The sequence below is a fragment of the Streptomyces sp. NPDC050549 genome (assembly GCF_040655035.1).
GTDB lineage: Bacteria > Actinomycetota > Actinomycetes > Streptomycetales > Streptomycetaceae > Streptomyces.
Genome location: NZ_JBFAJD010000027.1, coordinates 57,258 through 114,928, shown reverse-complemented (window position 1 = coordinate 114,928; position 57,671 = coordinate 57,258). Strand labels below are relative to the sequence as shown.

Sequence of the window (57,671 nt, the reverse complement as noted above, 5' to 3'; positions counted from 1 at the left end):
GGCCGTGACCATCGCGGTCGTCGGCGGCCGGCCCGCCATGATCTCCGCGGCCACCGGCGCCGTCGCCCTGGTCATCGCCCCGCTCAACCGCGAGCACGGCTTCGGCTACCTGGTCGCGGCCGTGATCCTCGCCGGCGTCTTCCAGATCGTCCTCGGCGCGCTCGGCGTCGCCCGGCTGATGCGGTTCGTGCCGCGCTCGGTGATGGTCGGCTTCGTCAACTCCCTCGCCATCCTCATCTTCATGGCACAGGTCCCGGAAATGCACGACGTGCCCTGGCCGGTCTATCCGCTCATCGCCGCCGGCCTGGCCCTGATGGTGTTCTTCCCGAAGGTCACCACGGTGATCCCGGCACCACTGGTGTCCATCGTCATCCTCACCGTCATCACCGTCGCCGCCGGCATCGCGGTGCCGACCGTGGGCGACAAGGGCGACCTGCCCTCCTCGCTCCCGGTGCCGGGCCTGCCGGACGTACCGTTCACCCTGGAAACACTGAAGATCATCGCGCCGTACGCGCTCGCCATGGCCTTGGTCGGCCTGATGGAGTCGCTGATGACCGCCAAGCTCGTCGACGACATCACCGACACCCACTCCAACAAGACCCGCGAGTCCATCGGCCAGGGCATCGCCAACATCGTCACCGGCTTCTTCGGCGGCATGGGCGGCTGCGCCATGATCGGCCAGACCATGATCAACGTACGGGTCTCCGGCGCCCGCACCCGCCTCTCGACATTCCTGGCCGGCGCGTTCCTGATGGTGCTGTGCATCGTCTTCGGGCCGATCGTCTCCGACATCCCGATGGCCGCCCTGGTCGCCGTCATGGTGATGGTGTCCTTCGCGACCTTCGACTGGCACTCCATCGCACCCAAGACCCTCAAGCGCATGCCCGCCGGCGAGATCACCGTCATGGTGATCACCGTCGCCTGCGTGGTCGCCACCTCCAACCTCGCCATCGGCGTGGTCCTCGGCTCGATCACCGCCATGGTCATCTTCGCCAAGCGCGTCGCCCACCTGGCCGACGTCACCTCCGTCACCGACCCCGACGGCACCCAGGTCGTCTACTCGGTCACCGGCGAACTGTTCTTCGCCTCCTCCAACGACCTCGTCGGCCAGTTCAACTACGCCACCGACCCGAACAAGATCGTCATTGACCTGTCCGCCGCCCACATCTGGGACGCCTCCTCGGTGGCCGCGCTCGACGCCATCGAGACGAAGTACGCCCAGCGCGGCAAGACCGTCGAGATCATCAGCCTGAACGAACCCAGCGCCCGCATCCACAAGACCCTCAGCGGCGAACTCACCGGCGGTCACTGACCAGCCGTTCGGTGCGCGCTTCAACACGCCATCCTCGTCACCGATGACTCAGCCGGCCTCCCTTACCAGGCGTACTGGCCCTCGGAGTCGAGCAGTCCCGAGCAATAGTGGATCCTCTCGACGGCCTGCCCGGCGACCAAGCTGATGTCGCCCAGCAGATGTCTCGCCTTGACGCCACCTCGACACCGGATCCGGCGGGGCCCACAGGCGAACCCCTTCCGGGACGCCTTCCGCGGGAAGCGACTGTGCACCGTGGCGCTCCTGCCTTACGAAGGAGTGTGGTGTCCCACGGTGCCGGACTCGATTCGCGCCTGAACGCCTGCGGTGGGTGGCGTCGTCACGGATCCGTGGTCGGCGTCTTCGCGTCGGGTGGCTGGTGTCGTGCGGCGATGCCGCTGAGCCAGCCGGCCCGCCAGCGACGCCGCAGCCAGTCGCCGGCTTCCCCGACCGCGACGAGGAAGGCGGACGAGGCGGCACACTGGGCGAGCGAGGCGGGTTGGCCAAGCATCGCGCCCAGAAGCCAGAGGGCGAGGGCGATCAGCATCCATCAGACGATGAACGCATCCACCAACTCACCGGTGCCAACCCCACCGACCCGGCCCACCGCTACATGCTCCAGACCGCCGTCATCGGCGCCCGGTTGCTGGACTGGCCCGCCAAGGACCTGTGAGCAGCCCGTTCAGCGGTCGCCGGGGTCAGGGCTTGCCAGTTCAGTCAAACCAGTCGCAGTCGGCCGCCCTCCGCTCCTCGCCTGAGCGACGACGGACCGGCTGATCGCCGCACACCCTCTCCGCGCCCTTGCCAGCGGCGCATTCCGATGCCGGCATTCGGATCGGCCACGCGGAAGCCACGTCTTTCCCGGACCGGCCGACACACACCGTCATCGTTTCCTAACTCCACCGTGACATGCCGCTACCAACTCTTACGTAACGGTAGTGTTGGGTCGTGACGATACGTGTGCTGATCTGCGATGAGCTTCCGGTGGTACGGGACGGGCTGGCAGCCACACTCAGCAGCGAACCGGACATCGAAGTCGTCGGCACCACGGGCGACGGGACAGAGGCACTCTCACTGGTGCGGCGGCTGTCGCCCGACGTACTGATCACCGACTTCCGTCTGGCGGGACTGTCGGGCCTGGACGTCGCAACACGGGTGAGCAAGAACTCCTCCGGCAGGCGCGTGCCGGAAGTCCTCCTGTTCAGCACGCGCACCGACGACGTCTCGGTCATGAAGGCCCTCGGGGCTGGGGCGTACGGATATCTGGTGAAGCAGACTCCGCCAGCCGAGGTGATCCGCGCGGTGCGCGCCCTGGCCGCGGGTGAAGCCGCCGCCACCGGTGCGGTGACCCGGCGTCTGATCGACTGGCTGTTCTGGCGCCATGCCAAACCCGTGGCCGCCAGCCAGGAGAAGCTGAACACGCTGACCCCGAGGGAACGTGAAGCACTGCTGCTGGTGGCGGCGGGGATGTCCGACGACGAGATCTCCCAGAAGCTGACGCTGCAGGTGACCACGGTCCGCTCGCACCTGTATCACCTGCGGCAGAAGCTCGGTGTGCGCGATCGTGCCCAGCTCATCGTCTTCGCCTACCAGTCCGGATTCAGCGTGCCCACAGCTCCCGTGCAGCCGGACTGATCCGCAATCAACCCGATACAGCGGCCGTACGGGTGGCGGTCCAGAACAGGGCCAGACCGACCAGGCTGATCAGTGTCACCAGGACTGTGGCGGCGGCCCAGCCGGTGTGAGTGACGGCGAACCCGAAGACGGGCGGGCCGAAGAGGCTGCCCAGGCAGCCCGCCTGGTTGAGCAGGCCGTAACCGCGGCGCAGCGTGTACGGGGAGTGCGCGAGCGTCGGCATGCTCGCGTAGAGGGCGGCGAGGACGAGCCCGTTAGCGGCCATCAACACCGCGGCCCCGGCAGCGATCGCCGCCCAAGCGCTGACCTGGTAGATCATGACGGCGGCGCACGGCATGGCGAGCGCGGCCACGGCGAGCGGGCGCGGGGTGATCCCTCGGTGCATGAGCAGGCCGGCGGCCAGCCCGCCGGGAACGCTGGCCAGGGACACGGCTGCCGTGGTCGCGTTGCCCAGAGCCGCGGGGACGTCCCGGTGGTCGGCGAGGTCGGGCAGCAGCGCGACCGCGGTGACCCCCAGCAGCGCGATGAGACTGAAGGACACCGACAGCCACAGCACCGGGCGCAGTCCTCCCGAGGAGGCCCCACGGTGCTGGCGTGCTCCCTCGGCGCCAGTGCCGGTCAGCCAGGTGAGAGCGCCGACGAGCGGCACCACGGCGGGCACCACGGTCAGCACAGCGGTCAGCCGCCAGCCCAGGGCACCGGTCAGAGTGCCCGCCGCGGAGGCGAGCGCCATGCCGACGGGAATGAACGTGCTCCACAGAGCGAGCGCCCCGCGCTCCGTACTCGGTCCGCACCGGGCGGACAGCACCAGCGGCCCGGTGATCACCACGAGCAGGTAGCCGCAGCCCTCCAGCATGCACGCGGTGTACAACAGCAGGACCGACGGGGAGACGGTCTCCAGGAACCCGCCCAGCAGCATCACGGCGAGCCCGGCGCCAAGCACCCGGCCGAGATCGCCGCGCGCGATCCACAGCCCGGCCGGCAGGGCGAGCGCCGCTCCGACCACGGTGATGCCGGAGACCAGCCACCCGAACGCAGCGAGCGAGAGCCCGAAGTCGCCGCGCACGTCGGAGCTAAGGGGGATGAACCGGCCCAGCGCCATCCCGGCCGACACTCCCGCCGCGTAGACGAGCGCGACGGTGCCGCGTTCGGGAAGAACGCGTCGCTCGATGCCTGTTGTCTGTGTGCTCATGCAGAGGCGTTCCGCAGGAACAAGGACACGCCGCTGAACAGGTCTCCGGCGTCCAGTTCGCCGAGGTCGGGTGTCACGACATCGCCGTCCAGCGCCTCGTGCAACCGGAAGCCCAGGACGTCGATCCCCTCACCGGTCAGCGTGCGGGTGGCTCGGTCGGAGGAGCACAGCACGGCGGCCACGTGACGGGAGATCTTGCAGGAGTCCGCCAGTACCTGTCGGGCGGCGAGCAGGGTGCCGCCGGTCGCGGCCACACAGTCGATGAGCACCGCGACGTCGTACAACTGTCGGCTCGGCGGCGTCATGTACCGGCACCGGGCTCGGCCCTGTTCGTCGCGTTCCATGCCGAGGAGACAGAAATGGGTGTGGGCGAAGGGCGGGGCGAAACCGGGGTAGAGCAGCTGTCCGCCACGCAGCACGATCACGCACAGCACCGTCGCGTCGTCGGGCACGGCGGCACGCGTGGCGTCGGCGAGGACGCGGCTCAGCTCGAAGATGCCCTGCCTGACCTGCTCCGGCTCGGAGCCCGTACCCACCAGCGTGCGGTAGACGCCTGCCGGATCGGCAACCGTCGTCGCCTCGGCCCTCACAGCCGCACCCCGCGAACCGCGTCGGTGCACCAGGTCGTCAAGTCCGCACCCGAAGTGAGCAGGTCGGCCACATCCGGATCCCTCTCCACGGTGGCGCGACCCTTGCTGACCATCCGCTGCGCGGCCAGCAGCGTCACCGCCAGGCGTACGTCGTCGGGGGCCAGCAGGTCCTCCACCAGTGAGGCGACGTCGTTCTTGGCCAAGGCCGCGGCGTGTGTCGCCGGGTCGAGATCGGCGATGATGTCGGCCAGTGCCCACACTCCGTCGTCGACGAGGAAGTGGGTGATCGGGTCCTGGAAGAAGTAGTCCATCGCTTCGCCGAACCGCTGGCCGGTGAACATCATCCGCCGGTCCGGCGCCGTACCGGCGAAGATCCAGAAGGTTCCGTCCGAGTTGAGCGTGACGGCAGCTCCCGGACTGGCCGCATACGCACCCCGGATCGCGTCGTTGACCGCGGTGGCAAGCGTCAGCCGGTTGGATCCCGACTCGAACGGCGAGTGGTACTCCTTGATGGTCTGTGTGCCGTCGAGGAGATCATCGCGCAGCTCGGCGGCCTTGCCGCTCAGCCGGAACACGTTGAAAGTGATCGGTAACGCCGTGCCGTCGGGCAGGACGATGCGCCGGTTCCAGTCGTTGACCGTCTCCACCGTCGCGCCCAGCTCCCGGGCCAGGTCCGCATCCACGATGTCCATGTCCGGCTGGATGCTGCGGAAGCCCAGTGCGAGGCTTGGGCGCAGCTTCTGCCAGGCGCGGGCGACGTTGCCGTAGTGCGGGATCCGCACGGGCTGTGGCGCGTCGATGCGGTAGCGGTCGATGCTCAGCCGCAGCAGGGTCTCGGGAGGCTGCGGATTGCGGCGCAGGGCTTCGTCCATCTCCCGCAGCAGGCGCTCCGCCCGAACCGCGTGTTTGCCCCAGTAGCCGGCCGTCACGATCTCCACGCGCGGCACCGTGACCCGTTCCAGCAGCCGCAGGATGCTCTTGAACTTCAGGAACGGCTCCCCGCCCCCGTGATGTTCAGCTTCTCCGAGCAGGAGGCGTTGATGAAGTCGATGGCCGCATCCAACTCCGGCCTAGACAGTGAGTCCTTCGCCGTCGCCTTCCGCGTCAGGTCCGACGCGTACATGCAGTGCTCACACGCGACCGGGCACAGCTCGCTGAGATGGATGAAGAAGCTCGACCCTCGGTCCGGAACAGCCACACCGCGGTGGCGCACCGCTTTGATGACCCGCTCGCGCGACTCCTTCGGACTGTCGAACAGCGTGCCGTGACTCGCATCGATCCTCACGTGATCTCCTCGCCTCGACGGTCTACGACCGCCCGGCAGCTCCTGGCACCGCTCGCCCGGGCCCCGCCGGGGCCGCACCGAGCCGTGACTCTATCCGCGAAGATCCCGGCGAACATGAGCCTGATCACGCGATTTATTCTCCCGGAGACATGGAACGAACAACGGGCATTGTCCTCAGGATGTGGAGAAGACCACTGTCCGCGTCCGTGTGCAGGGCCCGGGCCCTGGGGCCACCTGGACCAGCATTGGGCCTGCCGGCCGTCGGGGGCGAACGCGTCATCGGTTGCATCACTTCAGGCGTCCGGGCTGCAGCACCCTGGTCGCCAACGACATCGCCGACCAACTGCTCGCCGTAATCACCGAAGCCCTCACCGACACCGCACGGCACGCCCACGCCACCACCGTGGACGTCACCGCCGCGGCCACCGTCACCCACCTGAGACTGCTGGTCACGGACAACGGCCGTGGCATCGACCCCACCCGCACCCGCACCCGCACCCGCACCCGCGGACTGGCCAACCTCCACACCCGTGCCACGAAACTCGGCGGCACCCTCACCCAAACTCCCCGCCGTCCCACCGGCCCCACGCACCATGGTCATCGACCTGACTCCGGTCGAGTTCTTCGACTGCTATGGGCCAACCGGTGCCCCTTTCACGGTCTGCCGCGCTCATCGGCACCCCATCGGCGACGGCCGAATCCCCGGTCTTCCTGACGGGTCCCACCACAGTGATCGGCATCTACTGCTCCCAACAAGCTGCCTGGACAGGCAAGACCCACCGACGTCAATGAACCGCCCACGATCAAGATCCGGACCATTCCCGGGCCAGCGAACCAATCCGAGCGAAGAGATGCGCGCTTTACGCTGGTCAGCGACGTATAGCTCGTGTACCACCAGCAGACCAAGAACCTGCTGGCAGACCTTCGCACTTCCGCCGACACTCCGCTACACGTCCTGGCCCGCCTGCAGAAACGCCGATTACTGAAGTAATCGTTGCCCTTTTTCGCCCCCAATTCGACCCCACGCCCCCACGTCAACGCCCTGACCTGCATAGATGAGATTCCAAGAGATCAGACGCTACAACTGGCGGTAGTGGTAGAAGCCCTCGGTCCCCCGGACGTCACCGATTCGGGTGTCGGTGACGACGACGCCCGCGAGCCCCCGCGGGACCTCGATACGAGTGGCTGCGGCCCTGTTGACGGACATGTTTCCTCCCTGGACTTGATTCAAATGTCCATGATTGACTCAATGTCTGTCAATATTGATTGAATCAATGCAATGAGGAGTGGATACGGTGACCTCCATGCGCGATCAAGAAACCGCTCCCGGTCACCCCGAGCGACGGCTGAGCACCAAGGAGACCGCCGAACTGCTCGGCGTGAAGCCCGAGACCGTGTACGCGTACGTGAGTCGCGGGCAGCTGGGCAGCAGGCGCGACCCCGGTGGCCGGGGCAGCACCTTCGACGCCACAGAGGTGGAGGCGCTCGCCCGGCGCAACAGGCGGGAGAGCACCGGGAGTTCGGGGTCGGGAGGCGAGCTGTCCGTACGGACCCGGATCACGCTCATCGAGAAGGACCGGTACTTCTTCAGGGGCGTCGACGCGACCGAGCTGGCCGCGCGCCACTCCTACGAAGAGATCGCCGAGTGGCTGTGGACCGGCGAGTTGCGGCCCGGGATCACGTTCACCGCGCCCCGGGCGAGCGTCGCCGTCGCCCGCCGCGCCGTGGACGCGCTGCCCGAACACGCGGGTCCCACCGACCGGTTGCGGGTCGCGGCCATCGCGGCGGCGACGGCGGACCCGCTGCGCTTCGACCTGTCCGAGGACGCCGTGCTCGGCACGGCTCGCACCCTCGTCCCCACCCTCGTGGCCGCCCTGCCACCGGTGCGGCGCACGCATCTCGACGAGGGTCCGCTCGCCCACCGCCTGTGGGCACGGCTGAGCGGGCAGCCTGCCGACGAGGCTTCACTGGGCGTCCTGGACACGGCACTTGGCCTGCTCGTCGACCACGACCTGGCCGCGTCCACCCTCGCGGTGCGGGTCGCCGCCTCGGCCCGCGCGCACGCCTACGCGGCCGTCTCCTCCGGCCTGGGCGTCCTCGAAGGCCCCCTGCACGGCGCGGCCAGCGGTCTGGCGCACCGGATGCTGCTCGACGTGCTCGACCAGGGCAGCGCCGCCCCGGTGGTCGCCGACGAACTGCGGTCCGGCCGCCGTATCCCCGGTCTCGGTCACCGGCTCTATCCGGGCGAGGACCCACGCGCGCGTGCCCTGTTCGCCCTCCTGAAGGACGTTCCCGGCGCCGGGCCCGCTCTCGCCGCGGCCCGCGACATCGTCGCCACCACGGCCCGCCACACCCCGCTGCACGCCAACGTCGACCTGGCACTCGCCGTGCTCACCGTCTCCTCCGGGATGCCCTCCACGGCGGGCGAGACGATCTTCGCGGTCGCCCGTACGGCGGGCTGGATCGCGCACGCCCTGGAGGAGTACGGGGAGCGCCCGCTCCGCATGCGGCCCAGCGGTCACTACGTCGGTCCGAAACCGCCTCAACCACTACCGGAGTAGGACACGAACCCGGCCGGAAGTCACCCCGGGCCAAGTCAGGTTAGGCTCACCTCTGTGAGTACGTGCGCGACCGTCTCTCGGGACCTCGACGAGCCCATTTCCGGAACCGCTGCCACGGCAACGACTTGGCTGCTGCTGGAACAGCCCGGTCCTTGGGGTGCCAAAGCGCTCACTTCGAGCCACCTGGACCCCGCGCTGGGGCGTGCCCTGGAAACGGCGGCCGCGAACACGGGCGTACGGATCGCGCTCATTCGGCGTCCCGGGCGGCACGCCGACCTCGCGCCGTCGCGGGTACGGCAGGTGTACGCGGCCCACACCGTTCCCGGGAACGCGTGGCTGCACAGCGCCACGACGACCGACCCGGGGCAGCTGCTCGGCCTCGACTTCGCGGCTCTCGGCGCGGGCGACCCGCGCTCGTTCGGCTCGGCGCTCGGCGGGCGGGCCCACACCGGTGATCCGCTCGCGCTCGTCTGCACCAACGGCAAGCGCGACCGCTGCTGCGCGCTCCTGGGCCGTCCGCTCGCCGCCGAACTGGCGGCCTCCGGGGTCGAGGGCGCCTGGGAGGTCACCCACTTGGGGGGCCATCGTTTCTCACCCACGGTGCTCGTCCTGCCGTACGGCTATGCGTACGGGCGCGTCGGGGCCCACACCGTCAAGGAGATCCTCCAGGACGTCCAGGAGGGTCGTGTGGTCGTCGAGGGCTGCCGGGGAGGTTCGGCCTGGGAGCGGCCCGGACAGGCGGCGGAGCTGGCCGTGCGGACGGCGGCGCGCGAGTACGCGGCGGACGCGCTGAGTGTCGCAAGGACGGACGGCGGCGCGCCCCGCTGGGAGGTGACGGTCGCGCACACCGACGGCCGCCACTGGCGCGTGATCGTCGCCCAGGGCGCCTCGCTGCCACCCCGGCCGGAGAGCTGTGGGGTGTCGGTTCTCGGCGCACCGGCGCGGATGGACGTGGTGGCGGTGCGCGAGCTGACGACGGCCCTGGCGGGCTGACCCGCCCGGCACCGGGCCACCCGACCGGCTTTTACGGGAAATCGCCCTCTCCTGAAGGCCACTTTCCCCAAGAATTGGTCAAGAGATCCACACCACACCCCTAGGGCGGGTCCGGTCCCGCCACGTACCTTCGTGGGTATGAGCCCCACCCCTCTCGCACGCCGCCGTCGCCTCGGGCTGCCTCGGCGGGTGTTCTCGCAGGTGCTGCTGATGCAGCTGGCGATCGCCGCGGGAGTCGCGGTCCTGGCGACCGGGCTCTTCCTCGCGCCACTGAGCAAGCAGCTGGACCAGGAGGCGATGAACCGCGCCCTGGCCATCGCCCAGACCACCGCGCAGCAGCCGCAGATCATCAAGGACCTCCAGAACACCCCTCCGCGCGCGGACGGGCCCGTGCAGAAGGAGGCGGAGCGGATCCGGAAGGCCACCAAGGCCGAGTACGTGGTGGTGATGGACTGGCGGGGCGTGCGCTGGTCGCACACGACTCCGAGCGAGATCGGCCGGTTCGTCTCGACCTCTCCCGGCCAGCCCCTGGCCGGTCAGGAGGTCAAGGAGATCGACAAGGGCACCCTGGGCCGCTCGGCCCGCGGCAAGGTGCCCATGCGCGACGCCCACGGCACGATCATCGGGGCCGTGTCCGTGGGCATCAAGTACGACAGCGTCCGGGCACAGCTGATCAGCGCGATCCCCGGGCTGCTGGCGTACGCCGGGGGCGCGCTCGCCGTCGGCGCGCTGGCGGCCTGGCTGATCTCCCGGAGGGTCCAGCGGCAGACCCGGGACCTTGCCTTCTCGGACATCTCGGCGCTGCTCTCGGAGCGCGAGGCGATGCTGCACGGCATCCGGGAGGGCGTCGTCGCCCTGGACCGCGCGGGCCGCATACGGCTCCTGAACGACGAGGCACGGCGGCTGCTGGGCATCGGTGACGAGGCGGTCGGCCACTCCCTGGACGAGGCGCTCGGCGAAGGTCGTACGACCGACGTCCTGGCCGGCCGGGTGACCGGCACCGACCTGCTCGCCGTGCGGGGCCAGCGGGTCCTGGTCACCAACCGGATGCCCACCGACGACGGGGGCGCGGTCGCCACCCTGCGCGACCGCACCGAACTGGAGCAGCTCGGCCGGGAGTTGGACTCGACGCACGGCCTGATCGACGCCCTGCGTGCCCAGGACCACGAGCACGCCAACCGTATGCACACCCTCCTGGGGCTGCTCGAACTGGAGATGTACGACGACGCCGTGGACTTCGTCGGAGAGGTGGTCGGCGATCACCGGGCCACCGCCGAACAGGTCACCGAGAAGATCCAGGACCCCCTGCTCGCCGCCCTGTTGGTGGGCAAGGCGACCGTCGCGGCCGAGCGGGGCGTCGCCCTGTGGATCGCCGACCGGACCTGGCTGCCGGACCGGCTGATCGACCCGCGGGGGTTGGTCACGGTGGTCGGCAACCTGGTGGACAACGCGCTCGACGCCGTCGGAGGCACACCGCACGCGCGCGTGGAGGTCGAATTGCGGACGGAAGGGCGGACGGCGGTGCTCCGGGTGCGGGACACGGGGCCCGGAATCCCGGAGGAACAACGGGAGTTGATCTTCACGGAGGGGTGGTCCACGAAGAAGCCCCCGGCCCACGGCAAGCGCGGGATCGGCCTCTCCCTGGTGCGTCGGCTCGCCGAACGGCAGGGCGGCAGCGCGGTGGCGGCGGAGGCGCTCGGCGGGGGCGCGGAGTTCGTGGTCGTGCTGCCCGAGGCGCTGACCGAACCGGACCTGGAACCAGCTCTCGCCGCCTCCGGGGAGAACGTCGCCGAGGAGGACTCGCGGTGATCGAGGTCCTGGTCGTCGACGACGACACCCGGGTCGCCCGGGTCAACGCCGCCTACGTCGAGAAGGTGCCGGGCTTCCACGTGGCCGGCGAGGCTCACAACGCGGCCGATGCGCTGCGCCAGTTGGAGACGCTGCCCCGCCTGGACCTGGTCCTGCTGGACCACTACCTGCCCGACGAGACGGGCCTGGCGGTCGTCCAGGAGATGCGCAGGCGCGGCCACCAGACCGACGTGATCATGGTGACGGCTGCCCGGGACGTGACGACCGTACAGGCGGCGATGCGGCAGGGCGCGTTGCAGTACCTGGTGAAGCCGTTCGCCTTCGCCGGCCTGCGGGCCAAGCTGGAGGCGTACGCCGAACTGCGCCGTACCCTCGACGGCGGCGGCGAGGCCGAACAGGCCGAGGTGGACCGCATCTTCGGCGCCCTGTCCGCGCCGTCGGAGCCCGGCCTGCCCAAAGGCCACTCCCCCACCACCGCGGAACTGGTGCGCCAGTCCCTGATGAACGCCGAAGGCCCCCTGTCCGCCCAGGAGATCGCCGACCGCACCGGGGTGAGCCGGCAGACCGCCCAGCGCTATCTGAAGCTCCTGGAGCGCACGGGACGGGCCAGGCTGACGCTGAAATACGGCGACGCGGGCCGCCCCGAACACCGGTATGTGTGGGCGACCCGCGCCTGAGCGGCACGGCCGGTCAGCCTGTCGCGTTCTTCACGAACTCCGTCGTGTACGTCTTGTCGAGGTCCACGTCGGCGTTCTTGATGGTGGGGTTGAACGCCTTGAGCACCTTCTCGACCGTCTCCGGACCGTTGGCCGGCATCACGCCGTCCTTGGTGAACATCGGCAGCGTGCTCTTGATCGCGGTGGCGTAGAGGGTCTTGTTGCCCTGGGAGTAGTCGGCGGGCATCTTGTCGGCGATCTCGGTGGCACTGTGCGTGGACATCCACTTGAGGGTCTTGACGAATGCATTGACCATCTTCTGCACAGTGGACTTGTGGCTGTTCACCCAGTCCGTCTGCATGTACAGACTTGACGAGGGGTACGGCCCGCCGAGCGCCGCCTGCGAGCCCTCGGGCGTCCGCATGTCGACGAGGATCGTGCCGGCCTTCTTGTCGAGGATCGTGGCGACGGTCGGGTCGGTCGTCATGCCGGCGTCGATGGAGCCCTGTTGGAGCGCGGCGACGAAGGTCGGTCCCGCGCCCACGGCCACCGGGGTGAAGTCACTGACGTTGACGCCGTTCTTGACGGCGAGGTATTTGGTGAGGAAGTCGGTGGAGGAGCCGAGGCCGGTCACGCCGAGCTTCTTGCCCTTGAAGTCTTTTGCCGACTTGACCTTCCCGGCCGCCTTGGTGGAGACAACCTCCACCTCGCCGGGCGCCTGCGAGAACTGCACCACGGACTCGACCGACTTGCCCTTCACCTGGAGGTCGAGCGTGTGGTCGTAGAAGCCGACGGCTCCCTGGACCTGCCCGGAGACGAGCGCGGTCTCGGCCTGGACGCCGGCCGGTTCACTCAGCAGCTCGACGTCGAGGCCCTCGGAGTCGAAGTAGCCGAGTCGCTGGGTGAGCATCGCGGGCAGGTAGATGACCTTGTCCAGGCCACCGACCATGATCTTGACCTTCACGCCCTTGCCGTCGCCCTTGCTGGTGGAGGCGGTGGAAGCCGCGTCGTTGGCACAGGCGGTGAGCGAGGCGAGGGCGAGCAGGCCCGAGGCGGCCAGGGCGGCGTATCTGGCGGTCTTGCGCATGGCGGTTCACGTCCTTGTGAGGGTGCGGGGTGGAGAGGAAGGGGACTCTTCAACGGGGTTGCCGCGAGGGGCGGTTCAGCTGTCGGAGCCCGACGGCTTCCAGCGGAAGATGCGGTTCTCGGCGAAGGTGAGAAGCCCTTCGGCCACGAGGGCGACGACCGCGAGGATCACCATCGCGGCGTACACACCGGCCGCGTTGAAGGTGCCCTGGGACTGCGCGACGAGCAGGCCGATGCCCTTGGTCGCGCCGATGTACTCGCCGACGATCGCGCCGATGAGGGCGAAGCCGAAGCTGACGTGGAGGCTGGTGAAGATCCAGGAGGTGGCGGACGGGATGACCACCTGGAGGGTCACCTTGCGGTCGCTCGCGCCCAGGATGCGGGCGTTGGCGACCAGGTTGCGGTCGACCTCGCGGGTGCCCTGGAAGGCGTTGAAGAACACCGGGAAGAAGACGAGCACCACGGCGGAGGCGACCTTGGAGGCCGGTCCGAGTCCGAACCAGATCATGAAGATGGGCGCGAGGACGATCCTCGGTATGGAGTTGAGCACCTTGATGTATGGACCAAGCACATCGGCGAGGAACGCGATCCGCCCCAGCGCGATACCGAACACGACACCGGCGATCACACCGATGATCCAGCCGAGCAGCGCCTCCTGGAGCGTGAACCAGATCTGCTCCCCCAGGGAGCCGAGCGCGGTCCCGTGCATCACCCAGGTCCAGATCTGGTCCCAGATCTTCGAAGGCATCGAGAAGTTGAACGGATCGATGACCTTGGCCCGGGAGAGCGCCTCCCACAGACCGAGCACGGCGACCAGGAGCAGCACTCTCGCCGCCCCGACACCGAGCTTGCGTTTACGGGCGGCACGCGCGCGTGAATGGGCGCGGTCCGTCTTGCCGCCGGGCTCGACCGCGGTCGGCACGACCCGGTCCTCGGGTATCACGTCAGGCGACATTGGCCGCACCCCTCTCGCGCGTGATGCGGACCTCTTCGCCGAGGGATTCCCAGATCTCGCGGTAGATCTCGATGAACCGCGGCTCCAGGCGCACGGATTCGACCTTGCGGGGCCGCGGCAGGTCGATGTCGAAGACCTGCTTCACGGTGGCCGGCCCCGCGGTCATCACGACGACCTTGTCGGCCAGCGCGATGGACTCCTCCAGGTCGTGGGTGACGAAAACGACCGAGGCGCCGGTGCCCTCCCACAGCTCCAGGAGCTCGTCCGACATCAGTGCCCTGGTCTGCACGTCGAGCGCCGAGAACGGCTCGTCCATCAGCAGGATCTCGGGGTCGTTGACGAAGGTCGCGGCGAGCGCGACGCGCTTGCGCATACCGCCGGAGAGCTGGTGCGGATAGCGGTCCTCGAAGGCGGAGAGCCCGACCCGGGCCAGCCACTCACGCGCCTTCGCCTTGGCCTCCGCCTTCGGTACGCCGCGGAAGCGCGGGCCCGCCATGACGTTGGAGAGGACCGTGCGCCAGGGGAAGGTGGCGTCCTGCTGGAAGACGAAACCGACCTTGTCGCCGACGCCGGACACGGGCTCCCCGGCCACCAGCACATCGCCCTCGGAGGGCTCTTCCAGTCCGCTGACGAGGGTCAGCGTGGTCGACTTGCCGCAGCCCGTGGGGCCGACGACCGCCACGAACTCGCCACGTCCTACGGTGAGATCAAGCCCCCGTACGGCCGTGTGCAGACCCCCCGACGGGGTCCTGAAGGTCTTGCTCGCGCCCCGCAGCTCGATGGCGGGGCTGGTGTCTGCGCTCATGGCCGGGACCGTAGATGTGGCCCGGACCACAACAGGAGTCTTCTGGGCGCAAGCCGTTCTTTTGCTCGCAAGAGCCTGTTGTGCTCGTTTTGCTCGCGCTACAACTGCGGAGCCGAAACACGGGCTTAACGCTCGCCTGGCCTTGAGGAAAGAGGCCCAATGATTGACGTCATGGTCGTGGACGACGACTTCCGCGTCGCCGAGATCAACGCGAAGTACGTGGGGAAGGTTCCCGGTTTCCGGGTCGCCGCCCGCGCACACAGCGCTGCGCAGGCACTGGCCACCGTGGAACGCGGAGCCATCGACCTCGTACTGCTCGACCATTACCTGCCCGACCAGACGGGTCTCGAACTCGTCCACCGCATGCGGCAACAGGGCCACACGACCGACGTCATCATGATCACGGCGGCCAGCGATGTGACGACCGTGCAGCGGGCGATGCGCCTGGGCGCCCTGCACTACCTGGTCAAGCCGTTCACCTTCGCCGCCCTGCGCACCCGTCTGGACTCGTACGCCGCCCTGCGCCGCACCGTCGACCGCGTCGGCGGGCGCGGCATCGCCGGCCAGGAGCAGGTCGACCGCATCTTCGGCGCCCTGCGTACGACCACCGCGCCGGCCTCCCCCGGTCTGCCGAGCGGCCACTCGGAACCGACCACCGACCTGATCTGCGGCGTCCTGCACCGCGCCGGCCACGCGCTCTCGGCCCACGAGGTCGCCGCCGAGACCGGCCTGAGCCGCTCCACGGCACAGCGCTACCTCCGCCACCTGGAACAGGCCGGCCGTCTCCGCCTCTCCCTCAAGTACGGCGACACGGGCCGCCCCGAACACCGCTACGCCTGGGTGGCGCCGTAGCCGCGTGGAGTCGGCAGCGGCTTCCGTACGACGGCGGTGGGCGACCCCGTTACACGGCCCCCGCCCCCGTCAGTGCCCGTACCTCGGTCTCCGCGTGTTTGGCCTCGTCCGGGATCTCCGGCGAGGTGACCGTGCCGAGCCAGCCGGACAGGAAGCCCAGCGGGATCGAGACGAGGCCGGGGTTCTGGAGCGGGAAGAACTGGAAGTCGACGCCCGGGAACAGTGAATCGGGGCTGCCCGACACGACCGGCGAGAGCAGCACGAGGGCCAGCGCGGGGATCAGCCCGCCGTATACGGCCCAGACGGCGCCGCGGGTGGTGAAGCCGCGCCAGAACAGGGAGTAGAGCAGCACCGGGAGGTTCGCGGAGGCGGCGACGGCGAAGGCGAGGCCCACCAGGAAGGCGACGTTGAGATCCCTGGCGAGCAGGCCCAGCGCGATAGCGACCACCCCGATGCCGACCGCCGCCGTCCGCGCCACCGCGACCTCGCTGTACGGCTTGGCCCGCCGGCGCCGCAGCGACGCATAGAGGTCGTGGGCCACGGATGCCGAGGAGGCCAGCGTGATCCCGGCGACCACCGCGAGGATCGTGGCGAAGGCCACGGCGGCGACGATCGCGAACAGGACCGTGCCTCCCGTGGAGTCGGCGCCGCCACCCAGGTCGAGTGCCAGCAGTGGGACCGCGGTGTTCCCCGCCGCGTTCGACTTCTTGAGTGCTTCCGGTCCGACGACGGCGGCCGCGGCGAAGCCGAGCACGATCATCATCAGGTAGAAGCCGCCGACGAGCCCGATCGACCACACCACCGAACGGCGCGCGGCCCGCGCGGTGGGCACGGTGTAGAAGCGGGACAGGATGTGCGGCAGTCCGGCCGTCCCCAGCACGAGCGCCAGGCCCAGGCTCATGAAGTCGAACCGCGCGGTCCAGTCCCCGCCGTACTTGAGCCCCGGCGCAAGAAACGACAGGCCGTGACCGCTGCGGTCGGCCGCGGTGAGCAGCAGCTGGTCGATGTTCCCGTGGAAGCGCACCAGCACCAGCACCGTCAGCGCGACGGTGGTGCTCAGCAGCAGGACCGCCTTGACGATCTGGATCCAGGTGGTGGCCCGCATCCCTCCCAACGACACATAGATCACCATGAGCGCGCCGACTCCGATGACGGTCCACGCGCGCGCGGCCGGGCTCGTCCCGCCCAGCAGCAGCGACACCAGACTGCCGGCGCCCACCATCTGTGCCACCAGATACAGAACGGACACGGTGACCGAGGAAGTTCCCGCCGCGATCCGCACGGGCCGCTCGCTCATCCGCGCGGCGACCACGTCGGCGAGCGTGAACCGCCCGCAGTTGCGCACCAGTTCGGCGACCAGGAACAGCACCACGAGCCAGGCGACGAGGAAGCCCACCACGTACAGCATGCCGTCGTAGCCGTACAGCGCGATGAGCCCGGTGACACCGAGGAAGGAGGCGGCCGACATGTAGTCGCCCGCGATGGCAAAACCATTCTCCATCGGGGAGAAGAGCCGCCCGCCCGCGTAGAACTCCTCCGCCGAACCGTGCCGGTTGCGGCTCACCCAGGTCGTGATCCCCAGGGTGACGGCGACGAACCCGCTGAACAGCAGCAACGCCAGCGTCTGATGATTGCCGGTCACAGAACACCGCCTCGCACACCACGCGTCAGTTCCTGGGTGTCCCACCGCAGTTCAAGCGCGGCCCGGTCCCTGCGCAGCCGCGCATGGCGGGCGTACGCCCAGGTCAGCAGGAACGTGGTGAGGAACTGCCCGAGCCCCGCGACCATCCCCACGTTCACGGCACCCGCCACCGGCCGGGCCATCAGCCCGGGCGCGGTCGTCGCGGCCACCACGTACGCCACGTACCAGGCGAGGAAGACGACCATGCCCGGCACCACGAACCTCAGATACCGGCTGCGCACCTCCTGGAAGGCCGCACTGCGCTGCACGTCGAGATACACGTCCCCGGCCCGCAGCACCGGTTCCCCGTCCTCCCTGCGCGCGGCAGGCACCTCGGGAGCAGGCGCCCCCGTGCCGTCCAACTCGCCCCAGCCGGACGCGAGTGCGTCGTACCACGGGTCGTGGTACCTCACCTTTCCGGATGCCTCTGCGGGGGTCAGGTCACGACCTTCGTGGTTCTCGGCCGGACCCTCGTGACCACTCGCGCCACCGCGGGGACGACCGTTGCTTGACTGCATGCCCAAGGATGGACAGAACGGGAAGATCCCCGACTCTTCTTCTCCCGGGTCTTCACCCCATCAGGTGACTCAACCCGCTGGTGGCCGCACCAGTCCCTTCCCGTAGGCGTAACGCACCGCCTGCGCACGGTCCTTGAGGCCCGTCTTGGCGAACATGTTGTTGATGTGGGTCTTCACGGTCGCCGTGGAGACGTGCAGTTTGCGGGCGATCTCCTGGTTGGTAAGCCCCTCGGCGATCAGCACCAGCACCTCGGTCTCCCGCGTGGTGAGCCCGTCCGGCGGCTCGGCGGGACCCGGCGAGGCCTGCGGCCCGGGGTCCGACAGGCGTTCCAGCAGCCGCCGTTGGATGCTCGGCGACAGGCCCGCGTCCCCGGAGAGCACGCTCTCCACGGCCCGTACGATCTCGTCGCCGCCCGCGTCCTTGGTGAGGTAACCGCGGGCCCCCGCGCGCAGCGCCGGGAAGAGTGACGCGTCGTCCGCGAAGGTCGTGAGCACCACGACCTGCGTTCCGGGATGCTCCGCACGGATCCGCCGGGTCGCCTCGACACCGTCGCAGCGGGGCATGCGCAGGTCCATCAGGACCACGTCCGGGGCGAGTTCGGCGACGAGCCGCACCGCCTCGTCCCCGTCGCCCGCGGCGCCGACGACCTCGATCCCGGAAAGCAGTCCCAGCAGCATCACGATGCCTTCCCGTACGACGGTCTGGTCGTCCGCGACCACGACCCGCGCGGGCTTCTTCACGGCCTCCTCCGTCATGCGGGCACCTTCAGCGTCACCACGAATCCCTCCTCCTCCGGCCCGGCCCGCAGTGAACCGCCCAGCAACTCGGCGCGTTCCCGCATGCCCAGGAGACCGTACCCACCTCCCGCACCGGTCAGTTCACCGGGCGAACCGCCCGAGTCCCGTACGTCCAGCCTCACTTCGTGCTCGCCGTACTCCAGCCGCAGCAGCACCTTGGCGCCCGGTGCATGCTTGCGGACGTTCGTCAGGGCCTCCTGCGCCACCCTGCGCACGGCCTGCGAGGCCTCGGCCGAGAGCTGCCGCCGATCACCCGTAACGGTGACCTCCGCACCGGCGGTCGTAGCGACGATCTCGGTCAGGAAGTCCTCCAGCGGGGTCATCTCACCCCGCAGCGCGGACAGGGCCTGCCGGGTCTCGGCGAGGCCGTCCCGGGCCATTCCCCGTGCGGCCGCGACCCGTTCGAGAATCGTCTCCCGGTCGGCGCCCCGCTCGATGAGCAGCCGGGCCGCCTCCAGGTGCACGAGCTGGGCCGAGAGGCTGTGTGCCAGCACATCGTGGATCTCCCGGGCTATACGGGCCCGCTCCGCCAGCGCGGCCGACTCCGCCTCGGCCGCGCGGGCCATGCGTTCCTGGGCGAGCAGCCGCTGGGCGTTGCCCCGCGCCTCGGCGTCAAGGCGGAGCGTGTATCCGGCGAGGGCGAGTCCGGCCGTCGTGACCGCGGTGGTCAGCCACACGTCCTTGTTGACCGCGGCGAAGGTCGCGAGGGAGACCGATGTCACGGGCAGCGCGACGGCGATGGGCAGCCTCTCCAGCGAGCTGACCGCGCAGCCGCACCAGACGACGAGAGCCGGGACGGTGAAGTCGGCCGCCTGTCCCGCTATGGCGATTCCGAGGAGCGCGGCGATGAGTGCCAGCGACGGCCAGAGTCTGTGGGCGAGGGTGGTGCGCCAGAAGCCCCAGGCGAGGGCTGCGGTCACGAGGATTCCGGCAATGCCGCCGGCGAGGGCCCAGCCGTGGAGGTGGTGGCCGGTGAAGGCGCCCCACAGCAGCATGCCGATCACCAGCAGCCGGACGGCCCAGGCGAGCAGACGCCGGGGCCGTGAGACGCCTGCTCGGCTCAGCGCCTCCCGCGAGGGCCAGCGCGTCCACGCGTTCTCCGTCACGCGCGCTCCTTCCGGGCGGGCGGCGCCATGCCGAAACCGTACGCCGCAGCGGATCCGGCCGTCCCGGTGAAGGACTGGGCCCGCCAGGTCAGGACGCCGGAGCGGACCAGCAGCGTCGCCGCGAGGCCGAGCATCAGGGCGGCGGAGCTGTTCTGGTGCACGCCGATCAGCGCGCCCAGGGCGCTGAGGCCGACGCGCAGGGCTATCCCGACGATCCAGACGCCGCCGCTCGCCTTGGTGCTCTTGCTCCAGACTGAACCGTCCGTCTCGGCCCACAGGCGTGTGGTCCAGGCCCAGCCGGCTCCGGTGGCCAGCGCGATGAGCAGCTCGACGCCGAGCAGGAGGGCCGATTCGGTGTGGTGGTGCGCGTCGAGTATGCCGGGCTCGCGGAGGGCGACGACCGAGAGGACGGCGGGGAGGAGCCACCAGCGCCGGTCGGTCCCGATCTGGCGAGCGCTGAACTGTCGCACGATCACCAGGGCGGCGACGGCCACGATCACCAGTGCGTTGACGAGCCCGGACATCAGAGCCTCCGTGAGCGGAAGGGGATGTCGGCCGCGAGCGCTGCCGACGCCTTCGAAGCTACGGAAATTCGCAGGTCGGCAGATCGGCGCCAGGGTGGATCGTGGGTGGATCCGCCGACCGCACCGACCTCCACCCACGGGTGGAGCAGACCGACGGCGCCGGGCACCGGCCGGTGCCTCGGTTCCGGGCCCGGATCGGGCTCGGAACGGGACCGGAGCCGATGTCCGGCGCCGTCGGTCACACGTCGACGGTCAGGCGTCGATCCGCGACCGGTCCAGTGTCGCGGCCGAGCTGGAGATGAACTCCTTGCGCGGTGCCACGTCGTTGCCCATCAGCAGATCGAAGACCTGCTCGGCCGCTTCCAGGTCGGAGAGGTTGATCCGGCGCAGAGTGCGGTGACGGGGGTCCATCGTGGTCTCGGCCAGCTGGTCGGCATCCATCTCGCCGAGACCCTTGTAGCGCTGGATGGAGTCCTTGTACCGGACGCCCTTGCTCTGGAACTCCAGCAGCTTTTCGCGCAGTTCGCGGTCCGAGTACGTGTAGACGTACTTGTCCTGGCCCTTCTTGGGCTGGACGAGCTCGACGCGGTGCAGCGGCGGCACCGCGGCGAACACCCGGCCGGCCTCGACCATGGGCCGCATGTAGCGCTGGAAGAGTGTCAGGAGCAGACAGCGGATGTGGGAGCCGTCCACGTCGGCGTCGGTCATCATGATGATCTTGCCGTAGCGGGCCGCGTCGATGTCGAAGGTGCGGCCCGATCCCGCTCCTATGACCTGGATGATGGCGCCGCACTCGACGTTCTTCAGCATGTCGGTGACGGACGACTTCTGGACGTTGAGGATCTTGCCGCGGATCGGCAGCAGTGCCTGGAACTCGGAGTTCCGGGCGAGCTTGGCGGTACCGAGCGCGGAGTCTCCCTCGACGATGAACAGCTCGCTGCGCTCGACGTCGTCGCTGCGGCAGTCGGCGAGCTTGGCGGGCAGCGAGGAGGACTCCAGGGCCGTCTTGCGGCGCTGCGCGTCCTTGTGCTGCCGGGCCGCGATACGCGTACGTGCCGCGGCGACGGCCTTCTCCATGACCACCCGGGCCTGGGCCGCCGCGTCGCGCTTGGTCGAGGTCAGGAAGTCCTTGAACTCCTTGGTGACCACGTTGGTGACGATACGGCGGGCCGCCGACGTACCGAGCACCTCCTTGGTCTGACCCTCGAACTGGGGTTCGGCGAGCCGGACGGTGACGACCGCGGTGAGGCCCTCCAGCGCGTCGTCCTTGACGACGTCGTCCTCGGCGACGCGCAGCAGTTTCTTGGCGCGCGCCACCTCGTTCATCGTCTTGACGATGGCCTGCTCGAAGCCGGCCACATGGGTGCCGCCCTTGGGGGTGGCGATGATGTTGACGAACGACTTGAGGTTCGTGTCGTAACCGGTCCCCCAGCGCAGCGCGATGTCGACGCCGAGTTCGCGTGTGACCTCGGTGGGTGTCATCTGGCCGTGGTCGTCCAGGACGGGCACCGTCTCCTTGAAGGTGCCCTGACCCGACAGACGCAGTACGTCGCAGACCGGCTTGTCGGTCGCCAGGTACTCGCAGAACTCGCTGATGCCGCCGTCGAAGCGGAAGGACTCCTCGCCCTTGCTGCCGCCCTCACCGAGGCCGTACTCGTCGCGGACGACGATGGTCAGGCCGGGCACCAGGAACGCCGTCTGGCGGGCCCGCTGGTGCAGGTTCTCCAGGGAGAGCTTGGCGTCCTTGAGGAAGATCTGGCGGTCGGCCCAGTAGCGCACGCGCGTGCCGGTGCGGGTCTTGGGGATCCGCTTGGTCTTGCGCAGGCCACCGGGCTCGAACGCGGCGTCGGGGCCGACCGCCGTGAAGGAGCCGGGCACACCGCGCCGGAAGCTGATGGCGTGGACGCTGCCATTGCGGTCGACCTCGACGTCGAGCCGCGCGGACAGGGCGTTCACCACGGAGGCACCCACGCCGTGAAGACCGCCGGAGGCGGCATACGAGCCGCCGCCGAACTTACCGCCGGCGTGCAGCTTGGTCATGACGACCTCGACACCGGAGAGGCCGGTCTTGGGCTCGACGTCGACCGGGATGCCCCGGCCGTTGTCCCGCACCTCCACGGAGGCGTCGTCGTGCAGGATCACCTCGATGTGGTCGCAGTAGCCCCCGAGGGCCTCGTCCACGGAGTTGTCGATGATCTCCCACAGACAGTGCATCAGGCCACGGCTGTCGGTCGACCCGATATACATGCCCGGGCGCTTGCGTACGGCCTCTAGCCCCTCAAGGACGAGCAGGTGCCGCGCGGTGTAGTTGGAACCGTCCCGGTCTGCTCCTGCCAGCAGCGCTGTCGACGGCACGGACGTTTCGGCGGTCACGCGGTTCGCTCCTCGCTGAATTTCAGATGAGGCCCTTTTGGGTAAGGGCCCGGCTTCGGTTGCCGTTCAGAGGGTACCGAGGCCTGGTAGAGCCGTTGTAACGCCACCCTCGTCTCCTCCTCACAGTAGTCCAGGGTCGTATACCTGTTCGATCCCTCGATGGAGTGAAGTACATATCACGTTCCCTTCGGGGCATGAACCATTTAGGCTCCGGGCACGTCCTCATGAACAACCGGCAACCCAGCCGGGAGGACCGACCCCGACCCACAGCGCGAACCCGTACAGACACATAGACACGCAATACGGCACATTCGCCGCCAACCGGCAGCAAACAACCGCCCCGGAAGAATCTTTCGAGGAAAAGCCCAGAGCGGGAACGTTTTCGGGCTGGTTGGATGTTGACCCTGGTACGACAGCTCGTCGAGCTAGAGAAGAGGCGACGTGACTACTGTTCTGACCCCCGCGAGCCCGCTGACGGCCGCCGATCGCTGCGACCGCTGCGGCGCCCAGGCATACCTGCGCGTCGTCCTGCTCAGCGGCGGAGAACTGCTCTTCTGCGCCCACCACGGCCGCAAGTTCGAGCCGGAACTCAAGAAGATCGCCGCTGAGATACAGGACGAGTCGGAGCGACTGACCGCCGCTCCCGCAGCAAGCACTCCTGAAGAAGAGCGCTGACACTTCGCGTCCACGACGAGCCAGCACCGGCACAGGCCGGCGACGGGCGGCCCCACTCCTGAACCACAGGAGTGGGGCCGCCCGTCCTCGTATCCGCCGATGCCCCTCAGTGGCTGTCAGACGCCCTTGTGCGGGCCCGCTGCGCCGCGATGGCGGCCCAGCGTCCGCAGGACGTCGGACACCCGGGTGTAGACGCCCGGGCTCCCGGCCCGCCCGCACCCGCTGCCCCACGACACGAGCCCGATCAGGCGGCCCTGCGCGACCAGCGGTCCCCCGCTGTCTCCCTGACAGGCGTCACGGCCCCCCTGGAGCTCTCCGGCGCACAGCATGGCCTCGGGGAGGTAGGTGCCGTCCGCGCCGCCCGGATACGCCTCCTCGCAGCGGGCGTCGGGCAGCACGTGGAGGCGCGCGGCGTGCAGGCTGCCCGCGTAGTCCCCGCCCCCGCTGAGATCGCCCCAGCCGTAGACCGTGGCGGCCGTGCCCGCCCGGTAGGCCGTGTCGCCCGTGGCCGCCATCCCGATCACCGAGCTCTGGGGCAGCGGTGCGGCGAGGGTGAGCACGGCGAAGTCGCCGGCGTTGCTGACGGTGTCGTAGTCCGGGTTGACCCACACGTCCCGTACCGCGATCGCCTGGCCGCTGCCCGAGAGCAGGTCCGTACGGCCCGCGAGGACCTTGAGGTCGCCCGCGCGGTTCGGTGGCGCACCCAGGACGTCGTCGCCCATGCAGTGGGCCGCGGTAAGCACGGTGGTCCGGGCCACGGCGACACCGCCGCAGAACTGTCCCGCCCGGGTACCCCCGAACCGGTCACGGCTGGACAGGGCCACCGTCCAAGGGCTCTCCGAGACATCGACCGGGAACCCCCCGACGACGATGCTGTCGGCGGCCGCGGGGGCCGCGGAGACCAGCGGTATGGCGGACGCGGCAGCCGCCAGGACCAGCGGCCGGGTCAGCGCCCGGGCAAAGGGACGACGCATGCACGTTCCTCACTCTGGGATGGTCTTGAGAGACCCAGAGTGATCCAGCGCACCGAGCCGCGCACCCGCGGCCGACACGAAGGCCCGGCTCCCTGACGGGAAACCGGGCCTTCCGTGTCGTACGACTACGACCTAGTCGAGGTAGTCCCGCAGCACCTGCGAACGCGACGGGTGGCGCAGCTTCGACATGGTCTTGGACTCGATCTGGCGGATGCGCTCACGGGTGACCCCGTACACCTTGCCGATCTCGTCGAGGGTCTTCGGCTGACCGTCGGTGAGACCGAAGCGCATCGAGACCACACCGGCCTCGCGCTCGGACAGGGTGTCCAGGACGGAGTGCAGCTGCTCCTGGAGGAGCGTGAAGCTGACCGCGTCGGCCGGGACGACGGCCTCGGAGTCCTCGATGAGGTCACCGAACTCACTGTCGCCGTCCTCACCCAGGGGGGTGTGCAGGGAGATGGGCTCGCGGCCGTACTTCTGGACCTCGATGACCTTCTCCGGGGTCATGTCGAGTTCCTTGGCCAGCTCCTCCGGGGTGGGCTCGCGGCCCAGGTCCTGGAGCATCTGGCGCTGCACGCGCGCGAGCTTGTTGATGACCTCGACCATGTGCACCGGGATACGGATGGTGCGGGCCTGGTCGGCCATCGCGCGGGTGATCGCCTGACGGATCCACCAGGTGGCGTACGTGGAGAACTTGTAGCCCTTGGTGTAGTCGAACTTCTCGACCGCGCGGATGAGACCGAGGTTGCCCTCCTGGATGAGGTCCAGGAACAGCATGCCGCGGCCGGTGTAGCGCTTGGCCAGGGAGACCACCAGGCGGAGGTTTGCCTCCAGGAGGTGGTTCTTGGCGCGGCGGCCGTCCTCGGCGATGATCTCCAGCTCGCGCTTGAGCTTGGGGGCGAGCTTGTCGGCGTTCGCCAGCTTGTCCTCGGCGAACAGACCCGCCTCGATGCGCTTGGCGAGCTCGACCTCCTGCTCGGCGTTGAGGAGGGGGACCTTGCCGATCTGCTTGAGGTAGTCCTTGACGGGGTCGGCCGTGGCACCGGCAGCGGCGACCTGCTGCGCGGGCGCGTCGTCCTCGTCCTCGTCGGAGAGTACGAAGCCGGCGCTCTCGGCGCCCTCGGGCTCGTCCCCGGTCTTGCCGGGGGTCTCCTCGACGGCCTCGTCGTCAACGAGCTCGGCGTCGTCCTTCTTGGCGCTGGTCTTCTTGGCCGCCGCAGCGGTCGTCTTCTTGGCGGCGACCTTCTTGGCGACCGTCTTCTTGGCAGGCGCCGCCTTCTTGGCAGCCGCCTTCTGGGCGTCGTCCTCGGCGGGAGCGTCGGCGAGGGGCGCCGCCGGAGTCGCGGTGGCGGTGGCCTTCTTGGCGGTCACCGTCTTCGCGGCGACCGTCTTGGTGGCGGTGCGCTTGGCCGGACTCTTCGCTGCGACGCTCTTTCGGGTGCGCTTGGGCTCCGCGGCACTGACCATCAGCGTCACACCCTCTTCCTCGAGGATCTGGTTGAGGCTGCGCAGTACGTTCTTCCACTGAGTGGCCGGAATCTGGTCAGCTTCGAAGGCCCGACGCACGTCATCGCCGGCGATCTGCCCCTCAGCCTTTCCCCGCTCGATGAGCGCCATGACAGAGACGGACTCGGCGATCTCCGGCGGGAGCGTACGGGATGTGCTGGCCGACACGAACAACCTCTCGGAACGATGGAAAACGGCTTCCGGCCCCGTCCGGTACGGACAGGAACCGACGACCGCCGACTTGGGGATGGGCCGACGGCGCGGGCTGGAGCCGGGAAGAAGCACAGCGCCTTGAACGGCGTCCGTATTCCCTTCCGCGGCTGTCACCTCTTAGGTCATCGCGCAGTTCCCGCGAGCGTTACGCCCAATCTGCGTGGCCCGAGTCACACCCCGTAAGCGCTCAAAAACGGTCAGACACGGGCAGATGAGGTCACCCAGGGCCGCAAGAGGTACTTCTCAGCGAGATCCGACCCCCGTCGCGCCGCCGGACCCCGCCGGTTCCCGGAGGATCCTGCGGGGTCCGGCGGAAGACGGCGACCAGGCCGGGCGGCGCCACGGGAGCGCGACGCACCTCGACCGCGCCCGCCACCCCGCGCGTCAGTGCTCGCGCGGAGCGGGCACCACGCGCTCCACCTCGGGGTGCACGATCAGCAGCTGCCGCATGGCCGCCTCGGCCGCCGCGCCGTCGCCGGCGGCGAGGGCGTCGACGATCCGGGCGTGGTGCGCCAGGGAGGCGTCGTTCGGCCGGTCACAGCCCGTGACCGGGCCGCCGGAAACCTGGAGGGCCGACGAGACGATCCCGGAAAGGTGCTCCAGCATGCGGTTGCCCGCGACCTGAATAAGCAGCGAGTGGAACTCGGCGTCCGCGCGGGAGAAGGTCAGCGCGTCGCCCTGCGCCATGGCGTGACCCATGATCTCGACCATGTCGGAGAGGCGCTGCTGGACATCCTCGCGCCCGTGCCCGGCGGCGAGGCGCGCGGCGAGCGGCTCGATCGTCCAGCGCAGCTCGCTCAGCTCGCGGCGCTGGTTGTCGCGCTGCGGGCCGAAGGCGCGCCACTCGATGATGTCCGGGTCGAGGAGGTTCCAGTCGCTGACGGGACGCACGCGCGTGCCTACGTTCGGGCGGGCGCTGACCAGGCCCTTGGCCTCCAGGACGCGCAGCGACTCGCGGACGACGGTGCGGGACACCTCGAAGCGCTGACCGATCTCCTCGGGCACCAGCGGACGGTCGGCACCCAGGTCGCCGGAGACGATCATCTGACCCAGCTGCTGGACGAGTTGGCCGTGCAGCCCGCGTCCGCGGCTGCCGGCGGCACGACGGCCCACGCGGCCCAGCTCGGGGTCGGAACCGTCCCAGGAAGGGGCTCCGAGGCGCTCGGTGACGGGCGCCTCGGCATAGGGGTAGCGGTCGAGTTCGCCCGGGCCGGCGAGACCGGAGTCTGCGGAGCGGGCGGCGGTCATCATGGTGTGCGCAAGGGTACTCACGGATCCTTTGTCGGCGTTGGCTCCAACTCCCTTGAGGTCTTTGGTGAAAAGCACACGAAAGGGTGATCGCTCACCCCGTCGCAATTGACGCCTTATCGGAAAGAAATGGGCTTTCTCCGGGGAGTTGTGCGCAGAGCGGGACCCGAAGGGTGCGCACGGTCGTCATCGGACCCTGCTACGCAGGGTCGTGAGCAGGTACGCGCAGAGCAGTGCGGTAAGCGACAACGTCAGTGCCCCGCCCACGGGTTGGACGATCACTCGCGCCGCCGCGGACAGATACCGCTCACCCCCGAAGGGCCACTGCAGCAGGAACACCTTCCGCAGCCGCAGGGGAAGGCCCGCCGCTGCCCGCACGGCCGGACCTTCCAACGCCTTGTGCACGAGCGGCACGACGAGAATCGGTACGGCGACCACCGCGGCGAGCCCGGCCGTGGTGGACCGGAAGATGCCCGCGGCCAGCACTCCGGCCCAGGCGCACCCGACGACGAGACCGGTCCAACTCGCGCTCGTCGAAAGCCAGTCGGCGGGAACCTGCGCGAACTCTCGTCCGTATACGAGATAGAGCACTTCGGCGTCGCAGCCCACCGTGAGGAAGCCCAGCAGCAGCGCGGTGGCCGCGGAGACGAGGAGCTTCGCGAGGAGCAGCCCCATCCGCCGGGGGACGGTGCCGCGGTCCGCCGCCAGGGCAGGGTGCCGGAACTCGTCGCCGAAGGCGAACGCCCCGAGCAGTCCCGCGCCGAGTGCCGCGGGCGGCAGCGGCAGTTCCCGTGGCCACGCGGCCAGCAGGCGCGGCTGCGGGGTGTGCCCGATGCGGGCCAACAGCAGTGCGGTGAGGGCGGACACGACGAGCACGGCGGCCCCGGTGAGGAACCCGGTGCCGATACCGGTGGCCCGGCGCAGCTCGTAGCGGAGCGGGCGCAGCGGACTGGGGGCGGAGCGGACGGAGATGGGGGGCGGGAGCGGCGACAGGGCGTCGAGAGCGGCGGCTCGCGAAGGGCGCGGGGCACGCGCGGACGGCAGGGTACCGGTTGCCTCTTCGGGGTCGATGAGAGGGACCAGTCGGGAGCGGGCGGGACGCGGCGCGCGGAGGCCGGGTGTCGCAGGGGTGCTTGCAGTGACCGGCTGAGCCCCAGGGTCAACGGCGGTGTCCCGCAGGGGGCTGACGGCGGTTTCCTGAGCCTCGTACGGCGGGTGGGCTCGGGCGACTGGTTCAGGTTCTTCGGCGGTGGAAGGCTCCGAGGTGTGCAGCGCAGGTGCGCTCGGCGGCGACGGCTGCTCGGCGGACGGTACGTCCGCGAGAGGCGATTCCGTCACGGTCGGCGACGAGGGGGTCGGCACGCGCGGCTCGTCACCGGTTTCCGGCTCGCCCCTGGGGGACGTACCGGCCCCGGGCCCCATGTCGCCGATCTCGTCGGCGAGTTGGTGTACGAGGATGTCGTGCCGGAACGCCGTCTCGCCGACGTCCGCGCACGTACTGCCGTACACGGAAAGGCGGTTGCCCTCCTCTCGTACGACTTCGACGGAGCGGTGCGCGGTGCGGGCCTCCTTGGTGAGGAGGGCGGCGAGGCGGGCGGCATGCGGGGTGCGGACGGCGACGCGGGGGCGCAGCCGGGTGCGGGCGAAGTCTCCGGCCTCCTGGTCGGCGACGAGTCTGCCCTGTTCGAGGGTGACGACCCGGTCGGCGCTGCGGGCGGCCTCCTTGGGTTCGGCCGTGCTGAACAGGACCGTGCCGCCCTGGGCGGCATGCGCGCGCAGCATGCCGTACAGCCAACGGCTTTCGCGGGCGGAGAGCGCGTCCGCGGGTTCGTCCAGCACCAGTGTGTGCGGGTCGGACAGCAGAGCGCAGGCGAGTCCCAGGCGGCGGTCCATGCCGCGGGCGAGGCTGCCGAGGCGTTCGTCGCGCAGGCTGACGAGGCCGACCACTTCGAGGACCTCGTCGGCCCGCCGGGCCGGAACACCCGCCGCGGCACACAGCATCCGCAGATGGCCGCGGACCGAACGGGCCGGATGTCCCGGCACGTCGCCCAGGAGCACTCCGACCTCGCGCGACGGGTGGGCGATGCGATGCAGGGGGCGGCCCCTGAAGTAGGTGATTCCACGCCCCTGTTGGAGTTCTAGCATGAGCCTGAGCGCGGTCGTCTTCCCCGCACCCGGGGCTCCGAGGAGTGCGGTGACACTGCCCGCACGGGCCTCGAAGGAGACGTCGTCGACGGCGGGTGGATGCTCCTTGCGGGCGTTGCTGGTCAGTCCGAAGGCCTGGATCACCCACAGCAAGATAGCGCGCTATGTCCGTTTTTTCGGGTACCGAACGGCCTGCTCGGCAACGCTTGGTCGTACCGTTCGAGGTGCTACGACGTCACACCTCGGGGCGCAGCATCGGCGGGTTGAGCAGCGTGGCCCCGCCGGCCCGGAACAGCTGCGCCGGGCGGCCGCCCTGACGGGTCGTCGTACCGCCGGTCGGGACGAGGAAGCCGGGCGTGCCGGTCACCTTGCGATGGAAGTTGCGCGGGTCGAGCGCCACGCCCCACACCGCCTCGTAGACGCGGCGCAGTTCGCCGACAGTGAATTCGGTGGGGCAGAACGCCGTGGCCAGGGACGAGTACTCGATCTTCGAACGGGCGCGCTCCACCCCGTCGGACAGGATCTGCGCATGGTCGAAGGCGAGCGGCGCCACCGGATCGCCGTCGCGTCCGAAGCCGCCCCGTTGCAGCAACTCCTCGACGGGTGCCCAGCGAGCGTTGCTGGCGTCACCGCCGGCGCGGGGTGCGGGCAGGTCGGGGGCGAGTGCGAGGTGGGCGACGCTGACGACGCGCATCCGCGGGTCGCGCTTGGGGTCGCCATAGGTCGCGAGCTGCTCCAGATGCGCTCCGTTGTCCTGGACGGGGACGGCCGGGTCGTGGGTGCGCAGTCCCGTCTCCTCGGCCAGTTCGCGGGCGGCGGCCTGGGCCAGATCCTCGTCGGCCCGCACGAAGCCGCCCGGTAGCGCCCAGCGTCCCTGAAAGGGCGGCTCGCCCCTGCGTACCGCCAGCCCGCACAGAGCATGGCGGCGCACGGTCAGCACGACCAGGTCCACGGTGACGGCGAAGGGCGGATACGCTGACGGGTCGTAGGACATGCGGCGATCATAGTCGTCTGCCTGACGATAAACACTCCCTTCGTCGGTACCGCCGTGACTGATCCACTTCGGTGCGATACGCGGTTGATTCTCCGCTTCCGGCCGTCGGCCGACACGCACTAGTGCGAGGTCACGCCCCCAATTGCAGGCCGTCGGCGGCCTCCTCGACCATGGCGACACCGAGTCGGCCGACCCGTACGGAGAAGGGGGCGCCGGCGATCCGGAGTCCCGTCAGGCCGATCTCGCCCAGGGGCGCGCTGCGGACCGGACGGAGGGTGACCGTCCCGGCGGGGGCGTCGGGGCGGATGCCCGCGAGGGTGGTCAGCAGCAGTACTCCGGCGGCGGCTGCCGTGGCCGCCGGGCGGCAGGCTGCCGGGTGAGGAAGGGGAGCGCTCCCCTCCGTGCGCTGTTCCCCCGCGTACATCTCGGGGAGCCGGTGTCCGAATGCCTCGGCCGCCGCCAGGACGCCGAGCAACAGCGAGGTGGCCTCCTTCTCGTAGCCGCCGGTGGCCAGGCCCGCGACGGCGATCGCCGTCTCCTGCACCCGCACGGCCCCGCTCCGGTGACCGAACGGGCTGAATCCCGGTTCCTTCGCGCCCAGACCGCGCAGTCCCCAGCCCGAGTCCATGGCCGGGCCGCCGAGCAGCCGGGCGAGTTGTTCGGCCCGCGCCTTGTCGAGCAGGCCGGGTGCGTACTCGCCGCCGCCCAGGAGTCCGGTGTCGAGGAGATGGGCCGCGGTCGCGCCGAGGTGCGGCACGAGGCGACCGTCCAGAATCTGGGCCGCCGCCGGGCGACCGCCGCCCAGGTCTCCGATCCAGAAGTCCGCGCGGAAGGCGGTGCGCAGCTCCTGGGCCCACTGCCGGAGTCCGGCACCACCAGGTCTGCCGAACGCGTCCAACAGATCGGCACCGAGCAGTGCTGCCCGGTGGGCGTGGGCCTGTGTCTCGCAGCGGACCGGTCCACCGGGATGCGGGTCGCGCAGATAGGTGCCGTCGCCCACTGTGGTCCGCAACCAGGTCAGACAGCGCTCGGCGGCCGGCAGCAACTCCTGCGTCTCCTGCTCCGGGAGCCCCCAGCGGCGGGCCTCCGCGAGCAGCACCGGAAAGAGCAGGGTCGCCTCCGTGCCCGTGCAGCCCGGCGGCAGATGGGCGCCGGCGTCGCGGCGCGGCCCCGGGATCATTCCGAACTGTGCTCCGTGGCGCGGCAGTTGGGTCCGGGCCAGGGTCCGCAGTGTGCCCGCGGCGAGCCGGGTACCGAGGGGCAGCGTCATACGGGCCGCCGTGAGCGACTCCGCCGGGGCCAGGCCGCACCGCCAGGGCGCCCCGGCGGCCAGGTGTGTGTCGGAGGGGTGCGCGGGGTCGCGCAGCAGCAGCGCCTGGAGATCCTCGACGCTGGTCCGCAGCAGCGCCTGGGCTCGGGGGTCGTCACCGGCCGCCCGTGCGGAGGCCAGTGGGCTGGTCGCTCCGTGGCCCACAGCCCGGACCGGTCCCGCACCGTCCGGCCGTACCCGCAGTTCCACGCTCACCGTACCGCCCGGTGGGAGTTCGAACTCCCAGCGCAGTAGTCCCGCGGAGGCCAGTGCGTCGGCGGGCGGCGGGTCGGCGGTGACCGTCGAGTTCCCGGTGGCGCCGGACCAGCGCAGCCCGGAGTCGTGCACGGTGGCCGGGAGTTCGGGTCCCGTGACGCCCGCGGCGATCGCGCCCAGGTCCGCCAGGTCGGTGCCGAGCGCCACCTCGACCGGCAGTCGCAGCGGGCGCCAGGACACGCTGCGCAGGGTGATGCGCTCCGTACCGTCGGCGTGCCGGGTCCGCTCGACCACGAGGTCGGGGTCCGGACCGCAGTCCGGGGACACCCGCACGGTTCCGACGAACCGCGCGCGGTCGGCCGCCGTCATCCTGGCCTGCACCGCCAGCGGTTCACGTCCGGCCACCCGCACCTGACAGCGGGAGAGCACTCGCCGGCCCGCGCGGTAGAACCCCTCCAGGCCTCGGCCGTTCAGCTGGCCCTGCTCGGTGGAGACGGCGAGACCTGGGAGGGCGACGCAGATCAGCGTGTTGTGGGTGGGCGGCAGTTCGACGGAACGGCGGGGCGTCGGACGAGGCGTGTGCGGCACGGGGCTCTGCGGCGGGGAGAGCGAAGAGGACCGGAGCGGGGATGGCGACGGTGACCGGGACGGGGGTGGCGGTGGACGGCGGATGTAGCCGGGAACCAAGCCCTCCATCGGCCGCTGCGACGGCTGCGACAAGTTTCCGCCAGGGCGGTCACCGGCATCGGGGGGCGGAGTCGGCTGATGCATGGGCGGCTTCTTCTGCGCTCTGTGCGCCTCGGACGTGTTCGGCGCCGGATGGAGAGTCCCGGGAGGACAAGGGCTGTACGGCGTCACGGCCTGATCAGGCGTTCCGCCACTCAGGTGAACGGAACCGGGCTCCACCTGGTCACGCCCGCAGCCCGGGAAGCCGACCGAATGGCGGCGGAGAGAAGGAGACGGACGCGCGGCATCGGCTCCCCGATTCTTGATCACCCGTCCCCCTCAATGCCGTTGCTCCCCGGCAGAGGCCGCTCCGAGCAGGTGTCACGGTGTCGCGAACCGCTCTTGCCTGAGGTGCGGCCCCGCGTGCCACCGGGACGCGAGGTGCTCTGTGCCGGCGTGCGGGGCCGGGAGCCGTCCGGTTCCGCAGAACGCGGACGGCCCTCGACTCCGTCGGCGGTACGCGCGCGGCGCCGGCGGCGGGATGCCGTGGACGTTGCCAGCGGTGCCGGGACGTCACCGGCGCCGCTCGCACCCTGGGGTTCGGAACCGTCGGCGGCCTCCGCGTCGCCCGACTCACCGGCGTCCACAACCGCACGGTCCTTCCGTTCCGCGCGCAGGCAGCGGCGGATCGACTCCGGGTCCAGACCCTCGTTGCAGGCCTGGTGCAGGAGGCGGGCGAACAGGTAGTCGGAGTCGGCTCCCAGGGCCATGGCCAAGGCCTCCCGGGCCTCCAGGTCGTCGCCGGTCGACCAGGCGACCCAGCCAGCGAGTGTGAGCGGAGCCGCGGCGTGTTCGCCGTAGGGCCCGACGCAGCGGCGGGCCAGCGCGCGCCAGAGGCGCAGAGCCGGAACCGCCTCGTCGCCCTCCATCCATTCGGCCGCGCGGTCTCGGGTCGTACGGTCCTGAAGGCCGAGGATCAGTGTGGCCGCTTCGTCGTGGGCGAGAAGTTCGTCGTCGCGCAGGTCCGACTGGAGCGCGCCGGACACGGGTGGTGCCGCGGCGAACCGGTTCAGGATCAACCGGGCGAGGTCCAGCGTCTCGTGCGCCACGTCCGCGCGGTAGGAGTCGTCGAGGATGCGAGGCACCAGGGCCGAACCGGCGGCGTCCAGGGCGGCTTCCTGATCCAGTGCGGCGGCCGTCTCCCACGGTTGCAGCCTGCTGCGCAACTCGCGCAGCGTGCCGCGTACTTGGAGCCCCGCGTAGGTCGCCGCGGCGGCCAGCACGGAGGTGCCGGGCAGGCCCATCGGGGATCCGTCGACCGGGCAGCATCCCTCGATCGGGCAGCAGTAGGACCAGAAGCGGCCGTCCGAGATGCAGAGTGCCTCGATGACCGTCACATCGAGACGGCCGCACTCGGTGCGCAGGCTCTGCACCAGCGGACGCAGCCGCTCCATGACCTGGCGCCCCGACTCGCCGGGCGCCGGCTCCTGGCAGACGTAGGCGATCATCTGCTCGGGCCGGGTTCCCCTGCGCTCGCTGCCGGTCACCAGGCCGTGGGCCAACTGCCGTGCTACGGAGGCCCAGTCGTCCGCGCCGGCGGGAATGCCGAGTCGGGCTCGGCCGCCGAAGCGGCCCCGACCGCCGCGATCGTGCAGGGCGACGAGGACGATGCTGTCCTCGGGACGGTATCCGAGGAGGTAGGGCAGGGCGTCGGCGAGTTCGGCCGGGGTGCGCAGGGTGACCTGGTGGTCGGCGCCGTGTCGGTCGTACGCGGTGGGCTCGATGTCGCCGTTTTCGGAGGATCCGGTTGTTTCGCTGTGATTCGTCATGCGTTGACGATCTCGCGAATCGCCCCATTCCGCTTGAGCCTGTGGATAAGTCCGGTCAGGGGCACGTCATATGGAGTTCGGTGCGGCCAAGTCGACCCGGGCGACCGGGACATGCGAACCGGAATCGCACGCTCGGCCACCTGCCCACACGGATCCCGATACGAAATCTCACCCCGCCGCAGCGAGGACCAGCGGAAGAACCTGTTCGCCGCCTGCCCGGCGGAGCAGGCGCGCGGCGACCGCCAGGGTCCAGCCCGAGTCGGTGTAATCGTCCACGAGTAGGACGGGACCGGGATTGGCGGCCAGGGCGACGGCCAGTTCTTCGGAGACGGCGAAGGCGTCGGACAGCGCCCTGAGGCGTTGGGCGGAGTTGCTGCGGCGTGCAGCGTGCGTGCCGTCCGGGCCGGTGTGCGTCAGGGTGCCCAGGAGGGGGAGGCGGCCGATGGTCGCGATGCCCTGGGCGAGGGAGCCGACCAGTTGCGGACGGGCCAGGGACGGTAGGGCCACGACCCCCACGGGCCGGGCGGAGGCGTCGGTGGCATTCGGCGCCCAACCACCGGGAGAACGCGCCCAGTCGGCGAGGACCGCCACCGCGGCCTTCAGGACGTCGTCGGGGACAGGGCCGTCGGGTGCGTTCTCGGCCAGCAGGGGGCGCAGCCTGTTGCCCCAGCCGATGTCCGACAGCCGTCCCAGAGCGCGCCCCGTGGAGCACTGGTCCTTGGCCGGGATGCGTCCCTTGAGGTCGACGCCCAGTGCGGCCATCCCGGTCGGCCACATCCGGCGCGGCTCGATCTCCGTGCCCGGGCGGTCCAGTTCCTTCGTCGCCCCTGTCAGCGTCTCCGCCGAGACGGAGGAGTCGATCCAGGCGCCCGCGCAGTTGTCGCAACGGCCGCAGGGCACCGCCCCTTCGTCGTCCAGCTGCCGGCGCAGGAACTCCATCCGGCACTGGGCCGTACTCACGTAGTCGCGCATGGCCTGCTGCTCGGCCGCTCGCTGTTTGGCCACCCAGGCGTACCGCTCGGCGTCGTACACCCAGTCGGCCCCTGTGGCCGCCCAGCCGCCCTTCACGCGCTTGACCGCTCCGTCGACGTCCAGGACCTTCAGCATCGTCTCCAGGCGGCTGCGCCGGAGATCCACCGCTGTCTCCAGGGCCGGTACGGACAGCGGCCGTCCCGCGTCGGCGAGGGCCGAGAGGGTCTGGCGGACCTGTGTCTCGGGCGGGAAGGCCGTATCGGCGAAGTAGCGCCAGATGGCCTCGTCCTCCCTGCCCGGCAGGAGCAGTACGTCGGCGTGGGCCACACCGCGTCCCGCACGCCCCACCTGCTGGTAGTAGGCGATCGGCGAGGAGGGCGAGCCCAGGTGGACCACGAAGCCCAGGTCCGGCTTGTCGTAGCCCATGCCCAGGGCCGACGTGGCGACCAGTGCCTTGACCCGGTTCTCCTGGAGGTCGATCTCGGCCTGCAGCCGGTCGGCGTTCTCCGTCTTCCCGGTGTACGAGGCCACCTTGAAGCCGCGTTGTCGCAGGAATGCGGTGGCCTCCTCGGCGGCGGCCACGGTGAGTGTGTAGATGATCCCCGAGCCGGGAAGCTCGTCCAGATGCTCGGCGAGCCACGCCAAACGGTGTGCGGCGTCCGGGAGTTGGACCACACCGAGCCGCAGGCTCTCCCGCTCCAGCGGGCCGCGCAGCACCAGGGCCTCACCGGCGCCCGTGCCCAACTGCTCGGCCACATCGGCGGTCACGCGCGCGTTGGCGGTCGCCGTGGTGGCCAGCACCGGTACGCCTGCGGGCAGTTCGGTCAGCATCGCCCGCAGCCGGCGGTAGTCCGGGCGGAAGTCGTGTCCCCAGTCGGAGATGCAGTGGGCCTCGTCGACCACCAACAGGCCGGTCGTGGCGGCGAGTCTGGGCAGCACCTGGTCCCGGAAGTCCACAGAGTTGAGCCGCTCCGGGCTGACGAGAAGGACGTCGGTCTCGCCCTTGTCGACCTCTCCGTAGATGGAGTCCCACTCCTCCGGGTTGGCCGAGTTGATGGTGTGCGCCCGGATGCCGGCTCGTGCCGCCGACTCGACCTGGTTGCGCATCAGGGCCAGCAGCGGCGAGATGATCACCGTGGGGCCGGAGCCGCGCCGGCGCAGCAGGGCGGTGGCGACGAAGTACACCGCCGACTTGCCCCAGCCGGTGCGCTGCACCACCAGCGCGCGCCGGCGCTCCTCCACGAGAGCCGCCACCGCCTGCCACTGGTCCTCGCGCAGCCTCGCCGTACCGCTCGGATCGCCGACCAGCTCGGCGAGGATGGCGTCGGCTTCGGCACGCAGCTCCTGGTTGCTCATGCCCCCATGCAACCTCACGCCACTGACAACGGCCCAATCCTCCGCCGCGGTGAACAGGCGCTTCCGGCCGTCCTGACCGCCTGTCCCGGGCGCCCCACGCCCCCTGGCCCACCTGCACCCTCTGGACCTTCCGCACCTCAATGGCGTACGAAAGTGTCGTGCTCCAACGTCCCAGGCGTCGTCGGACGACGCATTGGGTAGGGATATAAGCCACAGACCATCAGATAAGTGGCTGTGGCCCCATTTGCTCGTTGCCGCATCCCAGTTCGACAGCAAGAATTGGAGTCCGCTCCCCGCACGGTTCGTCCGTGATCCGGTAGGGCTCTGCTGCGGTGTGCGCTCCCCCGAATCCGACCTCGCCCGCAGTGTGGGCGCGTAGCCGAAGGGAGGACCGTGACCTTCGGATTCGCTCCGTCCTCCGCGGCATCCACGTCGACGTCAGCCGACCTGTCCGCCGCTTCCGCCAACCCTCTGGCCCGTATGCTCGAACCCTCCGAGTGGGCCGCCGCCGGAATCCCCTTGCTGCGCAATCCTCGCGAGGTCGTCAGCGGGCTGCACTCCCGGCATCGCCCGAGACCGGCGACCGCGATCGTGGCCGTCCTCGACCCGGACGAGCGGCTGCTCGCGAGCGCTTCGTTCGTCCGCCGGTCGGCCCCTGCCGACGGCTGGATGTTCCGCAACGCGCTGCTCGCGCAGCTGCGCCGGGTCATCCCGCACGACCTGCGCCGCCGCACCCCGGTGCGCACCGCCGTGCTGCTCTACTGCCGTGAGGGCGACGCGCGTTGGACGGAGGAGGACGGGGCGTGGATGTGGGGGCTGCGTGACGCCTGCACGCTGCACGGGCTGCGCTGCGGGGCGTACATCACGCTGACCCGGGACGGCTGGCAGGTGCTCGGTGAGGGGCGTGGCGGCCGACGCCCGAGCGCGGACTCGGCGCCGGAACCTTTCGCCATGTCCGAGGTACCGCCCCTGCTGCCCCGCACCGGCGGTGCCGCCTCGGAGGTCCTGCGCCGCGCCGCGGCCCGCTGAAACCCGGTCCGGGCTCCTCGCCCGGACCGTACGGCGGTACGAGACCGCTGCTGGAAGTCCGGGCGACGCCGGGAGATTCCTTACGACGCGGGACCGCCCCGCGTGGGTGCTCCCGCCCTGCCGAGTCACCACGCACGGGACGGAACGCCTGCCGAAGGCACCCTTCGTCAACCACGCCCGGTCTTCCGGGCACGCCGAATCGCTCACCGTGCACAGGGACGCGACGCCGCCCGAGGTGGCCACCGTCGGTCTCCGAGAGCCTTCCGGACGTTCCGGAGACGGCTCTCAGACGCCCGCGCCCAGCACCGAGTTGATCTGCTGCGGGTCGCCGCAGACGATCAGCAGGGCACCGGCCCGGCCGAGGGCCAGCGGCAGTGCGGTGGCGGCAACGGTGTCGAGGCCGCCGTTGACGGCGACCACGACGACCGGCCGAGGTGCCGCACGGCCCGCGACGGCGGCGTCCGCGTAGAAGACGTCGTCGCGCGCGTCGTGCTGCGCCCAGTAGGACGCTTCACCGAAGGACAGTTCATGGGCGGCCCACGGGTGCGGCTCGCCGGTGGTGATCACCAGCACGTCACCGGGGGTACGGCCCGACTCCAGAAGCAGGTCCACGGCTTCCTCGGCAGCGTCCAGCGCACCCTCGGCCGAGGCCGGGACGAGCTGGATCTGCGGGGTCGCCACAGCGGTGCCGGAGGAGGCGGGGGCAGCCGGACCGGACGGTCCGGGCTTGACAGCGGCCACGTCACGCGGCGTGCGTTGCGCCGGCGCCGTGGGCCGCAGAGGGCCGGGGCGACCGGGACGCGACGGCGCCGCGGGGCGGGGGCCTGGTACGGGACGGGGGGTCGGCGCGACGCGGCCGCTGGCCGGAGTGGCGCGGGGACCCTGGGCACTCTCGTGAATCTGAGGCTCCTCGGGAATGAGAGGCATGAGCTGATTTTTATCAAACGTTGGCGCCGCTCGCGTCGGCGGGTGGCACATGAGTGCGAGCGGAACGGTCAGAAGTCGAAGCCGAGCTGCCCCTCGATCTCCGGAACGTTTCCCTCCGCCCAACTGCGGGCCTTCTTGAGGTGCCGCCACTGGGGCAGCGCATCAAGATACGCCCACGACAACCGGTGGTACGGGGTGGGGCCCCGCTCCTCCAGCGCGGCCTTGTGCACGGGTGACGGATACCCGGCGTTGGCCGCAAAAGCGAAGTCTGCATGGTCGATGCCCAGTTCGGCCATCATTTTGTCGCGCTGAACCTTGGCGATCACCGAAGCGGCGGCCACCGCCACGCACGACTGATCGCCCTTGATCACCGTACGAACCCGCCAAGGGGTCCCGAGGTAATCGTGTTTCCCGTCGAGAATGACCGCGTCCGGGCGAACCGGCAAGGCCTCAAGGGCACGCACTGCGGCAAGCCGCAGCGCCGCCGTCATCCCCAGGTCGTCGATCTCCTCCGGGGAGGCGTGCCCCAGGGCGTACGCCGTGACCCACTTGCGGAGTTCCTCGGCGAGTTGGGTGCGTCGCCTTACCGCGATGAGCTTGGAGTCGGTGAGACCTTCAGGGGGCCGGCGCAGTCCGGTGACCGCAGCGCAGACGGTGACGGGGCCGGCCCACGCGCCGCGCCCCACCTCGTCGACGCCGGCAATGACCTTGGCTCCGGTCGTGGCGCGGAGTGAGCGCTCGACGGTGTGAGTAGGTGGTTCGTACGGCATGGCGACCTCAGGGTACGCCGCCCGGGACCCCCTGCGACACCCCGGCCTCCCCAGGCCCCCTCAAGACCGTCCCAGCCCGGCTTCACGCACCGCTCGGCCGGAGCAGCGGAAGCACCAACTGGTCGAGCATTTCCTCGATCTCCTGGTCGCTCCATTCACTGCCGCACACCTTCGACCTGTACATCATCATCGCCGGGATGGCGTCGAAGACATAGCCGTTGGACGCGTCGGGGCGAACCTGACCTCGCTCGATTCCCCGGTCGACAGCGTCACGGATCAGCCGGAGTGTCGGTTCCACGACCCCTTCGACGATCACCCCGTGGAAGCGCTCCGCCTGCGCCATGTCACATTCGTGAATCACCGAGCGCAGGGCGGATCCGGGGCGCGAGAACATCGCGTCACGCGCCCGCGTGCACAGCGCCAGCAGATCCGCACGCACATCGCCGAGGTCGGGCATCTCTTCCAGACTTGGCAGTCCGGCCTGCAACGCGTCCGCGACGAGGTCCTCCTTCGAGGACCAGCGGCGGTAGACCGCGGCCTTGCCCGTCTGGGCGCCGGCGGCGACGCCCTCCATCGTGAGGGCGTTCCATCCGACCGTACTGAGTTGCTCCAGTGCGGCGTCCAGGATCGCTTGTTCGAGCACGGCGCCGCGACGGCGGAGGGAGGTCGCCTGAGCGGGGGCGGCCGTCCAGCCCGAAGTAGCCATCTGAGTCTCTCCAGCGAGCAGTGGAATGGGGAATTCCGGGGATTGGGGGCACGTCGCACGGCGGCGACGGGAGACGCGCCATACGCGAGCGAGTTAAGTGAACGCTTGCGTTCACTGTCGGGGACTCACTACCGTTGACGCGGCAGTGAACGCGGGCGTTCACTAACACACTTGTGGGGGACCCATAGTGACAACCTCTCAGTTGACCCAGAAGCCAGAACCAGGAGCGGCCCGCCGGGAGGGACATCCCGGCATCGCGCTCGCGGTCATCGCGGCCTGCCAACTCATGGTGGTACTCGACGCGACGATTGTGAACATCGCTCTCCCGCACATTCAAGCCGCGCTCAGTTTCAGCACCACCGACCTCACATGGGTCGTCAGCGCCTACACGCTCACCTTCGGCGGTCTGCTGCTTCTCGGCGGCCGGGCCGGCGACATCCTCGGCCGGCGCCGGGTGTTCATCACCGGCATCCTGCTCTTCACCTTCGCCTCGCTGCTCGGCGGACTCGCCCAGGAACCATGGCAGTTGCTGGCCGCACGCGTCCTCCAGGGCGTGGGTGGCGCGATCGCGTCGCCCACCTCGCTGGCACTCATCACCACCACGTTCCCCGAAGGCCCGGAACGCAACAGGGCGTTCGGCGTCTTCGCCGCGGTCTCGGCGGGCGGCGGCGCGATCGGTCTGCTCGCGGGCGGCATGCTCACCGAGTGGCTCGACTGGCGCTGGGTGCTCTTCGTCAACGTGCCGATCGGTCTGCTGATCGCCGTGCTCACACCGCTGTACATCAACGAGTCCGAACGGCACACCGGTCGATTCGACATCGCGGGCGCGCTGACCTCGACGGCAGGCATGGCATCCCTCGTCTACGGCTTCATCCGCGCGGCGGACAAGGGGTGGCGCGACAGCCTGACCATCGGGTCCTTCGGCGCGGCGGCCGTCCTGCTGCTGTCCTTCGTGATCATCGAATCCAGGGCCAAGGAACCGATCACCCCGCTCAGGATGTTCGCCGACCGCAACCGCTCGGGCACGTACGTGATCATGCTGAGCCTCGCCGCCGCGATGTTCGGCATGTTCTTCTACATCGTGCTCTTCGTGCAGAACGTGCTGGGGTACAGCCCGATCCAGGCAGGTCTCGCCTTCCTTCCGGTGACGGTCGTGATCGCGGCGGGCGCGGGCCTGTCCCAGCAGTTCCTCCCGCGGTTCGGACCACGGCCGTTCATGCTCGTCGGGTCGGCCCTCGCGGTGATCGGACTGGCCTGGCAGACGCTCATCAGCTCGGACAGTTCGTACGTCGGCGGAGTGCTCGGACCCATGCTGGTGTTCGGCTTCGGCATGGGCCTGAACTTCGTGACGCTGACGATCACCGCCGTGTCCGGTGTCGCCCCGCACGAGGCGGGCGCGGCGTCCGCGTTGCTCAACGCCATGCAACAAGTGGGCGGTTCGCTCGGTCTGTCCATCCTGACCACCGTGTTCGGCTCGGCCAGCAGGGACGAGGCCAAGAAGCAGCTGCCGAAGTTCCTGGCCAATGGATCGGCGCAGCAGAAGCAGGAGTTCACCAAGTCGCACCAGCTGCCCGCGCCTTGGGGGCACGAGGTGCTCGCGCACGGCATCTCGACGGCCTTCGTCCCGGCCGCCGCGATGGCCGTACTCGCCCTGGGCACCGCCTGGTTGGTGATCCGGGTCCGCAAGAGCGACCTCGACGCCCTCGCGGGCACGGCGGGTCCGGGGATCGGCTGACCGGTCGGGCCCGGCGAAGGCCCGACCGACCGGCAACACCACCGGCACGGGCACCGACATCGGCGAAAACCTCATCACCGCCCCACAGCCCTCGTGTCCTGTCCGTTCTGTGTAGACCCGTGTGTCACACAGCAGCTGCCAGGACAACGGCCGGGTGGTCACGCAGAGTTCCCGGCAGGCACAGAGAGTTTCCGGCGTGCACAGGTGGCACTGCCGGGAGGGAAGTCGCAGCCGTCAGACGGCCGTCGGCGCCCAGCCCGGCAGCGCCTCCGTCCGCTCCGCCCACTCGGCGGGTGGCGTCCCGGCCTTCCCGCCGGCGATCACGCCGCCCACGATGGCGCAGGTGGTGTCCACGTCTCCGCCGACCTGCGCGGTGGTCCAGAACGCATGCGCGTAGTCGCCGAGGCCGCGGGCGGCCGACCAGAGCGCGAAGGGGACCGTGTCGTGCGCTGTCGTACGACGTCCGCAGCCCAGCACCGCGGCGACGGTGTCGGCATCGGCGTAGTCGAGCATGTCGCGGGCGCGCCGCAGCCCCGTGCCGACAGCGCTCTTGGGGACGAGGGCGATGACGCTGTCGAGGAGTGCCTCGCCGCTGGGCGGGCCGCCGGGGGCGGCGGCCAATGCGGCTGCCGCGGCGACGGCCATGGCGCCGACGACGCCCTCACGGTGCTGGTGCGTGGGGTAGGCCGAGATCTCGGCCTGGTGGGTCGCCTGCTCGGGGTCGTCCGCGTACCAGGCACCCAGGGGTGCGATCCGCATCGCCGCGCCGTTGCCCCATGAGCCCTGTCCGTTGAAGAGCGCGGCGGACAGCTCACGCCAGTCGCCGCCTTCACGGACGAGGCGCAGCAACCGGTTGACGGCGGGGCCGTAGCCGCGGTCGAAGTCGTGGCGCCGCGCGAAGGAGTGGGCCAGGGCGTCCTGGTCGACGCGGTGGTGGGCGGCGAGGACCGCGACCACGGAGCAGGCCATCTCCGTGTCGTCAGTCCACTGCCAGGGCGCCGGGGGCAGTTCACGGCGCTTGAGGAGCGGGTAGTTCACGGGGACGAAGAACTGGGAACCCAGCGCGTCCCCCACGGCGAGTCCACGCAGGCTGGCCAGGGCGCGGCCCAGGCGCCCACCGGGAGAGTCGGAAGAATCGGACGGGTTGGAGGAGTCGGAAGAGTTCGAATAGGAGTCGGCTGTCATCGGTGCGCCAGCCTACCCACTGATCCCGTACGGCTCCGGATCCCGCCAGCTGTCGAACGGCCGGTCCAGCGCGTACCTGCCGTCGTCCCCCAGAACGAGCATCCGCATCTCGGCGTTCCCCGGATTGGACAGCGACTCGAACTCCGCGACCGTCCAGTGGAACCAGCGCATGCAGAAGAGTCGCATCGCCAGGCCGTGCGTCACCAGGAGCACGTTGGGCGGGTGGTCCGGGGCCTCGAAGCTGCGGTAGAGGCTCTCCAGGAAGCCGCCGACCCGGTCGTAGACGTCGGCGCCGGACTCGCCCTGGGCGAAGCGGTAGAAGAAGTGCCCGTAGGCGTCCCGGTACGCCTTCTGGAGGCGTACGTCGTCCCGGTCCTGCCAGTTCCCCCAGTCCTGCTCACGGAGCCGGGGTTCCTCGCGTACGCGTACGAGGTCGGGGTCGAGATGGAAGGCGCGGAAGGTCTCGTGGGTGCGGCGGTACGGGGAGACGTACACACTGATGCGCTCGCGGCCGAACACCTCCCGAAGCCGCTTGCCGGTCTCCTCGGCCTGACGCCATCCCTGGTCGGTCAGCGCCAGGGCATGGTCGGGTTCACGCTCGTAGACGGTGTCATCAACATTGCCCGTTGACTCGCCGTGTCGGACAAGGACGATGCGCCGTGGTCGTGCCATGCCAAAACCCTAGATCCAGTGGCGGCATATCGAGCACTCGTACGGGCTCCATACGGCGTAGGTCACACCAATCGTGCCCGATGGGCCACATAGGGGCGCACGATTCACACACCGGGACGTCGGTGACGGCACTCCCGTCAGTCCGGATTTCAAACCGTCCAGCTCGGTTCCAGCTGCACGATGTCCCCCGTGAGAGACGCGACGTCCGCCTCGATCTGTGCCCTCAGTGCGAGCCGTTCCACTCGCTCGGTGCGGTATTTGCCGTGTTCTGCGGCCGAGTGCCACATCGAGAGCACCATGAACTCGTGTCCCGGGGCCTCGCCGAACAGCCCGCGGAGCATGCCGGGGGAACCGGCCATCGCGGGGTTCCACACCTTCTCCTGCATCAGCGTGAAGTGCTCGGCGCGCTCCTCGTGGACACGGCACAGGGCCACCCGCACCAGATCGGCGTCGGTGAAGCGCGGCTCGAAGCCGGTCTTCACATCGAAGCGATGGTCGAACAGCTTTACCTGCGCGTCCTTGAAGGTGCCCATCTGGGCCGACGCCAGCCGGTCGTGGGATCGGGCCATGAAGGAGTCGTAGAAGGCACGGCTTTCCCAGAACGCGAAAATGTGTGCCACTCCTGGCCGCGCTCTGCTCCAGCCTCCCCCCTGTCCCCGAAATCCCGGCTCCCCCAGAAGCCCCGCCCACTTTCGCTGCCCGCGCTCGAAGCCGCGACGGTCCATCACGGTGCAGCGAATCCACTTGACCAGCACCGCGCCATCGTAAGGCCACGGAGCGTGGCGCTGGTCACGCTCCGGCGGAGATCGTCCGCGCATACGCCCCCGCGCGCGTGGCACGATGGACAACAAACGCTGATCGCCCGGCAGTTGGGGCGCGCGATCGAGGCGCACGGGGAAGGGGAACTGTGGTGAACGGCCTCAACAAGGGGATCCGCAAGGCGGAAGTCGGTCTCCAGTGGGATCCGAGTCCCACCGGGCAACCGCCTGTCGATCTGGACATCGTTGCCACCACGTATGTGGCGAGTGATCTCTACGGCACTCCCGCGTACGCGGTGTACTTCGACAGTCGGTCCCCCGACGGCACCATCTATCTCAACCGGGACAGCAAGGACGGCAAGGGCTTCGGCTGGGACGAGGTCATGACGCTGGAGCTCGACCGGCTCGCCGACCGGTACGCGCGCGTGGTGGTCGGTGTCGTCATCCAGCAGCGGGTGGCCCACCGCACGTTCGTGAACGTCCTCAACCCGAAGCTGCGCATCCGCGAGGGGTACAGCGTCCTCACCGAGATGGACTTCGGCGACGTCCTCGGAGCGACGGCGGCGACGGTCGGCGAGTTCACCCGGGACGAGTCAGGAAGCTGGGACTTCCATCCCGGCATCCAGGGCTTCGACGACGACCCTGCGACCTTCACCAGGACGATGGGCAGAGCACAGCAGTCCTGAGCCCTGCCCCCCGGGGCAGCTCGTCAGCCGGCGGTCCAGCCCGGGACCGTCGGCAGCACCTCCTCGGCGATGCGGAACAGCGCCTCGTCGTCAGGCGGCACGTCGTCCTGGCGCCAGATGGATATCTCGAAGGAGTCGCCGCCGTCCTTCGCGCTCGTGGAGACCAGCAGGCTGCGGGCAATGCCTCCGGGGCCGGTACTGGCCTTGCCACCGCCGAGGTTGAAGCTGATGGCGACGGTCCGGTCCGAGTAGAGGACTGCCGGGTGCCCCAGGACCTTCTTCACCTGCGAGGTGGAGTCCACGTAGCGGGCCGCCTGGGCAACGGGGATGTCGTCGTAGGACGCCGACAGCCGCACGGAGTACGTCCTCATGTCGACGTCCGCCTCGGGGCTGGCGATCTTGGTGCCGCCTGCCAGCGTCATCCAGCCTGCGCTGCCCGAGGCGGTCTCCGCGTGTTCGTCCGGAGTTCCCAGGAGCACCGGCAGGTCCGCGCGGTTCAGCGCGGTGCAGAGCGCTGTCGGCGAGACGTACTTCGCCGGCAGGGTGCTGTCCGTACTCGCCGAGCAGATCGCCGGCTTGGTGTCCTGCGTCGTCTTCGGCAGGACTCCCCCGAGTCCCCACAGACCACCCACCACGCCGCCGACCACCACTATCGCCGCGACTGCCTGGGCCCCCGCCCGCATACCCTTTTCGGGCTCGACGAAATCGTCGGCCATGTCCCCCACCCTCCCCTGTGCGCACGCTATGCGCGCTGAGGGAGATTAACCGCTGATCGTTCTGCTGGGAAACCGGATTCTCCCCGGGGCGGGAAACGCCCAGGGCGGCAAAGCCGGAAAACCGACTTCGCCGCCCTGAACAGCTAGTTCACTTCAAGCAGATGCCCTGGCTCAGCTGCACCCGCTGGTCGAACCGCACCCCTCGCAGATGTAGCAGGAACCGGCCCGCTGCATCTTCGTACCGCAGGAGAAGCAGAGCGGGGCGTCCGCCTGGATGCCCAGTTGCATCTCCACCAGTTCGGCGCTGGTGTGCGCCTGCTGCGGGGCGGGCTTGGCCACCTCGGTCACGGCCTTGGGCGTGGCCACGGCCTTCAACTCCTGGGCGCGCGGCGCCGACTGGGCCAGGCCCTCGACGTCGACCTCGTCCTCCGTCGGCTCGTAGGAACCGGTCTCCAGGTGACGCTGACGCTCCTCGGCGGAGTGGATGCCGAGCGCGGAGCGCGTCTCGAAGGGGAGGAAGTCGAGCGCCAGGCGGCGGAAGATGTAGTCGACGATCGACTGCGCCATCCGCACGTCCGGGTCGTCCGTCATGCCGGCCGGCTCGAAGCGCATGTTGGTGAACTTCGAGACGTACGTCTCCAGGGGGACGCCGTACTGCAGGCCTACGGAGACGGCGATCGAGAAGGCGTCCATCATGCCTGCGAGGGTCGAGCCCTGCTTCGACATCTTCAGGAAGACCTCGCCGAGACCGTCGTCCGGGTAGGAGTTGGCGGTCATGTAGCCCTCGGCACCGCCCACGGTGAAGGAGGTCGTGATGCCCGGGCGGCCCTTGGGGAGACGCTTGCGGACGGGGCGGTACTCGACGACCTTCTCGACCGCGGTGCGGATGGTCTCCTCGGCCTTGGCGGTGACCTCGACCTTCTCCTTCTCCTTGGTCTTCGCGGAGAGGGGCTGGCCGACCTTGCAGTTGTCGCGGTAGATCGCGAGCGCCTTGACGCCCAGCTTCCAGGCCTCGAAGTAGACCTCCTCGACGTCCTCGACGGTCGCCGTCTCCGGCAGGTTGACCGTCTTGGAGAGCGCGCCGGAGATCCAGGGCTGGATGGCGGCCATCATGCGGACGTGGCCCATCGCGGAGATGGAGCGCTCACCCATGGCGCAGTCGAACACCTCGTAGTGCTCGTGCTTGAGGCCCGGGGCGTCGATCACATTGCCGTTGTCGGCGATGTGGGCGACGATCGCCTCGATCTGCTCCTCCTGGTAGCCCATGCGTCGCAGAGCCTGCGGGACGGTGCCGTTGACAATCTGCATCGAGCCGCCGCCGACCAGCTTCTTGAACTTGACCAGGGCGAGGTCGGGCTCAAGTCCGGTGGTGTCGCAGGACATCGCGAGACCGATGGTGCCGGTCGGGGCGATGACGGACGCCTGCGAGTTACGGAAACCGTTCTTCTCGCCGAGGCGCAGCACGTCCTGCCAGGACTCCGTGGCCGCGGCCCAGATGGGCGTGTCCAGGTCGTCCGCGCGCGGGGCGACGGCGTTGGCGTCGGCGTGCTGCTTCATGACGCGCAGGTGCGGCTGCTCGTTGCGGGCGTAGCCGTCGTACGGGCCGACGACCGCGGCGAGTTCGGCGGAACGCTTGTACGACGTGCCGGTCATCAGGGAGGTGATGGCACCCGCGAGGGCACGGCCGCCGTCGGAGTCGTAGGCGTGGCCGGTCGCCATCAGCAGGGCGCCGAGGTTGGCGTAGCCGATGCCGAGCTGGCGGAACGCGCGCGTGTTCTCGCCGATCTTCTGCGTCGGGAAGTCCGCGAAGCAGATGGAGATGTCCATCGCGGTGATGACGAGCTCGACGACCTTGGCGAAGCGCTCGACCTCGAAGGACTGGTTGCCCTTGCCGTCGTCCTTGAGGAACTTCATCAGGTTCAACGAGGCGAGGTTGCAGGACGTGTTGTCCAGGTGCATGTACTCGCTGCACGGGTTCGAGCCGTTGATACGGCCGGACTCCGGGCACGTGTGCCACTGATTGATGGTGTCGTCGTACTGGATGCCCGGGTCGGCGCAGGCCCAGGCGGCCTCGGCCATCTTGCGGAACAGCTCCTTGGCGTCGACCTCCTCGATGACCTCGCCGGTCATGCGGGACGTCAGGCCGAACTTGTCGCCGTTCTCCACGGCCTTCATGAACGTGTCGTTCACGCGGACCGAGTTGTTGGCGTTCTGGTACTGCACCGACGTGATGTCGTCGCCACCCAGGTCCATGTCGAAGCCCGCGTCACGAAGGGCGCGGATCTTCTCTTCTTCCTTGACCTTGGTCTGGATGAAGTCCTCGATGTCGGGGTGGTCGACGTCCAGGATGACCATCTTGGCCGCGCGGCGGGTGGCGCCACCGGACTTGATGGTGCCCGCGGAGGCGTCTGCACCGCGCATGAAGGAGACCGGTCCCGAGGCGTTGCCGCCCGAGGAGAGCAGTTCCTTGGAGGAGCGGATCCGGGACAGGTTCAGGCCGGCGCCGGAGCCGCCCTTGAAGATCATGCCCTCTTCCTTGTACCAGTCGAGGATCGACTCCATGGAGTCGTCGACGGCCAGGATGAAGCAGGCCGAGACCTGCTGGGGCTGCGGGGTCCCGACGTTGAACCACACGGGACTGTTGAAGCTGAAGACCTGGTGCAGGAGGGCGTACGCCAGCTCGTGCTCGAAGATCTCGGCGTCGGCGGGCGAGGCGAAGTACTTGTGGTCCTCGCCGGCCTTCCGATACGTCTTCACGATGCGGTCGATGAGCTGCTTGAGGCTCACCTCGCGCTGCGGGGTGCCCACGGCACCGCGGAAGTACTTGCTGGTGACGATGTTGACCGCGTTCACCGCCCATTCGGCGGGGAACTCGACGCCACGCTGCTCGAAATTGACCGAGCCGTCGCGCCAGTTGGTCATGACGACGTCACGACGCTCCCACTCCACCTCGTCGTACGGATGCACGCCGGGGGTGGTGTGAATACGCTCGATGCGCAGTCCCTTGGTGGTCTTGGTGCCCTTCGCGCGGGAACCTCGTGCCGGACCGCTCGCCGTCTCTGTCATGCCGCCTCCCTGTACAGGCAAAAACGCCCTGAAATGCCACGATGTTCCCGTGGCAGAGTGTTTGTCTGGTGTCACGGCAGCCCACACGCTCATGGCTCCGCGACAAGTCCTGGTCCGCCGCCGTCCGGCCGGATCCGGGGTCTCCGCCCGGTCCCGGCCCGCCGGTCAGTCGGCGGAGTGGGCGGGCACCGGGACCTGAACAGTCCCTCCGGGCCCGCCGTCGTCTTCCTGGCTCCCCGATCCCGCGCCTTCGTCGTCCGCGGCGGGGCCTGGTGTCGCTTCCCGGAGTTCCACGATCGCGGCCTCGAAATCGTCCAACGAGTCGAACGCCCGGTAGACGGAGGCGAATCGCAGATAGGCGACGAGGTCGAGTTCCTGCAACGGGCCGAGTATGGCCAGCCCGACGTCATGGGTGGTCAGCTCGGCACTTCCGGTGGCCCGCACCGCCTCTTCGACCCGCTGGCCGAGCTGGGCGAGTGCGTCCTCGGTGACAGGCCGTCCCTGGCATGCCTTGCGCACACCGTTGATGACCTTGGTACGACTGAAAGGTTCGGTGACTCCGGACCGCTTGACCACCATGAGCGAGCACGTCTCCACGGTCGTGAAACGACGGGAGCAGTCAGGGCACTGGCGGCGCCGGCGGATCGACGTGCCGTCGTCCGTTGTACGGCTGTCGACGACACGGCTGTCGGGGTGCCTGCAGAAGGGGCAGTGCATGATCTCCAACCCTCCCTCACAGCAGACTCAATAGCCTCGTAAGACCCCTTGGGCCTCTCGAAGCAGCCCCAAGCATAGGCGATGGCCGAGACGATGAAGACCCGGGGGACCACAACTTCTGGGCTGCTGCCGCAATCCAACCACTAGATGTGGTGATTGGCTTACACAAACACGCCGCACGCGCGTGTCGCACCCGTATTGGCATGTGCCATACGGCCATACCGTCGCCCGGAACACGCGGGCGCTCACCCGTACCGCCAGGGCACTTACGGAGATACCGTGAGCGCGGCACGGAGAAGACGTGGGGCTCCCGCGCAGACCCGGACCGGCCCCCGGCTGTCGGAACGTCGGGTGGCAGACTGGGGCGACAATCCGCAAGGTCACCACCCGGGCGGCGAAGAGCCCGACAATGGGCCCCTTTGTCCGCCAGGTGACACATCGGCCATACACCCATACATGTGATCGCGGCAGGCTATCCGCATTTTTTCACTCGAACGTGTGTTTGGCGCAACCTTTCGAAAGCAACTACCGTTGTCCAGCAGGGAGAACATCGAGAGGGGCCGACGTGACCACCACCGCAGACAGTGCCACCATCACTGCCCAGGATCGCTCCCAGGGCCGACTCGAGCCGGTGCATGCAATGAACGAAGCCGCGAATCCCGAGGGACACAAGCGCTCCCTGCCAGGCCGACCTCCCGGCATCCGGGCGGACAGCTCGGGGCTCACGGACCGGCAGCGCCGGGTCATCGAGGTCATCAGGGACTCGGTGCAGCGCCGGGGTTACCCGCCGTCGATGCGCGAGATCGGGCAGGCAGTCGGCCTGTCCAGTACATCCTCGGTCGCACACCAGCTGATGGCACTGGAGCGCAAGGGCTTCCTGCGCCGCGACCCGCACCGCCCGCGCGCGTACGAGGTCCGCGGCTCCGACCAGTCCTCGTCGGTGCAGCCCACGGACACCGCGGGCAAGCCGGCCGCGTCGTACGTCCCGCTGGTGGGCCGGATCGCCGCCGGTGGCCCGATCCTCGCCGAGGAGTCGGTCGAGGACGTCTTCCCCCTCCCCCGCCAACTGGTCGGTGACGGTGAGCTGTTCGTCCTCAAGGTCGTCGGTGACTCGATGATCGAGGCCGCGATCTGCGACGGCGACTGGGTCACCGTGCGCCGCCAGCCGGTCGCGGAGAACGGCGACATCGTGGCCGCCATGCTGGAGGGCGAGGCCACGGTCAAGCGCTTCAAGCGCGAGGACGGCCATGTCTGGCTCCTCCCGCACAACTCCGCGTACGAGCCGATCCCCGGCGACGACGCGACGATCCTCGGCAAGGTGGTGGCGGTGCTGCGGCGCGTGTGACGCCCGCGGCGGGCGGGGCCGTATCGGCCCGGCCCCCTGACCGGACCCCGGGACCCCTGCGCCGGTTCCGGGGTCCTGTACTGCGCGGCCCCCGGTGAGGATCGCGCAGCCGCGCGGACTCCGACGGCGGTCGGTCGTCGATGCGGTGTCGGCCCGGCGGTCCGGACCGACACCGCCCCGAATCAGTCCGATTCGGCCTCGGCTTCCTCCTGCTTCGCCTTCGCGTCGATCGCGGCCAGCGACCTCCGGGCCTGGTTACGGTCCGTGGTGTACCAGAAGTCGGGCAGTGACGCCTTGAGATAGCTGCCGTAGCGGGCGGTGGCCAGCCGTTGATCCAGTACGGCGACCACGCCCCGGTCTCCCGACGCCCGGACGAGACGGCCGGCGCCCTGGGCCATGAGCAGCGCTGCGTGTGTCGCGGCCACCGCCATGAACCCGTTGCCCCCGGCGTCCTCGACCGCCTTCTGGCGGGCGCTCATCAACGGGTCGTCGGGACGTGGGAACGGGATCTTGTCCATGACGACCAACTGACAGCTGGGTCCGGGGACATCGACGCCCTGCCAGAGCGACAGCGTGCCGAAGAGACACGTCTTCGGGTCGGCCGCGAAGTTCTTGATCAGCTCGCCGAGCGTCTCCTCACCCTGGAGCAGGATCGGGTACTCCGGGATACGGGAACGCAGCTCCTCTGCGGCGAGTTGGGCACCCCGCATCGAGGAGAAGAGGCCCAGTGTGCGACCGCCCGCGGCCTGGATCAACTCCGTCAACTCGTCCAGCATGTCGGCACGATCGCCGTCCCGCGCGGGGCGCGCGAGATGTTTGGCAACGTAAAGGATGCCCTGCTTCGGATAGTCGAAGGGCGAGCCCACGTCGACGCCCTTCCACTGCGGGAGGTCGTCGCCCGGCGTGCCTTCGGGAGGGAGGCCCAGGGAGGCCCCTACGCCGTTGAAGTCGCCGCCCAGCTTCAGCGTCGCGGAGGTCAGGGTGACCGAGCGGTCCGCGAAGAGCTTCTCCCGCAGCAGGCCCGACACGGACATGGGGGCGACGCGCAGTGAGGCGCCGAAGCGGTCGTGGCGTTCGTACCAGACGACGTCCCACTCGGAGCCGTTGCTGATCCGCTCCGACACGTCGTGCACGGACTCCACGGAGGCCAGCGCCTGTTTGCGGACCGCGTCCTCGTCCTGCACGGACTTGTCGCGGGTGGCGCCGATCGCGGAGATCACCGCTCGGCAGGCGTCGCGCAGCGCCATGAGGGCATAGCCGAGGTCTTCCGGGATCTCCTCCAGGCGGCCCGGCAGGGCGAGCTCCATGAGCCGCTCGAAGCCCTCCGCGGCGGTCTGGAGCTGGTCGGCGACCTTCTCGTTGACCAGCTTCGCGGCCCGGCGCACCGCGCGGTTGACCTGGCCCGGGGTGAGCTCGCCGGTGGCCACTCCGGTGACCCGCGAGACCAGTTCATGGGCCTCGTCGACGATCACCACCTCGTGCTGCGGGAGGACGGGGGCGCCTTCGATCGCATCGATCGCGAGCAGCGCGTGGTTGGTGACAACGACATCGGCGAGCTTGGCGCGCTCGCGGGCCGCCTCGGCGAAACACTCCGCTCCGTAGGCGCACTTCTGGGCACCCAGGCACTCGCGGGAGGACACCGACACCTGCGCCCACGCGCGGTCTGAGACTCCGGGCGTGAGGTCGTCGCGGTCGCCGGTCTCGGTCCCGTCCGTCCAGTCGCGCAGCCGCAGCAGGTCCTGGCCCAGCTTGCTGGTGGGTGCCGCCGCCTCGAACTGGTCGAAGAGGCCCTCCTCCTCGTCCTGCGGCACACCCTCGTGGAGTCGGTGCAGGCACAGGTAGTTCGACCTGCCCTTGAGCATCGCGAACTGGGGGCGGCGGCGCAGCAGGGGATGCAGTGCGTCGACCGTGCGAGGCAGGTCGCGCTCCACCAGCTGACGCTGGAGCGCGAGGGTGGCGGTCGCCACGACCACACGCTCCCCGTGCGCGAGCGCGGGTACCAGGTAGCCGAGCGACTTTCCGGTACCGGTGCCGGCCTGGACCAGCAGATGGGAGCCGTCGTCGATCGCCTCCGCGACGGCTTCGGCCATGGTCACCTGGCCGGGGCGCTCCGAACCGCCGACGGCAGTGACGGCAGCATGCAGGAGTTCGGGGAGTGAGGGCTTCGTCATAGCGCGACCACCCTACGGGGCGGGACTGACAACCGGGCGATCAAGGCTGAGGGAGGGGGTGGATCAGGACCGGTGGGCTTTCGGTCGGGGGCGGTTTTCGTTCGGGTGGGGATCGAATGGAGTCCGAGTCGGATCGGTCGGGGATTGGTTTGGGTGAGGTGGAACCGGACGGGTCCGGGCGGTGTACCAAAAGTGATGGCGACGCCACATGGCGCTACAGCAGATCGCGTACGGAACGGTCCCGGACCATGAGGGCGGCCCGCTTGGCGGGCAGGTCCACTTCGGCGGAGAACCGGAAACCGGCGCTCAGGAAAGCGGCTACGGAGGGGGTGTTGCGAAGGTCCGGTTCGGCGACGACGCGGGCACAGGCAGGGCGCTTGTCGAGTACGAGGTCGGCGACGGCCCGGACGAGAGTGCTGCCCACCCCTCGTCCTCGGTCGGCGGCCTCGCCGATGAGCAGGTGGATGCCGGTGTCGTGAGGTCGGGAGGGGTAGTGGCGGGCCAGGGGATCGAGGTCCGCCCGGTAGATCTCCCAGTAGCTCATCGGCGTGCCGTCCAGCACGCCGAGACAGGGGACGCTGCGTCCGTCGCCGGTGAGTTGGGCGCGCAGGTGGTGCTCGGTGAGCGTCCTGGGGCCGGCCAGCTCCCAGAATTCCGCGACCGCAGGGTCGTTCATCCAGCCGCTGATGAGGGGGAGGTCGCGCTGGCAAAGGACGGGGACAAGGTGGAAGAGGCCCGCAGGGGTGCGGATCCGCCCCCAGTCGCCGACACGGTCGAGAAGATCGTCGCGGTCGGCCGCGTCCGCCTCGGCGCAGAGCGCGAGGAACTCCTCGGGCAGACGGAGATCGAGGGTGTCCTCGGCGTCCGTGCCGGAACTCCGGCCGATACAGGTGCCCGAGGTGGAACCGGGGAATGTCGCGGTGTCGGCGCTCGGATCGGTGGGACGCACGGTGACGCTCCTCTCAGGAGACGGGGTGGGTCATGTTCCTCAGGGGCGAAAGGAGTTGGTTGGGCTCAGAAGCTCAAGGGAGTTGGTGGCGATCAAGAATGAAGGGGGTTGGCGATGGTGACGTAGACGGACTGGGTGTCGACCGGGCCGATGAGTTCGTCGAGGCCGTGCAGCCGGGTCAGGAGGTTGGCCTTGCAGCGCAGGACGGGTGAGTCGAGCAGGCGGGCCGGCAGCGAGGTGCGCAGCCGGGCGGGACCGGAGGCCACGTCGCGGAGGAAGCGGCGGAAGGCGGAGAGCAACAGCCGTTCGTCGGCGAGCCCTTGCGAGCCGAACGCTCCGATGAGACCGAGCACGTTGTTGATCGCGAGGTAGTAGGCGAAGCGTTCGTCGGTGACCTCGTCGGAGACGAAGGTGTCGCTGTGGTCGCCGATGCCAGGCAGGCGGGTGTCGAGTTCCGCGCGCCGGGATGCGCGGAAGTAGTAGCCCTGGTTGTCGCGGTAGCGGCCCCCTGCGGGCCAGCCCGCACCGTCCAGCAGGAGCAGCGTGTTCTGCTGGTGCGCCTCCAGGGCGATGCCTGCCTCGCCGTCCAGCCACAGCACGGGGCGGACGACCTGCTCCAGGTAGCGCAGGAACCACTCTGCGGCGACTGCTTCACGGGGCCGGCCGGTCCGCTCGGCGAGGCCGGTGACGACCTCGGCCAGCCGGGACCGCAGCGGGGGCACACCGGAGGCGCAGTGGCCGGAGTGGCTGGTCCGCGAAGGCGCCTGCGGTCCAGCGACGGTGGTGCTCCGCCCGGTGCCCGGCCGGGGTGAGACGAGCCCGGCGACGCAGGAGACGTCGTCGGACGGGCTGAACGGGTTGTGCCGGATCACCACGTCGATTCCGGCCAGGGGTGCACGGGTATCCCCCGCACTCCCTTGGCCACGGTCGGCATCGCACCCGTCCGCCGGCGCGTCGACGGCCAGCCAGGCCGGGTCGCGGACGATGTCGAAGCCCGGGTGGACTGCCCGCCACTGCTGGGACAGCCCGCCGCGCAGCAGGCGGTGCACTTCTACGCCGCGATGGAGTTCTTTGCGGAGGTTCTCACGACGGGAGTTGGTGATGCGGAGGCCCAGGGAGAGCTTGAGCATGGCGGGGGCGCCGGATTGGTGGACGGTCCGCACGGAGGAGGTGGGTTGCCAAGGGGTGCCGTAAGGACCGAGGTCCTGGATCAACCCGGCGTCGAGCAGGGCCGCGATGTCGGCACGGTGCCGGATCTCGCGCCACTGCCAGGGGTGCAGGGGCAGTGCCGTGTGTCCGTCCGGCAACGGCAGCCCGGTTCCGGCGAGTCGGGCTGTGAGCCGGGCGGCGGAGACAGGCCGGCCGCGTTCCGTCCAGGCCGAGTCGGTGGCCAGTACGGAGGGGGCGACGGCCAGCCAGTGCAGTGCGAAGGAGCCTCGCAACTCCGGTGAGTACAGCCGGACTTCGGCCTCGGAGAGACCCTCGCGACTCTTCGGGGTCGGGTGGAGCGGGTGTCCGAGGAGCAGTGCTTGCTCAGCGGAGAGGAAGTGGTCGGGGCCGTCGGCCGGGTGCGTGCGGCGGTCGGTGATGAAGGTGACGGTACGTCGGAGGGAGTCGGCGACGCGGGCCACCAGATCGGTGCCGGTGTCGGGTGTCGTCGCAGCTGCCGCTGGGGCTTCCCGTGTGGAGTCGGCATCGCGCGCGGCCGTCTCCCTGGCGAGCAGTGCCGCGACCGTCACCGCGTCGGCCGGTGGCGCGCTGTGGGGAGCGTTGGACAGGTACGGAAGGCCGAATCGGTGCCAGCCCGTCGGGGACCAGTAGTGGACCTGGGCGTGGAGGGCCGTACCGCTGGCAGGGAGGGGGATGCGGAGGGTGCCGTCGTCGGGGGCCGGGAGGTTCGTTTCGCGCACCCAGCAGCGCAGCAGGTTCTCAACGGCCGCCGCCTGGGCGGCAGTTCCGGGGTCCGGATGCTCCAGGAGGTCGGCGCCCGCGCCCCGGGGCCGACTCGTCTCCGGGCTGCGCGACTGCTGCCGGGGAACGGACTCGGGCGACGCCGTGGCCAGGGCGTGCTCGTGGGAGTGGCTGTCAGGGGTGGATGTGGGGTTCAAGGCTCGTTCCTCGGGAGGTGTTTCGGAGCCGGAGTCGTGTGGCGACGCACTCCTTGGCTCCGGCAGGCGTTGGTCCTGGGCCGTCCGCAACTGGTATTGCGAGTCGGGCGAGTTGAGATCTCGCGTCACCACGGGCACAACGGACCACGCACCGACAGCAGACCCCCTCCGCCCCTGTCGCTGCCAACCCCCGTACCGACCAACGGGTTACGGGTTGCTTCAAGATCCTTGCCGTAGCGAAACCGTTGCCGTTCCGTCGGGAGTCGCCCACAGCGAGCGCATAGTGTGTGATGCCGTTCCCGAAGGGCGTGAGTTCGGCGTGAACTCACCATGAGTTCCGGCTGGGATCACAGCCGTGGCGCACCATCCGTTCACTCCAGGGGGAGTCAAGACCATGCGATCGATACGGCCGTCCTTCACCGCCCGGCGCGGGAGGGGTGCACGTCGCGGAACCACCCCTGTGCTGGCCGCCGTTGCCCTCGCCTCGGCGCTCGCGCTCACCGCGACCGCCTGTGGGTCCGGTGACACCAAGGCGGACGGCCAGTCCACCGCGTCGGCGACCAGTGGTGACACCGGCGACGGCAAGATCAAGATCCCGGACGACATCAAGAACAAGCTCAAAGAGCACGGGATCGACATCGACAAGTGGAAGAACGGCGCCTGGAAGAACTGGAACAGGGACGACTGGCTGCGCGAGGCCGACGACTACATCAACCCGATCATCAAGGGGCTGTGGAGTTCCGGCCGGATGCGCGATGCCAACGACCCGGACAAGGGTGTCGACACCAACGACATCTCGGGTGACCAGGGCGTGACCGACCCGACGCCCGCGGTGGTGGACGCGAAGGCCGTGTCGCCTACGTACCACGCCAACGCGGCGACGGCGGGCAAGGTGTTCTTCGACTCCCCCGAAGGCACGATGGTGTGCTCGGCTACGGTCGTGGAGGACCCGGCGCACCCGGGCAAGTCCAACCTGGTGTGGACGGCGGGCCATTGTGTGCACGCCGGCAAGAAGGGCGGCTGGTACCGCAACCTCGCATTCGTGCCGTCGTACAACAACTCGGGTATGAAGACGGCCCAGTTGGAGACGGCCACCCGGGACCAGGTCGCTCCGTACGGTGTCTGGTGGGCCGACTGGGCGCAGACCTCGCAGCAGTGGATCGACCAGGGCGGGGAGACGGGCGGGCAGGGTTCGTCGTACGACTACGCCGTGATCCATGTGACGCCCGAGAAGGGCGGTGGGGGCAAGTCCCTTGAGGAGACGGTCGGTTCGGCGCTGCCGGTGAACTTCGACGCGCCG

At 69.7% G+C, this 57,671-nt stretch carries 48 protein-coding genes and 2 pseudogenes (2 of these 50 cut by a window edge); 15 read left to right on the top strand and 35 right to left on the bottom strand.

Annotation, left to right across the window (positions count from 1 at the left end):
* Positions 1–1,312, top strand: partial view of a SulP family inorganic anion transporter gene (locus AB0I51_RS32395; protein ID WP_362981297.1) — the 3' portion only. It extends 161 nt beyond the left edge of the window; only the last 1,312 of its 1,473 coding nucleotides appear in the window; its start codon lies beyond the left edge, outside the window; the stop codon is at positions 1,310–1,312.
* 337 nt (positions 1,313–1,649) lie between these two features.
* On the opposite strand, the gene AB0I51_RS32390 is transcribed toward AB0I51_RS32395, so the two are convergent.
* Complete coding sequence (locus AB0I51_RS32390; RefSeq protein WP_362981295.1) at positions 1,650–1,820, bottom strand: hypothetical protein; 171 nt, start codon at positions 1,818–1,820, stop codon at positions 1,650–1,652.
* A gap of 48 nt (positions 1,821–1,868) precedes the next feature.
* On the opposite strand from AB0I51_RS32390, the pseudogene AB0I51_RS32385 reads away from it, so the two are divergent.
* Both AB0I51_RS32385 and AB0I51_RS32380 read left to right on the top strand, forming a co-directional pair.
* Positions 1,869–1,982: pseudogene (locus AB0I51_RS32385) on the top strand (PucR family transcriptional regulator); the annotation flags it as partial.
* A 275-nt stretch (positions 1,983–2,257) separates the two neighbouring features.
* The gene (locus AB0I51_RS32380) at positions 2,258–2,944 is read left to right on the top strand and encodes a response regulator transcription factor (protein ID WP_362981293.1); all 687 of its coding nucleotides are present in this window, start codon (positions 2,258–2,260) and stop codon (positions 2,942–2,944) included.
* 7 nt (positions 2,945–2,951) lie between these two features.
* Here AB0I51_RS32380 and AB0I51_RS32375 read toward each other — a convergent pair whose 3' ends face one another.
* From AB0I51_RS32375 to AB0I51_RS32360, 4 genes are read right to left on the bottom strand one after another with little or no spacing between them, the layout of a single operon-like run.
* Positions 2,952–4,136, bottom strand: coding sequence for an MFS transporter (locus AB0I51_RS32375; RefSeq protein WP_362981291.1), 1,185 nt, complete (start codon positions 4,134–4,136; stop codon positions 2,952–2,954).
* Positions 4,133–4,726: a phosphoribosyltransferase gene (locus tag AB0I51_RS32370; RefSeq protein ID WP_362981289.1), complete on the bottom strand. Its 594-nt coding sequence runs from the start codon at positions 4,724–4,726 to the stop codon at positions 4,133–4,135. The genes AB0I51_RS32375 and AB0I51_RS32370 overlap by 4 nt, the downstream gene beginning before the upstream one ends.
* Positions 4,723–5,664 carry a hypothetical protein gene (locus AB0I51_RS32365; RefSeq protein ID WP_362981287.1) on the bottom strand — a complete coding sequence of 314 codons (942 nt, stop codon included), beginning with the start codon at positions 5,662–5,664 and terminating at the stop codon, positions 4,723–4,725. The genes AB0I51_RS32370 and AB0I51_RS32365 overlap by 4 nt, the downstream gene beginning before the upstream one ends.
* Positions 5,665–5,711: 47 nt before the next feature.
* Positions 5,712–6,011, bottom strand: coding sequence for a hypothetical protein (locus AB0I51_RS32360; protein WP_362981285.1), 300 nt, complete (start codon positions 6,009–6,011; stop codon positions 5,712–5,714).
* A 283-nt stretch (positions 6,012–6,294) separates the two neighbouring features.
* Here AB0I51_RS32360 and AB0I51_RS32355 point away from each other — a divergent pair, with 283 nt between their 5' ends.
* Positions 6,295–6,726: an ATP-binding protein gene (locus AB0I51_RS32355; RefSeq protein WP_362981283.1), complete on the top strand. Its 432-nt coding sequence runs from the start codon at positions 6,295–6,297 to the stop codon at positions 6,724–6,726.
* Between the two features lie 369 nt (positions 6,727–7,095).
* Here AB0I51_RS32355 and AB0I51_RS32350 read toward each other — a convergent pair.
* Positions 7,096–7,218 (bottom strand): annotated as a pseudogene (locus tag AB0I51_RS32350) (citrate synthase/methylcitrate synthase); the annotation flags it as partial.
* A 97-nt stretch (positions 7,219–7,315) separates the two neighbouring features.
* Between AB0I51_RS32350 and AB0I51_RS32345 the strand changes: the two are divergent.
* The 4 genes from AB0I51_RS32345 (at position 7,316) to AB0I51_RS32330 (ending at position 12,051) form a co-directional block, all read left to right on the top strand.
* Entirely contained in the window at positions 7,316–8,572 is a 1,257-nt protein-coding gene (locus tag AB0I51_RS32345; RefSeq protein WP_362981281.1) for a citrate synthase, read from the top strand.
* 54 nt (positions 8,573–8,626) lie between these two features.
* The gene (locus tag AB0I51_RS32340) at positions 8,627–9,565 is read left to right on the top strand and encodes a sucrase ferredoxin (protein WP_362981279.1); all 939 of its coding nucleotides are present in this window, start codon (positions 8,627–8,629) and stop codon (positions 9,563–9,565) included.
* A gap of 138 nt (positions 9,566–9,703) precedes the next feature.
* Positions 9,704–11,374, top strand: coding sequence for a sensor histidine kinase (locus AB0I51_RS32335; protein ID WP_362981277.1), 1,671 nt, complete (start codon positions 9,704–9,706; stop codon positions 11,372–11,374).
* Positions 11,371–12,051, top strand: a complete 681-nt coding sequence (locus AB0I51_RS32330; protein WP_362981275.1) for a response regulator — start codon at positions 11,371–11,373, stop codon at positions 12,049–12,051. The genes AB0I51_RS32335 and AB0I51_RS32330 overlap by 4 nt, the downstream gene beginning before the upstream one ends.
* Before the next feature lie 13 nt (positions 12,052–12,064).
* Here the strand turns inward: AB0I51_RS32330 and AB0I51_RS32325 are convergent, their stop codons facing one another.
* From AB0I51_RS32325 to AB0I51_RS32315, 3 genes are all read right to left on the bottom strand, one after another.
* Entirely contained in the window at positions 12,065–13,117 is a 1,053-nt protein-coding gene (locus tag AB0I51_RS32325) for an ABC transporter substrate-binding protein (protein ID WP_362981273.1), read from the bottom strand.
* A 75-nt stretch (positions 13,118–13,192) separates the two neighbouring features.
* The gene (locus AB0I51_RS32320) at positions 13,193–14,071 is read right to left on the bottom strand and encodes an ABC transporter permease (RefSeq protein WP_362981271.1); all 879 of its coding nucleotides are present in this window, start codon (positions 14,069–14,071) and stop codon (positions 13,193–13,195) included.
* On the bottom strand, positions 14,061–14,876 hold the full coding sequence (locus tag AB0I51_RS32315; RefSeq protein ID WP_019072927.1) for an ABC transporter ATP-binding protein: 816 nt from the start codon (positions 14,874–14,876) through the stop codon (positions 14,061–14,063). Before AB0I51_RS32315 ends, AB0I51_RS32320 begins: the two co-directional genes overlap by 11 nt.
* A gap of 159 nt (positions 14,877–15,035) precedes the next feature.
* Here AB0I51_RS32315 and AB0I51_RS32310 point away from each other — a divergent pair, with 159 nt between their 5' ends.
* Positions 15,036–15,728: a response regulator gene (locus AB0I51_RS32310; RefSeq protein WP_362981269.1), complete on the top strand. Its 693-nt coding sequence runs from the start codon at positions 15,036–15,038 to the stop codon at positions 15,726–15,728.
* 49 nt (positions 15,729–15,777) lie between these two features.
* Here the strand turns inward: AB0I51_RS32310 and AB0I51_RS32305 are convergent, their stop codons facing one another.
* The 6 genes from AB0I51_RS32305 to AB0I51_RS32280 form a co-directional block, all read right to left on the bottom strand.
* Positions 15,778–17,370 carry a cation acetate symporter gene (locus AB0I51_RS32305; RefSeq protein ID WP_362981267.1) on the bottom strand — a complete coding sequence of 531 codons (1,593 nt, stop codon included), beginning with the start codon at positions 17,368–17,370 and terminating at the stop codon, positions 15,778–15,780.
* Positions 17,367–17,927, bottom strand: coding sequence for a DUF485 domain-containing protein (locus tag AB0I51_RS32300; protein WP_362981265.1), 561 nt, complete (start codon positions 17,925–17,927; stop codon positions 17,367–17,369). The genes AB0I51_RS32305 and AB0I51_RS32300 overlap by 4 nt, the downstream gene beginning before the upstream one ends.
* Before the next feature lie 69 nt (positions 17,928–17,996).
* Positions 17,997–18,683 carry a response regulator transcription factor gene (locus AB0I51_RS32295; protein WP_362981263.1) on the bottom strand — a complete coding sequence of 229 codons (687 nt, stop codon included), beginning with the start codon at positions 18,681–18,683 and terminating at the stop codon, positions 17,997–17,999.
* Positions 18,680–19,831, bottom strand: coding sequence for a histidine kinase (locus tag AB0I51_RS32290; protein WP_362981261.1), 1,152 nt, complete (start codon positions 19,829–19,831; stop codon positions 18,680–18,682). The genes AB0I51_RS32295 and AB0I51_RS32290 overlap by 4 nt, the downstream gene beginning before the upstream one ends.
* Positions 19,828–20,355 carry a DUF1453 domain-containing protein gene (locus AB0I51_RS32285; protein ID WP_362981259.1) on the bottom strand — a complete coding sequence of 176 codons (528 nt, stop codon included), beginning with the start codon at positions 20,353–20,355 and terminating at the stop codon, positions 19,828–19,830. The genes AB0I51_RS32290 and AB0I51_RS32285 overlap by 4 nt, the downstream gene beginning before the upstream one ends.
* Positions 20,356–20,607: 252 nt before the next feature.
* Positions 20,608–22,728, bottom strand: a complete 2,121-nt coding sequence (locus AB0I51_RS32280; RefSeq protein ID WP_362981257.1) for a DNA topoisomerase IV subunit B — start codon at positions 22,726–22,728, stop codon at positions 20,608–20,610.
* Between the two features lie 441 nt (positions 22,729–23,169).
* Between AB0I51_RS32280 and AB0I51_RS32275 the strand changes: the two genes are divergently transcribed.
* Entirely contained in the window at positions 23,170–23,403 is a 234-nt protein-coding gene (locus AB0I51_RS32275) for a hypothetical protein (protein WP_019072919.1), read from the top strand.
* Between the two features lie 116 nt (positions 23,404–23,519).
* Here AB0I51_RS32275 and AB0I51_RS32270 read toward each other — a convergent pair whose 3' ends face one another.
* From AB0I51_RS32270 to AB0I51_RS32235, 8 genes are all read right to left on the bottom strand, one after another.
* On the bottom strand, positions 23,520–24,377 hold the full coding sequence (locus AB0I51_RS32270; protein ID WP_362981255.1) for a serine protease: 858 nt from the start codon (positions 24,375–24,377) through the stop codon (positions 23,520–23,522).
* 132 nt (positions 24,378–24,509) lie between these two features.
* Positions 24,510–26,051 carry an RNA polymerase sigma factor gene (locus tag AB0I51_RS32265; protein WP_362981253.1) on the bottom strand — a complete coding sequence of 514 codons (1,542 nt, stop codon included), beginning with the start codon at positions 26,049–26,051 and terminating at the stop codon, positions 24,510–24,512.
* Positions 26,052–26,480: 429 nt separating this feature from the next.
* Positions 26,481–27,368 carry an FCD domain-containing protein gene (locus tag AB0I51_RS32260; protein ID WP_086022045.1) on the bottom strand — a complete coding sequence of 296 codons (888 nt, stop codon included), beginning with the start codon at positions 27,366–27,368 and terminating at the stop codon, positions 26,481–26,483.
* 162 nt (positions 27,369–27,530) lie between these two features.
* Positions 27,531–29,633 carry an ATP-binding cassette domain-containing protein gene (locus tag AB0I51_RS32255; protein WP_362981251.1) on the bottom strand — a complete coding sequence of 701 codons (2,103 nt, stop codon included), beginning with the start codon at positions 29,631–29,633 and terminating at the stop codon, positions 27,531–27,533.
* Positions 29,634–29,724: 91 nt separating this feature from the next.
* Positions 29,725–30,483 carry an NUDIX hydrolase gene (locus tag AB0I51_RS32250; RefSeq protein ID WP_362981249.1) on the bottom strand — a complete coding sequence of 253 codons (759 nt, stop codon included), beginning with the start codon at positions 30,481–30,483 and terminating at the stop codon, positions 29,725–29,727.
* A gap of 130 nt (positions 30,484–30,613) precedes the next feature.
* On the bottom strand, positions 30,614–32,596 hold the full coding sequence (locus tag AB0I51_RS32245) for a glycogen debranching N-terminal domain-containing protein (protein WP_362981247.1): 1,983 nt from the start codon (positions 32,594–32,596) through the stop codon (positions 30,614–30,616).
* A 404-nt stretch (positions 32,597–33,000) separates the two neighbouring features.
* Positions 33,001–34,503 (bottom strand): DUF4192 domain-containing protein, encoded by a 1,503-nt coding sequence (locus tag AB0I51_RS32240; protein WP_362981245.1) that lies wholly within the window; start codon positions 34,501–34,503, stop codon positions 33,001–33,003.
* A 168-nt stretch (positions 34,504–34,671) separates the two neighbouring features.
* Entirely contained in the window at positions 34,672–36,831 is a 2,160-nt protein-coding gene (locus AB0I51_RS32235) for a RecQ family ATP-dependent DNA helicase (RefSeq protein ID WP_362981243.1), read from the bottom strand.
* Between the two features lie 393 nt (positions 36,832–37,224).
* On the opposite strand from AB0I51_RS32235, the gene AB0I51_RS32230 reads away from it, so the two are divergent.
* A complete protein-coding gene (locus tag AB0I51_RS32230) occupies positions 37,225–37,860 on the top strand; it encodes a hypothetical protein (RefSeq protein ID WP_200716447.1) in 636 nt (211 codons plus the stop codon).
* Between the two features lie 285 nt (positions 37,861–38,145).
* On the opposite strand, the gene AB0I51_RS32225 is transcribed toward AB0I51_RS32230, so the two are convergent.
* The 3 genes from AB0I51_RS32225 to AB0I51_RS32215 form a co-directional block, all read right to left on the bottom strand.
* On the bottom strand, positions 38,146–38,787 hold the full coding sequence (locus AB0I51_RS32225; RefSeq protein ID WP_362981240.1) for a hypothetical protein: 642 nt from the start codon (positions 38,785–38,787) through the stop codon (positions 38,146–38,148).
* 68 nt (positions 38,788–38,855) lie between these two features.
* A complete protein-coding gene (locus AB0I51_RS32220; RefSeq protein ID WP_362981238.1) occupies positions 38,856–39,557 on the bottom strand; it encodes a ribonuclease HII in 702 nt (233 codons plus the stop codon).
* An 82-nt stretch (positions 39,558–39,639) separates the two neighbouring features.
* On the bottom strand, positions 39,640–40,263 hold the full coding sequence (locus AB0I51_RS32215; protein WP_362981236.1) for a TetR/AcrR family transcriptional regulator: 624 nt from the start codon (positions 40,261–40,263) through the stop codon (positions 39,640–39,642).
* 187 nt (positions 40,264–40,450) lie between these two features.
* Between AB0I51_RS32215 and AB0I51_RS32210 the strand changes: the two genes are divergently transcribed.
* Positions 40,451–41,998 (top strand): MFS transporter, encoded by a 1,548-nt coding sequence (locus tag AB0I51_RS32210; RefSeq protein WP_362981234.1) that lies wholly within the window; start codon positions 40,451–40,453, stop codon positions 41,996–41,998.
* A 234-nt stretch (positions 41,999–42,232) separates the two neighbouring features.
* Here AB0I51_RS32210 and AB0I51_RS32205 read toward each other — a convergent pair whose 3' ends face one another.
* The 3 genes from AB0I51_RS32205 to AB0I51_RS32195 form a co-directional block, all read right to left on the bottom strand.
* Positions 42,233–43,183 (bottom strand): ADP-ribosylglycohydrolase family protein, encoded by a 951-nt coding sequence (locus tag AB0I51_RS32205; protein WP_362981232.1) that lies wholly within the window; start codon positions 43,181–43,183, stop codon positions 42,233–42,235.
* 12 nt (positions 43,184–43,195) lie between these two features.
* The gene (locus AB0I51_RS32200; RefSeq protein WP_026179190.1) at positions 43,196–43,855 is read right to left on the bottom strand and encodes a histidine phosphatase family protein; all 660 of its coding nucleotides are present in this window, start codon (positions 43,853–43,855) and stop codon (positions 43,196–43,198) included.
* Positions 43,856–44,004: 149 nt separating this feature from the next.
* Positions 44,005–44,610 carry a YdbC family protein gene (locus tag AB0I51_RS32195; protein WP_362981346.1) on the bottom strand — a complete coding sequence of 202 codons (606 nt, stop codon included), beginning with the start codon at positions 44,608–44,610 and terminating at the stop codon, positions 44,005–44,007.
* A gap of 155 nt (positions 44,611–44,765) precedes the next feature.
* Here AB0I51_RS32195 and AB0I51_RS32190 point away from each other — a divergent pair, with 155 nt between their 5' ends.
* Positions 44,766–45,299: a TerD family protein gene (locus AB0I51_RS32190; protein ID WP_362981230.1), complete on the top strand. Its 534-nt coding sequence runs from the start codon at positions 44,766–44,768 to the stop codon at positions 45,297–45,299.
* A 23-nt stretch (positions 45,300–45,322) separates the two neighbouring features.
* On the opposite strand, the gene AB0I51_RS32185 is transcribed toward AB0I51_RS32190, so the two are convergent.
* From AB0I51_RS32185 to nrdR, 3 genes are all read right to left on the bottom strand, one after another.
* A complete protein-coding gene (locus tag AB0I51_RS32185) occupies positions 45,323–46,015 on the bottom strand; it encodes a DUF6215 domain-containing protein (protein ID WP_362981228.1) in 693 nt (230 codons plus the stop codon).
* Between the two features lie 171 nt (positions 46,016–46,186).
* Positions 46,187–49,081, bottom strand: coding sequence for a vitamin B12-dependent ribonucleotide reductase (locus tag AB0I51_RS32180; RefSeq protein ID WP_362981226.1), 2,895 nt, complete (start codon positions 49,079–49,081; stop codon positions 46,187–46,189).
* A gap of 165 nt (positions 49,082–49,246) precedes the next feature.
* Positions 49,247–49,798, bottom strand: coding sequence for a transcriptional regulator NrdR (gene nrdR / locus AB0I51_RS32175; RefSeq protein ID WP_362981224.1), 552 nt, complete (start codon positions 49,796–49,798; stop codon positions 49,247–49,249).
* 565 nt (positions 49,799–50,363) lie between these two features.
* Between nrdR and lexA the strand changes: the two genes are divergently transcribed.
* Entirely contained in the window at positions 50,364–51,143 is a 780-nt protein-coding gene (lexA, locus tag AB0I51_RS32170) for a transcriptional repressor LexA (RefSeq protein WP_026151025.1), read from the top strand.
* Positions 51,144–51,325: 182 nt separating this feature from the next.
* Here lexA and AB0I51_RS32165 read toward each other — a convergent pair whose 3' ends face one another.
* The 3 genes from AB0I51_RS32165 to AB0I51_RS32155 form a co-directional block, all read right to left on the bottom strand.
* A complete protein-coding gene (locus tag AB0I51_RS32165) occupies positions 51,326–53,314 on the bottom strand; it encodes an ATP-dependent DNA helicase (protein WP_362981222.1) in 1,989 nt (662 codons plus the stop codon).
* 214 nt (positions 53,315–53,528) lie between these two features.
* Positions 53,529–54,200 (bottom strand): GNAT family N-acetyltransferase, encoded by a 672-nt coding sequence (locus AB0I51_RS32160; protein ID WP_362981344.1) that lies wholly within the window; start codon positions 54,198–54,200, stop codon positions 53,529–53,531.
* A gap of 155 nt (positions 54,201–54,355) precedes the next feature.
* Positions 54,356–56,371: an IucA/IucC family protein gene (locus AB0I51_RS32155; RefSeq protein WP_362981220.1), complete on the bottom strand. Its 2,016-nt coding sequence runs from the start codon at positions 56,369–56,371 to the stop codon at positions 54,356–54,358.
* 394 nt (positions 56,372–56,765) lie between these two features.
* Here AB0I51_RS32155 and AB0I51_RS32150 point away from each other — a divergent pair, with 394 nt between their 5' ends.
* Positions 56,766–57,671 carry the 5' portion of a hypothetical protein gene (locus AB0I51_RS32150; protein ID WP_362981218.1) on the top strand. The gene runs 324 nt beyond the window's last position, so the window shows 906 of its 1,230 coding nt (coding positions 1–906); its start codon is at positions 56,766–56,768; the stop codon falls past the right edge of the window.

Bases quoted from the DNA above. Each gene is read 5' to 3' on its own strand.
- AB0I51_RS32180 (WP_362981226.1), bottom strand. From the start codon at position 49,081: ATGACAGAGACGGCGAGCGGTCCGGCACGAGGTTCCCGCGCGAAGGGC.
- AB0I51_RS32390 (WP_362981295.1), bottom strand. From the start codon at position 1,820: ATGCTTGGCCAACCCGCCTCGCTCGCCCAGTGTGCCGCCTCGTCCGCC.
- AB0I51_RS32295 (WP_362981263.1), bottom strand. From the start codon at position 18,683: ATGACGGAGGAGGCCGTGAAGAAGCCCGCGCGGGTCGTGGTCGCGGAC.
- AB0I51_RS32315 (WP_019072927.1), bottom strand. From the start codon at position 14,876: ATGAGCGCAGACACCAGCCCCGCCATCGAGCTGCGGGGCGCGAGCAAG.
- AB0I51_RS32270 (WP_362981255.1), bottom strand. From the start codon at position 24,377: ATGCGTCGTCCCTTTGCCCGGGCGCTGACCCGGCCGCTGGTCCTGGCG.
- AB0I51_RS32310 (WP_362981269.1), top strand. From the start codon at position 15,036: ATGATTGACGTCATGGTCGTGGACGACGACTTCCGCGTCGCCGAGATC.
- AB0I51_RS32250 (WP_362981249.1), bottom strand. From the start codon at position 30,483: ATGTCCTACGACCCGTCAGCGTATCCGCCCTTCGCCGTCACCGTGGAC.
- AB0I51_RS32165 (WP_362981222.1), bottom strand. From the start codon at position 53,314: ATGACGAAGCCCTCACTCCCCGAACTCCTGCATGCTGCCGTCACTGCC.
- AB0I51_RS32320 (WP_362981271.1), bottom strand. From the start codon at position 14,071: ATGTCGCCTGACGTGATACCCGAGGACCGGGTCGTGCCGACCGCGGTC.
- AB0I51_RS32325 (WP_362981273.1), bottom strand. From the start codon at position 13,117: ATGCGCAAGACCGCCAGATACGCCGCCCTGGCCGCCTCGGGCCTGCTC.
- AB0I51_RS32225 (WP_362981240.1), bottom strand. From the start codon at position 38,787: ATGCCTCTCATTCCCGAGGAGCCTCAGATTCACGAGAGTGCCCAGGGT.
- AB0I51_RS32235 (WP_362981243.1), bottom strand. From the start codon at position 36,831: ATGAGCAACCAGGAGCTGCGTGCCGAAGCCGACGCCATCCTCGCCGAG.
- AB0I51_RS32205 (WP_362981232.1), bottom strand. From the start codon at position 43,183: ATGACAGCCGACTCCTATTCGAACTCTTCCGACTCCTCCAACCCGTCC.
- AB0I51_RS32285 (WP_362981259.1), bottom strand. From the start codon at position 20,355: ATGTCCGGGCTCGTCAACGCACTGGTGATCGTGGCCGTCGCCGCCCTG.
- nrdR (WP_362981224.1), bottom strand. From the start codon at position 49,798: ATGCACTGCCCCTTCTGCAGGCACCCCGACAGCCGTGTCGTCGACAGC.
- AB0I51_RS32200 (WP_026179190.1), bottom strand. From the start codon at position 43,855: ATGGCACGACCACGGCGCATCGTCCTTGTCCGACACGGCGAGTCAACG.
- AB0I51_RS32300 (WP_362981265.1), bottom strand. From the start codon at position 17,927: ATGCAGTCAAGCAACGGTCGTCCCCGCGGTGGCGCGAGTGGTCACGAG.
- AB0I51_RS32335 (WP_362981277.1), top strand. From the start codon at position 9,704: ATGAGCCCCACCCCTCTCGCACGCCGCCGTCGCCTCGGGCTGCCTCGG.
- AB0I51_RS32215 (WP_362981236.1), bottom strand. From the start codon at position 40,263: ATGGCTACTTCGGGCTGGACGGCCGCCCCCGCTCAGGCGACCTCCCTC.
- AB0I51_RS32220 (WP_362981238.1), bottom strand. From the start codon at position 39,557: ATGCCGTACGAACCACCTACTCACACCGTCGAGCGCTCACTCCGCGCC.
- AB0I51_RS32240 (WP_362981245.1), bottom strand. From the start codon at position 34,503: ATGACGAATCACAGCGAAACAACCGGATCCTCCGAAAACGGCGACATC.
- AB0I51_RS32345 (WP_362981281.1), top strand. From the start codon at position 7,316: ATGCGCGATCAAGAAACCGCTCCCGGTCACCCCGAGCGACGGCTGAGC.
- AB0I51_RS32375 (WP_362981291.1), bottom strand. From the start codon at position 4,136: ATGAGCACACAGACAACAGGCATCGAGCGACGCGTTCTTCCCGAACGC.
- AB0I51_RS32185 (WP_362981228.1), bottom strand. From the start codon at position 46,015: ATGGCCGACGATTTCGTCGAGCCCGAAAAGGGTATGCGGGCGGGGGCC.